Below are 52,425 nucleotides of genomic sequence, written 5' to 3' on the forward strand. Positions count from 1 at the left end.
GAAGAGAAAAACCCTTACACAAAACAATTGGGGCAAAATCTAAAGAAAATTGGAATCAATGTTATTCATCCTATAATGCCTTCTGAAATACTATCTCAAGTGGTTTTTTGTATTTTCTTTTCTCAGACGGTTGCTCTTTTTGAAGCAAGAAAGAGAAGAAAAAAAGAATGTCATTTTGTCACTGCAAAAAAGATTCGCGATGTTTCCAACCAAATGATCTATTGATCTTTTAGAAGGCTAAGGTTTAATACCTGAATCCTAAGTTTTGCGAATATGGTAAAATTCAAGTCTACCGGTGAGGTTCTAAAAATCATCAAGAACAAAGACCAAATTAGAAACTTTGGTGTAATTGCTCACGTAGATCACGGAAAAACCACGATGAGTGACAGTCTTTTGGCATACTCTGGAATTATTGCCCCCTCTGCTGCTGGGAAAGCTCTGGCAATGGACTTTGATAAAGAAGAGCAAGCAAGAGGAATTACAATTTACCAAGCTAACGTTACATTACACTTTACAAAAAACAATACAGAATATGTCATTAACATGATTGATACACCTGGACACGTTGACTTTAGTGGAAGAGTCATTAGAAGTCTAAGGGCTATTGATGGTGCAGTAGTTGTCTGTGATGCCGTAGAAGGTATCATGACACAAACTGAAACGGTAACCAGAATGGCCCTTGAAGAGAGAGTAAAACCTGTCTTGTTTATCAACAAAGTAGACAGACTCATCAAAGAACTTAGATTGACTCCAGAAAAAATGCAAGCCCAACTAGCAGAAGTGGTTTCAAATTTCAATACTCTTATTGACACCTATGCCGAACCAGAATACAAGCAAAAATGGAAAGTCTCAATTCAGGATTCCAGTGTCACATTTGGTTCTGCAAAAGATAGATGGGCAATTAATTTAGAACTGATGAAAGAAAGAGGAATTACATTCAAAGATGTCATAGATGCATATGAAAATGAAAAAGTACCAGAACTCGTAGAAAAAGCACCATTGGCAGATGCAGTTCTTGGCATGGTTGTAAATCATCATCCTGCTCCTCATGAAGCAGTAAAGTATAGAATTCCACAAATTTGGAAAGGTGATTTAGAATCTGATATTGGTAAAGCATTGCTTGCATGTGATGACAGTGGACCGACAATTATGATGGTGGTAAACATGGTTTTAGATCCTGCAGCAGGACCTGTTGCAATTGGAAGACTGTTTTCAGGTACAATCAAAGATGGACAAACTATCAATATAATAGATGAGAAAAGAGAAGGACGTGTCCAATCTGTTAACTTCTTTATGGGTAACCAAAGAGAACAAGTTGGAGAGTTGGGCGCAGGAAACATTCCTGCATTGTTGGGATTAACTGAATGCAGAGCAGGAAATACTCTATCATCTGTTAAAGGCATTCCAATGTTTGAAGGTGTAAAATATGTCTCAGAACCAGTAGTTCAAATTGCTATAGAGCCAAAACATCCAAAAGATTTACCTAAACTTGTAGAAATTTTAAAACAACTCACCATTGAGGATCCAAACCTTATTGTGAAAATTGATGAAGAAAGTGGTGAAACTATTGTTGCCGGAATGGGTGTATTGCACTTGGATGTTGCAACACACAGAATTCAAGATGCAAAATGTGAGATTGTGACATCTGAACCTCTGATTAACTATAGAGAAACTGTAAAAGGAACATGTGAGCCAATTATGGCAAAATCTCCAAACAGACACAACAAGATTTTCATGAAAGTAGAACCTCTAGAACCTAAAATTGCCCATATGCTAAGAACTGGTGAAATCAGTGACATTAAAGACAAAAAGGTTGTTGCAGATTTACTCAAAGATGCTGGTTGGGATACTGATACAATCAAGAGAGTTATGAAATTTGATTCACGTGGAAATGTAATGATCAACGGAACAAAGGGTGTGCAGTTTGTCCAAGAGTCTACTGATTCTATTAATTCTGGATTTGAAGAAGTGATGAAGGAAGGACCTCTCTGTAAAGAGCAGATGAGGGATTGTAAATTCATATTTACTCACTTTGTTCCTCACGAAGACACCGCCCACAGAGGTTTGTCTCAATTGGGCCCTGCATCTAGAAGAGCATGCATGGGTGCATTACTTACTGCAGGTACTGCCGTATTGGAACCAACTTTGGCAATTGAAGTTCGTGTCCCAACTGATTTGGTTGGAAACGTTGCAACAATTCTTTCTGGTAAACGAGGCAAAGTTCTTGACATGTCCCAAAAAGGTGCATCCAGTATTGTGGTTGGTGAGATTCCAGCTTCTGAAACATTCACTTTATCTGAAGCAATGAGAGGTCAAACTGCAGGACGTGCAACCTGGAACACTTCATTTAAGGCATGGACTGAAGTTCCAAAGTCTATGCTTGCATCTGCAGTTGCCGATATTAGAAAGAGAAAAGGATTGGCTCCAGAACCACCAGGTGTCAACGAGTTTATCGATAAAGAGTAAAAATAGAATCCCCCTTTTTACGAACAAAATTGTGCTATGTTTTGAAGGAAGGCTAAGTAATGACGAAAGTTATATGGAAAAACATGAAAATAACAAAAATTGAATTACAATGAAAGAGTTCAAAATTTAGAAAAAACTATCAAAGAACTGGATGACGAATTAAAAATATTGACTGCTAGAAGAGAAGAGAATATGGATACAGCTGTAAGATTAGTCAATGATGAAGTAGATAATCTCAATTCTATTGGCACCCAATTAAATTCTCAAACAAGTAAGAAGGATGCATCTATCTTAGAGAAACAAATTCAATTTTCTATTGAAAAAATGAAAAATATATTCTTCATGCATAAGAAGATCATGCATTTACATTTAGAGTCATTACGTCTACATAGCAATATTATTAGAAAAATATCTCCAGATACTTCCGACCTATTAAATTCAAGAATAGATGAATCAGAAGCATTATCTATACAATTAATTAAAAACTATGATCAATGGCAGAAAAAAGGATATGATGAAAATGATAAAGAAAGAAATGAATTAACCAAAGAATTGTTTGATAAAATTAATACCGTAGAAAGTGAGATTATAATTTCAAGGAATTGTATCAGAGACACACTCAATAAAATAAAGAGTAAGTAGATTTCAAAAAAAATTAATACATAAAGCCATCGACTCATCTATTACTTTATCATCCATATTCTCAATCCTCCCCAACCAAAACCTCTTCCTGTCTGCATTAAGATTAACCAATCTTTCCACTGTCTTGAATTTTCCAATGGCATCAATTGAATCAGATAGTATTGCAGTTCTGAGACGATTGACTCTTGTAACCTTCATTATCTGATACAGATTACTGTCTTTCTCAATGGTATCTAGATGCTCGATATCCTTACCGTTAATCTTTCCAAAACCTCTTTTCTTCCATTTTCCATTGAATCGATAGATGCCATTCTGCAACACATACACGTCATTTCCTGAATTCTCATAGGCAAAACCTAGTTGACAAATCATACGGAAAGAAAAACCTTCAATTAATAATCTCAAATCAATTCTTGAGAGTATTTTTTAATTTAGACTGAATAACCTTTGATTAAGATTCTATACTTTTATTCATGTATGTAAAATACAATGTTATGCCTTCGTCTGAAATTGATAATTTAGAGCAATCTTGTCAGAAGGTTTTAGGGTTACCAAAAATTCGCTTTGTCGGAGTGTTGGACAAAATGGGAAACAAGGTTGCAGGAGGTTTTAAAGAAGGGATAAAGTCGTTTCTTCCTGACAAAGAGAATCGCAGGATGTATGTTCAACTTATGCTGGAATACATGATGAGAAAAGACTTTGATGAACAATTGGGATCTATTGACTATATTGTTTCAAGGAGAAGTAACGTGACGATGATCAGCATCCCAACTAAAGAGTATCTTGTTTTAATATCTGCTCAAAGAGATGCTAATGCTCAAGAAATCATAATGCATGTCAATTCAGCTTTTACCACACTGCCTGACATCAAACCCTGACTTGCAAAGTTTTTCTAATTAGTGCGTATCTGACTGTCCTCATTTGATTAGACAAATATCTGGCAAATTGCAGTCAAACTAGAGAAAATAGCGCCATGTCAAAGATGTATTTACAAATAAACACAACATGGCAGAAATTAACGCAATTATATTTGGTCTTATTTCTGTTGTAATTTCAATTATCATATTTTTTGCAAAATCCATGATGATAATCGGCTAAACCTCTTTACTTGGAAACACGTTGCCAAATGTCTGAATTTTACCCTCCACTTTAACTTCAATAGGAATCGGTCTGACATTTTTTGAATGCAATATTGATTTGAGCTGAGTTTTGGTAAACCATTGACTCCTAAATCCCAAGCTGTTGTGGAAAACCCGATTCTCTTCATCAAAAGAATCATCATCTATTTTTCTTATCATGGGCATCATGGGTCTGTAAAGTCGTGGTGCGACAAAACCAAAATCATCTCCATTAAATGCAGTAATTATGACCAAACCCTCCGTCCCAGCAATTTTTCTCATATTGTCTACAAATGATTGCCTTTTCTCAGATGGGATCACCCCAAGCGTGTTATACAGGCACATCACGATGTTAGTACGTTCTGAATCGAAATGGTCAGAAAGATTAGGGTCTGTTAGATCTAGTTGTAAAAATTTGATATTGTTTGGGTTTCGACCGTGATTTTCTTTTTTTTCGTTGGCATGCCTTATCATGGGTTTTGATACCTCTACCCCTACAAACTCGACAGAATCCTTCTCAAGCATTTTGTCTAGTGCAAATATTGCCCTGCCAGTACCTGCACCCATATCTATGATTGAACAGTTTTTGTTAGATTGACAAATATTTCTGCACAGATTGAAGATAATCTCCATTTCTCTATCAAGATATCTGACTATTATGGGATCTTGATTGGATTCAATACTTTTGTCGTAATCTGACGCCATGTCGTCCCAGAGGCCCTCCTTCATTGTTTGAGTTTTTTAGAATTTGTATATTGGTTTTGTTGTTGATTGATAGAATCTCTAAAAAGAAATTACTAGTGATTTGATGTTTCTGGATGATATTTTTTATTGACATGATTAAAAACAAAGTTTTGAAATCAATAATTTCCAATGCTCCCAATATGTTTTCTCAACCAATCCTCGTGGAAAAATAAATCTAGTTCCTTAAGAAATATGTACAACCAAGGTTAGCTTGGAATTAACGTGAAAAATCTTAAATCTGTTCGCCTATAAGAAATAATGATTCATATTTTGAATCTCGGCTGTAATGTGAAATTCTGATGCAGTCAAACATTCCAATATGGTTAAGTTTGTTATAATTTAAAGAACAATAGCTGAACATCTATGAATTTTATCACAAAAAAAGTCTTGGAATTTCAGTACAAAAAGTTAGATGATTCTAAAAAGAGATTGAATCAACATATAGAAAAAAGAGATTCTTTGATTAATTCCAATTATGATTCTAAAAAAGAGATTGAAAAAATAGAAAAATATATCGGTATTTGGAACAGGAATATTCAAAAAATAGAAAAAGAAATCAAAAAGATCGAAGATAAGGAATCTTAGATTCTAAACTCCAACACGCTTAAGCTAATACGGAATTCAGAAAGACATGATTCCTAAAGGAAATATGCCGGGCGTATGTCAAGATTGTGGAGAACATATTTCATATTCTAAAAAGTCTGTGAAAACTCATTCAGAATTATTGAAAAAACATAGGTACTAAAATCAAATTAAGATGAATAACTATTTTTAATACCAGAATGTAGTAAAATGACAAAAATGTCAATTGATGAGGAAAAATTAATGAATTTTATGCATAAGGCAGTTAATGATCTAGGTGCAACAGTGAGCGCATCACTTGTTGTCATTGGTGAAAAAATGGGCCTTTACAAAGCAATGGAAGGAGTTGGCCCGATAACTGCAGAAGAACTGTCAAAAAAAACAGGAATAACAGAACGATATGTTTCTGAATGGCTCAACAATCAAGCTGCAGGAGGGTATGTAATTTATGACCCACAAACACAAACGTATCTTCTTCCAGACGAACATGCGGCATGTCTTGCTGATGAAAATAGCCCCACCTATCTTCCAGGAGCTTTCCAGTCTTTTACGTCAATGGTTAAAGATGAACACAAGGTAACTGAAGCCTTCAAAAGTGGTGAAGGCATCCATTGGGGGGATCATCACTGTGACTTGTATGAAGGGGTGGAGAGGTTTTTCAAGACAGGCTATCTTGCAAACCTTGTATCTAATTGGATTCCGTCTCTAGATGGAATTGAAACAAAACTGAAATCCGGAATCAAGGTTGCAGACATTGGGTGTGGTCATGGTGCATCCACAATAATAATGGCAAAAGAATATCCAGAATCTGAATTCATCGGGTTTGATTTTCATCCTGATTCGGTAAGCATGGCAAGAAAAAGGGCAGAAGATGCAGGAGTAAAAGACCGTGTAAAATTCGAAGTTGCAGATTCGACTAGTTTTCCTGGAAAAGACTATGATTTTGTTACGGTATTTGATGCATTGCATGACATGGGCAATCCGCATGGCGCCTCAGAGCAAATCTTCAAATCCATTAAATCCGATGGATCCTGGATGATTGTAGAGCCATTTGCAAGTGACAAACTGGAAGAAAATCATAATCCGATAGGACGTTTATTTTATGGTGCTTCCACTAGTGTATGTGTCCCATGCTCACTTGCGGCAAAAGGACCAGGTTTGGGTGCCCAGGCAGGTCCTGCAAAAATAGAGCGAGTTGTAAAATCTGGTGGATTTACAAAGTTCAGGATTGCCACAAAGAATCCTTTTAACATTGTGTATGAGGCAAATCCATAACACAAATTGCTTTTCCATTCAACTCCCCCGATCCTTTCTGTTGACTGTTGTTAAATCATAGTATTCAAATAATATTGAAAATAAGTAACGTCGTGCCAAGTATCTCTGCTTTTATTCGTATGATGGTCTTGTTTTGGAAAAATGGTGATGTATTAGAGCCAATATTGAAAACGTTGCCTGAAACACTTCCTAAAATTGGGGATGACTTGAAAAAAAGTGGAAAATTTACTTCAGATGTAAGTAAAATGCTAAGAGATTAAGGAGGAAATACGATTAATGCAGAAAAAGTCTCAAAACAAGTTGCAACGATTCTCGAGAACACAGAATTCCCAGCATTTAATATTTCTGCACCATTCCCATATCATAATCAAGGATCCAAAACTGCATTAAGATGGGCTGCATTCACAATTAGACAGGCAGCAGATTCAATCAAAATTCAAGTTCCAACTGGAATAACAATGAATCCCAAGACTGTAGGCATAGGATGATTTACGGTACCCATACCTGATGTTGATAAACCTCTAGATCCATATCATATTTCCTTAGCAACAGAAGTACCTGATGCCCTTAATGATGTAAGTGAGATGTTAAAGACAACAGCAGACGTATTGGAGACCTTGGAATCAAACACTGTTCATCTCATAAAACAAACCCAAAACCAAATGACTCAATTGGGTGAAACTTTTGGTACGGCAGGCAGTCTTCTTCATACAACTGGGAACTATGTTTACTGTGCAGGAAAAATATTTCGTTTAGAACCTCCTTTGCCAAACGATGAAATGCAATGTCCGCCTTCATGATGGAAAAATTATTTTGACATGATGGATATTTCCCATCGCTAAAAAATATCAAAAAGATTTAGAAAAATTTGAATCAGATTTGAAAGTAATTGAGAATGAAGAAAAAGTATTCAAAGAAAATAGAATACTCGCACTTTGGTTGCTAATCTGTTCCTATCATACGCAAAAACAAATTAATCTTTTAGAGCACAAAATGATAGGTTACTATTAAACTTGGAGTTGGATTCAATCGAATAATTTCCATGCATAATTGATATGTGGAGGTTAAATACAATTTTTGTATTATGAAATTATGCCTCAGTTAAAAAATAACAAATTCTTCAAAACAATCCAAAACAAATGGAATCTCCTAGAGAAACCTGATGGAGAATGGATGTCCTCTGAAGAATAGCCTCGTCGTTAATCCCTAATGGATGTCACGATGATTTTAATGAGTTTCAAAAAACCCTCTTTATTACGTCTAAATCTGTGCATAGAAAGAGGCCTTTTGTTTTTATCACATATTCGATGATCTTTTGTCAACCCCTTTTTTGTAGATGTACATTAGCACTAGGTAATCTTTGCATTTTTCATTATATGCCAAAAATATTTTTTCAAATTTATAAAATGTAAAAACTGTGGCAAGGAGTCGTTTGATTCAAGACTAAAATTCTGTTCTATAAATTGCCAAGATGATTATATTAGTAATTTAGAAAAACGTGTAATTGGTGCAATGAATGCTGATTCTTCACATGCTGATAAAATGAGTTATTCAGAATAATCTTCTCTTATGACTCCTTTCAATCAGAAATTATTTGTTCATTTGAACAAACAAAAAATGTCTGTTTCGAACCAAAATCACTAATCATTACCACTCACTAACTTTTATTACCACTCATTACCAATAGTATATATACTGGAATAATTATGCTGAATCATGAGTACTCAATCTCAAACTAGCGATGCATTTGCAATGTACAAACAAAATATTCAGAAATATTTTGAAAATGTTTCAAAACTAACTCCGCAATATTTTCAGTCTGCAACAGAATTGCAAAATGAATGTATGAAAACTTGTCAAAAAACAATCAATGCCGCAGTTTCAATACAGCAAGAATTTGCAAAGAAATCTGGAATTAATACAGATATTCCTGACTCTGCAAAAACTGCTATTATTGACACTAACAAGCAAATTGTTCAAGCAAGCACAGTGAACAATCAGTTAGTGAAAACTGCTATTGATGCAACTGTTCAAAATTTCAAAACATTCAATGAAAATGTTAATGCATTTGCTGAATTGAACAAAAATATCATCCAAACATGGATATCTCCCTTCACACAAAAAAACTAGTGTGAATGGCTTTCTTTTTATTTTAAAATTTCATGAAATTTGATGAAGAATCATCAAATCTCATGATGTGTTAGGTAATTTGAATTCCAAAATTTGTATTTAAGCCCGATGGATGATTTCTCAGTTGATCTTTTGATCATATTAAATCCGTTCTTTCATGCCTATATTCTGCAAATTCAATATCGGGAATTGACAAATCATCTGTATTTTTGCATATTTCACAATTTGCAAAATATTGAACAATGTTGCCTGGGATTTTTTAATTTAGACGATCTTATTTCTTGCCTGATTGATGCCAATGTGATTTTGATGGTAAAAGGTTGATGGAAAAACGATATTCAAGAAAGAACTCATGGAAGAAGACAGACTCAAACAAGAAGTTACTGAGACAGAAAGAAATTGGATGATCTTGAAAAATCTGAATCCTAAAACAACAATCTTGATTCCACCTGAGTTTGATTAATAAAATATCAAAAACTAATTAATAGTTGACCTGTATTATATAGGTCGACCTGAAGATAATGAGTCAAATTAAGCCTAACTCTGAAATATATGAGCGTGAACGAGTAATTCTCGAGACCATCAAGAATTATCCTGAACTACATCATAATGCCTTGTTGAAAAAAATTGTGCCAGAGTTTATGGCAAAAACAACCTTTGAAAAAACAAGGGATTCTTTATTGGAAAAAGAAATCATTATCGTTTCCCATAAAGGAAATATGAAATTTTACACTCCTGTTAAAAATTTCGAGGAGAGAATTCATCATAGAATTGAACAAAATACCAATAATTCATACCATGATTTAAAATTGAAAATCAAAAAATTAGATACTGATTACTCTCACAAAGATATTGATGACAAAATATCGATTGCAAATTTTTTATTAAGAAACTTAATTCTGGTCGATACTGGATTCACACTCTTAGATTCTGTAAAAAACCCTAAAAAGACACTGTATCGTGATGAACACTTGACTGTTCAGCAATTAATTGATCATGTTTTTGAAATTATTAGACAAGACAAAGACTTTGAGATCATTTTTCCCACCACTGTCAGTAATTTAGTTGGGTTTGTACCTCCTACATTTTTAGATAAATAGGATTCCCTCTAGTTATTTATTCGGGATTGTTTATGGTGATCATATGGGATTACTTTATACAAAATTTTACATGGATTTTAACGGTGATGAATGGAAACAAATTTCCAACAATCCAATCATATTCCAAGCAATCAAAGATGATGTCAGTTTAGAAGTAGAGGATGTTTCTCATAAATCATATAAAATTAATTTCAAATCTGGTGGAAAACTCAACATGTTTAGAGTAACAGGAAAATTTCGTCTAACTTGGAATGATGACGATGTTGCCTGACTATATCAAATAATAATGGGTGTCGTAAATTCATTTCATGTCATTAAAAGAAGAAATAAACAAAATTTCAAAAGATTTTGAAAATACATCTTCTGAAAAACTGATTGATGTTTTAAATCAAATAAAACCACATTTCAAAAATGAACTAATTCCTGAATACCTTCAAGCCAAAATTCAAAAAATTCAAGCCTCTACAGATGAGCCTGAAAAAAAGAAACAGTGTAAGGCATTATTGCCATATTTTGATTGGTATTTACAAGGATTGTAAAACTATTCTAAAAAATTATTTATTTTCACTAATGCTGTTTTAATGATTTTCAGATCCTCTCTTGCATGTGTCATATTTCCGACGAGTTTTACAAAATATTCATGACCTGTATCTTCAGCTTTATGAATATCTGATTCGTAACATGTCAAAGCTTTTTCTAGAAATTGTTTTTCATCTAGGATGTTATTCATAACTTGAACGTCTTTAAGACCTTCATGAATTTTTTCTATTACTTCATTAATTTTTGGAACTGTCTTTCTAGCTTGTTGATTTAAGACAGATGCAAACATTGCTGCTGAATCTTTTAACTCTGGACTATCGTTGAGTGTTTTTAATCTATTTTTATAATGATTCAATGATTTTAAAATTATTTCATAGCCGCCTTCATCTTTAATGTAAATTCCTCCCAACCATAATTTTTCAGACATTTCTGTTCTTTTTTTGATGTGTTATTATAATTTAGTTCTTAAATTAGCACTAGTATAATTTCTACTTATTTTTAATATATCAGAGAATCATAGACCAATCATGAATCTTACAAATGAATTTGGAATGAAAAAACTTGCAGCAAATTGTCCTATGTGTCTTATTGATTCATTATACTGTGGAATTATTCCTACTGAAATTAAATCCATTGCAAACAAAGAAGTCCTATTCTGTAAAACTTGTAAATTCGTCATTCCAGTAGATGAATACAAGAATATGATGCATCAGGCCTAAACATCTGAATGTTCTTTCAATGATAGCTCGCTTTTGTTAATGAGATGAAGTAAAACACCTGCCAGAAATACTCCCATGCCACTAATGCCTACAAACGTTCCTGTATTTTTGATAAATCGCAATAATGGGTCTGTTTGACCTAATTCAATCAAATAAAACATTACTAGACCTGAAGCAAACATGAGTATACCTGTAATGGCAATCACTATGCTCATTTTCATACTTTGGATGATATTTTCTGATTAATAAATAACAAGAACAAACATGTGTTCTTTGATGAACTAGTAAACTCTTTTAATTAATTACAATCTTAAAAAATTATGAATAATGCGTTTCTATTTTTTGTAATTGTCTCTTTATTGATAATCCCATCAACTGCTGAAATATTTGCACAAACAGAATATGAGATTAAAATTCCTTCTGGTGCATCTGATCCAAATGCTCCTTTCTTCTGGTCTGAAAAAAGTTCTGGAACAACCACTGGTGAAATCACTGTTTATCCTGGTGATTCAGTTACATGGCATAATGCTGACACCGCTTTTCATACAATAACATCTGTTTCTGCATCCAGCATTGAAACTGGTAATTTTGAGGTAGATGGTATTTTTGATAGTGGATTTTTTACTGCAGGAAAATCGTATACTAGACAATTCAATGATTTAGGAGATTTTTACTATTTTTGCAGTATCCATCCATACATGAACGGTGTAGTTCATGTGATAAAAAATCCCGGCAGTGTTAAAACCCTTGATGGAGTGGCATCTGGATACTCTGATGATGGTTTGGGATTCAAAATAAAATACATCTTGGACACTGATTTACAAAACACTGTCCATGTCAACCCTGATGAAAAAACACTAACGTTTACAATTTCTGGATATACCGAAAATGAACAACTGACTCTTATTTTGCCCATAAAATTAATTGAAAATCCAAACACTGTTTGGGTAGATGGAGATATGACAGATTTTAAAATGGAAGATACTGCAACTGGAAAAAAATTGAACATTCCAATTACACCTAACTCAAAGGAAATCAAAATCATGGGAGCTAAAGTCATTCCAGAGTTTGGTTCCATAACCTTGTTAATTCTTGTGATTTCTATAGTGTCTGTTCTGGGTTTGACTCAAAGATCTAAAATTAGATTTTTATAATAAAATTAGTCTAAAATAGGAACATTTGCCATATTTCAACACGTGATATCTCCCAAATCATCAAAAATTCATTTTTACATTAATAATTTTTAAAAATTCATTTTTACTAGATTCATTAAAAAACAAATCATAAGAAAAAATGACTGAAACAAAAATCTCCATCCCTTTCGCAAACCATTCAAAAAATCAATGCTCTAATTAATGATGGAAATGCTGATCTGGGAAGATTACAATCTATCTACAATTATCAAAAAACCTACACAAAAGAAAGTTAGTAAAAAGAATTAATTATTTTATTTTAATTGTCATTTCTTCCCCATTACCGATAGGCAATGTTGTTGTTATCACATCTGGTTTAGATTTCAAGTAGTCTGAAAATTTCTTCATATTTTGCCTATATTTTTCAGGGTATAGCATGTTGTCTGTAACTATTATTCCTCCTAATGATACCATTGGCAAAATCAAATCAAAATATTCTATTATGTTTTCTTTATCTGCATCAATTAAAACAAAGTCAAAAAAACCTTTATTTTTTTCTTGAATTCTAAGTTCTTTTAAAATTTTGATCGCAATTCCTTCTTTTATCGTTATAATGTCTTCTATCTTTGCTTTTTGAAAGTTTTCATTTGCTCTTCTGATTTTTTCAGGATCTTGCTCAATCGTGATGATTTTTCCAGATTTTTTTATAATTGCCTTTGCACACCATATTGTAGAATATCCTACAGATGTGCCTATTTCTAGCATATTTTTTGCATTTTTTAGGCGTAAAATCATGCTTAATAATTCTCCTGTTTCTTTTGTAATTGCTAACATTCTTTCTTTTTGAGGAACATCTATTGATCTTGATTTTTCAAGGATAGAGCATTTTTCTAATTCTTCTAGAGTTCTTGAAATTGAATCATTCATCCATTTTATCTAATTTTGTTAAAATTTAACTCTGTCTTGAAAAATTTGTTTTTAAAACATTTGATAGCTTATATTTGCCAAATTATTTTTTAATATCCATATGGCAACAAAAAAAGTAGATCTGCTTGATGTGGTTCAACAAATACTCAATTTGAATACCAAAATGAGATTTGTAGCTATTATTAATGCTAAAGGAAATATCCGAGAAGCCATTATGAAGACAGGAAAAACTAATCTTAAATCTCAAAAAGAAGAAGAGCATTTCTGCAAGCAGGTTGCACAAAGACGTTCTATGAGAAAAGAGTTTGATAGATCGTTAGGAAAAGTAAGATATGTTCATGTTGAAAGAGAAAAAGTTTCTCAGATGGTAATTTACACTAGAAGAAATATTGTATATTTTACAATGGAACCTGAAATGCCAATTAACACCAAAATCAGACTCATTACAAAAATTAAAAAAATTACTGCTGATCTTTGAGTTTAAATATTTTAGATTTGAATTGAAATGACATTTCGTAAATATTTAGGTGATTCAAAAATGTTTGAATATGACAAATATTATCGTGATTGCCAACAAGAAAACAAACCTTTTATCAAAGCAAAAATCAACCCATTACACAAAAATTATTTTGTACAGATTGATTTGATGACCTGCAACTATGAATTGTCTACATCTGAGCAAGATTCTATCAAAGAATTAACTCAACATGAAATTGATTATGTCCAATCAAATTCAAAATATGATTTTCAAGGATTTAGTATTGATAAAGAACTTGCTTGGTTTGATGGTATTTCTTCTGAACGCCTTGATAATTTTTGTAATTCTCTTTATGATTTAACTCAAAAAATTAGTTAAAATCGTATCAAATTTTTTAAGATTTTATCAATAATTTGTATCTCTTCCTTTCTTTCTTTTATTGTGGTTTTATTCCATTCTTTTGCAAATTCTGATTGTTTATCCATTCTTTCTAAAATTTCAATATGCTTTACAAGGTGAATTTTATAGTCATGTAGCAAATCTAAATGCTTATTGTGATTTTTTTCAGTTGGTGTTGTCATCCCATTCCTCTTCTTTAATATCTGGAAACATGTCTCTTATTCGTTTTTTGTCTTTTTCCATTGCTTCTATTCTTTTATCTAAATGACTTTTAATTGCTGGTTCTCCTTCACTGTCTTTTTCTTTATTGATGTCTGAGATTACTTTGCAAAGTGATCTATAATACACAATATGATTTTTTTTAGATCTTTCTGATGTATCCTCTTCTTTTACATCCATATTTTTTGTGCTTTTATTGAAAATAAGAATTTGGCGATTATATTTAATCTCAATTTAGAAATGCAATTCCATAACCCTTTTTATTTAATTCACATTTTTGGTCTGATTACTTTCGTGTCATTTTACGTCCTAAAAATGCAATTATCCAACCTATTCCAATTAATCCAGTACCAAACAAAATATTCCATTCATAATATTTCACATACTCTTCTTCAAATCTAGGATCTTCCAGAAATTGCTCTTGTGGTATATCTGTCAAGAATAGTGCCCAAAATGAAAATACTATAAATAAAACTCCCAATGCAAAAAATCCGATCATTACATATTTTGGAGCTCCTTGAATCATGATTATTATGCACAAATCCCCTATATGGACTAACTTTTCTCTACATGTAATTTTCTAGCAAATTTGATTAAATACAATGAAATTGTAACTATGTAAATGTCTGATGAACAGTTCCCACTTGAAGATATGAAAAATAGAATATCTGATATTTTGTTGGAGCCTGAAATACGGTTCTGTGGTCTTATTGATAATACTGGGGAATTGATTGTAGGCGATATGAAAGCAGGTGTTGTTCCTTTTGAAAATGATGCAAGAAGAAAACAAATGTTTCAGGAACTAGCTCATAGAGTAGCAAACAGAACTGGGTTTGATGCTAATTTGGGCAGGGTAAAATATTCTTCTTCTAGACGAGAAAAAGTTGTAATGATGAGTATTCCTATCGGAAAATATATCATTTTGGTAATTGCTGAACCCAGTGTAAATATAGACAGACTTGGTTGGAAAATAATAGACAAACTTGGACATCAGTGGTCTGAATTTCTAGGGTTTTAATTTTAGATTGTTTTTAATGAAAATGTTTTACACTAATATTGAAATTAAATAATTAATTGACATGAGAATTCTTGTAGATGAAAATTTGGATGGAATGGATGAGAAATTAAAACTATTGGGGTTTGATGCTTATAGTGTCCGAAAAATGCAAATGGAAGGAAAAAAACTCGGTTCTGATTATTCTATAATTAATTACGCACGTGAAAATGGTATGATCATAGTTACAAAAGATACTGAATTTCGTAAAGCAAGTGAAGAAAATGATTTCCCTCTAATTTTGCTTGATGATGAAGAAATCCTTAAAGTAATTATTGAAAAATTGAAAAAATTCTAATTAACATTGTTTGAATCGATTTGTGATATTCTCAAATTTGCTAGAACTTCATTAAGAAAGCCTTCTTCTGGTTGATGTATAATACTCTTCATGATGGATTCCCAACAATCATTAATTTTCCTGTTGATTTGTGAATACATTTTGTCCTTTCTGAATGCAGGATAATATGATAATAGTTTCATTATTCCATCAGTTGATTGTACAATGTTAATCTGATGTATGATTGATCTTAGCCTTTCATGAAATGAATATTTTTTCATTCTGATGTCTGTTTCAAAATTAGATATCTCGCCGAAAATCATCTCTATCTCTTTGTACAAATTTTTGAGTTGCAAATTAACTGATTCAGACAGATTGATCAATTCGTATTCAATGTGGGACTTGCTGTGAATTTTTTTCTCTATTTCTCCTGATTCCACAAGTGCGCTGATTTCTCTGTAGACTATTTTCTCGTTGCCTACTTTCTCCATGACTCTTTTGGCAAGCTCAGTCCCTCTGGTTTTGCCATTTTCATTTAGTACTCTGATGATTTCTGTTTTAATGATCTCTGAGTTTTTATTCATAATTTTTCACTATGTTTGTTTTTGATATTTTTCTAATACTGCCTTTTCTCCAATCTTGTTAATCTCTACTACTAAATCTTCTAAAATCTTTATTCCTTTTTCTATGGGTTCTTTTTCTAAATTCTTGTATTCTAGTTTTTGCTTGAGTACCATTCTTTCATTGTTTACAAAACTCAAAAGCGGAACATTCTCTCCCATGTTCAAGTTGACGAAAAAATCAATATATTCTTCAGTCGATTTTATTGCCATGTTTTAGAATTTTTCTACTACTATTTGTTTGAAAGCCTTCAAACTAGGTTTGGTCTAATTTTTTGTATTTGTATGGCAAGGTGAGATTTTTTCAAATTATCTTGTCTTTTAGATGTGATGATATTTTTAGACGTTGAATTCTGAACTAATAAATTCATTTGGCCTTATCTACTTTGCAGCTTCCATCTGTGTTTCTTAGTTTTTTTGCCATAACATATGGTGTCACAAATAATATCGGAATTGATATTGCAATAAACACTGTTTGTAATTGTGTTAATGCAATAGATAGTGCAATCCCACTTGCTGTTCCAATAAATATTGACAAAAATGTCCCTGCACAAGTAGGACATGCAATAAACAGGCCTATTACAGCTCCTATTGAACTAGCTCCTTTCCCTTTCTTGGAAATTGTATATGCATTTACTGCGATTGCGGCATTTAATCCCACTAGATACGATACAATCACTTGCAACACTAAGTTTATTGGAATTATTTGTAATCCTACATGTTCAGTCAAGTAAATGATTATTTTTGGCATGTATCCTGGTCCATCACAACATGGTGCAACAAATCCTGATGGAATTTCAGCTCCATAATGAATCGCAAAGTTAACTTCTGGCTGATATACCAATGTCCCTGAAACCAGCGAAAAAAATATTCCATATACGACAAATGTGACAACAAAGATTTTTTGAGATTTTGGATTCCATGTTGTAATGGCTATTATAGTTGAAAGATCTTTTCCTTTAATCTCTACTTTTTCCTTATGATACCTATACATTCCAAAAGCAATTGCACCAAAAGATACTACTAGTATTATGTAAAATCCATATGCTATTCTTTGAATTGAATCAATTGCACTAGGTGTAAGTAGTTCTGGATCTTGATATCTTCCATACATCAAAAACAGGATTGCAATTGTTACAAATCCTAAAATGATTAATTTTTTCCCTTTACCTGTACTTCTTTTATCCATGACCATAACTTTGATTTTTCACATGAAATTAAATTTTATCTTAGCTAAGTTTAGGAACAAAAATGTAGATTATTGCAATAATTTCTAATCTGCCAAAAATCATCAAAAATCCTAATATTATTTTCGTTGCAGGATCTGTGTCAATGTCTATTACACCTGCTGACAGTCCTCCTGTAGTTATTACACCTGCGGCCTCAAAAAATGCATCTTGAAATGGAACATTTTCTATTGCTGCAAGATGTGCCCCTACGATGGTTGAGATGATTGGGAATAATGCGAGAATGATGAGAGTTGATATTAATTCTTTTTTTGCTTGGTGTGGCAGTTCTGCTCGTTTTGCTTTACTAAGAAATGCTTTTGCATTTTTAAGGTGAAACAATCTAAATATTTTCAAACCTCCTGCCGTTGAAAATCCACACCCTCCAATGAACATCAAAATTATCAAAATTGAATGTGCTCCACCATTTAATCCTGCAAGACTTTCTTGTTGGAGTCCTGCAGTTGTACTTGCAGATACTGAATAAAATGCACTTTGCATTGGATCAAGTCCACTTGTACTCATAAACAAAATTGTTGCACTTCCTAAAATTGCAAAATACACTAAAACTTCTTTTCCCAGTTTAGGCGAAAGGAATTTTTTTCTTACAAATGCATAGTGGAATGTAAATGGTAATGCTCCTAGCACCATTGCTCCCATTAGGATGATATGTTCCTGCCAAACTAATCCATCAAGAATTGTGGATGTAGGTATGAATCCTCCAGTTGCAAGTGTACTCATTGCTAATGAAAAATTATCTATGATGTTTCCTTCTCCAAACAAATACAGCAAAAATGCTACAATCACAATGTAAATTGAAAATATGACTGTGATGGTTGAGAAAAGTTCTTTCATGTGGAGTGTTCTGCCTGATATAAAACCACGCATGGATTGTAACTTGGATTCTGGATAAAATGCAGTAATTACCAAATAGATGAAACTCATTCCTCCTACAAGCTGAGTATAACTTCTAAAAAATGTGAAACTCTGAGATAGTTTTTCTGGTTCCTCAAATAATGATATGCCCCCCGTAGTAAATCCAGCAGCACTTGAAAAAAATGCATTGCCAAACATCTCGATGTTTGTTTCATCGCTTGGCAAAACATAGAGATAAGGCACTGTTCCAAAAAGCGAGAGTAAAAACAGGCTCGAAAAAACCAAAATTGAGGCTTGTTGTAAATTTAAACTGGATTTCTCTCCATAAGAATTCAAAAAAAATCCAGTTACTAACAAAAGTACTGTGGTCAGATATATTCCAGTAGCAGTTGTAGTGTCTTCTAATAGTGTAGCAACAATTGCTGGAACAAGAAGTAAAACTCCTGCAAATTGTAAAACAAAACCTAGATTTCCTAAAACTGCTTTTACTGGTGGACTAAGGAGTCGAGGAGCTGTGGCAGTTGCATCTCTGATCACATTAGCTATGACTGATTGAAAAATCATACCAATAACTTGATTCTTTTTTGATAGGACTGGAAGTTTTCTAATGTTATTATCTCTCATTTTATGTAATGCATCTTGCAGTGTTGATTTTTCATTAATTGTAATGAGTGGGGTGCTCATGATATCTTTTAACGTGGTAGCTTCGGCATATACTGTAACATCACTTACTTTGCTCAAAATATCTTCATCTGTCACAATTCCTACTGGAAGATTATTTTCATCTGTAACTATAATGTCATCTGTTTCATAATGCCGCAACATCCTTGCTGCTTCTCTTGTAAGTGTATGTTGTCCAAGTAACAAAACGTCTTTGTCCATATAGTTTGTAACATATTTATTTAGAACATATGATACAGCACGTTCTGGATTAGTTGACATGAAGCTTCCTTAGTTGGGGATTTTAAATAATTTGGGGTTACGCGTAACTTTTGATCGTTTAAAAATAATTCACCTTTTTTATTTTTTAATTGATCTCATTTTTTGTTATCTTTATAAGCACTGAAACGCAAGTTTATGCGTAATAGAATGGAAATTGATCAAGCACAAGAACCTGATTATGACTCTGTAAAAATTGATTATGTTGGATTTGTTGATCCTTATGCTGTAGAAGGCATGGTTGTTCTAAAATCTGATGATGGAAAGGAATTTCATATGAGGGCATTTTCTGGAGAAGTAGCTAAACATATCTCTAGTTTTGGTGAAACTCAGGGTGAGGCGGCTCCATCAATTTACAAAATGATTGAGGAAATTTGTGAACAAAATGAATTGGTGCTAGTCAAAGTAAAAATTTATGAAAGTGGTGATGTATTACGCGCAAATCTCTATTTTACAGGAAAGAAAGATTTGGTGTTAAGGAATTATCGTGCCTCTGACGCTATGGCTCTGGGTGCATTTTACAATATTCCAATTCTTGTAAGGAAAAGTCTTCTAAAAGAAAGTGTAGAGGCAGAATAGTTTCATCTTTTTCGAATGGTTTTTCTTATAGCGTTTTAATGAATAATTATGAATGAACAAGAACAACTCATGGATAACCTACTAAATGTAGATCTTGAGATAATTGATATTATACGTGAATTACATCAGACTAATTGGGATTCCAAATCATTAAAAGAACAAGTTGGTGATTTATTAAAAATTCGTGATGAAATGGTCCAACAACTGATGTCTCAAAAAGGTGATGAACATTCATGTGATTGCGGCCATGGTCATTCACATGAATAATTATCTTAATTCTTCAAAAAAATTATCTGGAAACATTTTCTTGATTTTAATGATTTCTAATTGATATTTTTTGATCTTTGATTGAAGTATCTCTCTGTCTTTTCCTTGTGTATTTTCTTTTGATTTTTCTAGAATTTTGATTTGGTTTAATAGTGTTTTATACATGATAGAGTATTCAGGAAAATTTTCAGGAAGTTCTACCATTAAATAGATTAAACCCGGGTCTTACTAATACTGGTTGTGAAAATTCTCATTACTTTGTTACTTGTTTTATTTTCAGGTGTGGGTATTGCTTTTGCAGATCCTGTGACTAAGACCTATTCTGAAAACAAAATTCACTTTGTTGACGAACAGATTATGGTTGTGGCAGATATTTCAAATAACCAAGATACACCACAAAATTTTGCATACCTCACACAAGTAAAAACGATGAAGATGTGGTCATTTCTATATCTTGGTTAACTGATTCATTATCTCCAAGCCGCTCTTTTTCCCCTGCACAATCCTGGATTCCTAATGAATCAGGAACATATTATATTCAAGTATATGTTTGGGAAGGAATTGATCAACCCGTGCTCTATCTCTTCCTTTATCAATGACTGTTAATGTTCTTGAACGACAAACTTGATTTTTAAAAACGCTTCATAATTCGGCAAACTCATCATCTATCAGTTATAGCTTAGTTTGTTGGTTAATCATCAGCATTTTTCCTTGTTATTTCTATGGTATATTATTATCCAATTTATGAAATCAGAACCTTTTTGAAATCATTAACTGTTGTTGATATATGGCAAATTTTGAAAAATTATATTATCAAATTGCATTACAAATCATCAAGAGATGTCATGGCGCAATCAAAATCACCAAACATGGAAAAGTAATTGAAGTCTATGACACCAAGCGTCATATCTGGAGTCATGGTTTGGCGGGTCTTATAATAAAAGAAGAATGCAGAAATGCGAATTTAAGAGAATGGGAATTTGCAAATGTTAGAACATATGTAATTAAAGAATTACTTGGAAAATCTGAAAATCAATAACCTACCTTTCTAATCAAATGTGGCTCTTTTAACATAATAGTGTCGTCTTTTACTGATGATAAATCTACTTGTTTGAGATTATGATTTGTTATAACAATTAATGCTTCACATCTGGAACATAGTATTGTTTTTCCGTTTGATCTTCCCTCTCTGATCAAATCTTTCTCCAATCTGTCTTCTTTTTGGCATGTTGGACAAAGTCTAGGCTCTTTCAATATTGTGATAATTTCTTTAATGAAAATTGTTCTACCCATAATCGTGCTATTCCGTTGTTACTAATGAGTTGTATTGTTAATTGGTATCAGCAATCCATTTTGAATGTCAAACCGTTTTAATCATTCAAAATTAGAACGAATGGTATTCAGCATATTTCCAATCTAACCAATTAACATATTTTTTGAAACATTTCTTGGAAATATGTTTTTGGACTAGATTGATTTTCTTAACGTTTCATTAACTGCCCTTAAGTAACTATACATGGCATTATTTTTTTAGTTTTTATTTGGAATTCTCTGATTTTCTTATCAATGTATCATTAAAAATTACGGTTCTTCTTTTTACGATAAAGTAATTTTCAAAATATTATATTAATACAAGGCAAGTTTTCTCTCCTAATGACAATATCTCATATCTTTGAATGTAATTATCTAATTCTGTAATAAAAATTTCAATATTTTTAAATATTTATTGAAATAATTTATACTAAATTTTAAATAGTTATTTGTCTTATAGAATATGATGTCGTTAGTTGAAAAATCTGACGATTAGATTGCGCGGCCCCGCAGAACAAAAAAGGCAATCAGACGTTTAGGCGTTTGACCACGAGAGGAATCTCTCAGAGTTCTGCAGTTAGGGGTTTGCGCCTTTTTATTTTATTGAAAAATTGATTTGTCTTAATTGAACAGATGTGCATTCTTGAAATTTGACTATGTCACTATTTCCTCTAAACGGTCTTCTTCTTGAGCTCGTTTTATCTCCATTGCAATTCTTCTACCTACTCCAAATGTCTGTCCATATTGATATTTTGTGTAAGGACTAGTTGTTGCAACTATTGGATTGCCTGGAACTCTTAATGAGACATCGTAAACTATAAGCTCCAAATCTTTGGTGATTACACTTTGCAGTGAAAATGGTCCTATAATTCCAGGGGCGTATTCTTTTTTGACTGCTGCTACAAATTTATCTCCCATTTTCAGTACTTTTTCAAGTAGTGACTCTCTGATACTTGCAGGAGTATGTCCTACTTCGATATTCTGTAAATCTATATCCATTTCTAACTGTTCTCTTGCAGGAAGTGCATTGTAATCATGAATGTTAGTTTGTAATCTTCTCTCAATCCCTATAAAGTCAACTTGATCTGAAATTGGGGTGTGGAAGAAATTAAAATTCATGTATGTTCCAATTGCTAACTCTTCAATACTTGCTTTTTGAAGATCCTTTTTTGCGATGACTCCTTGTTTTATCTTCTCTTCTGATTTTTTAACATAATCTTTGTATGATGAAACTGTAAAGAACGCTCTTTCTAAAGGTCTGTTTTTTTCTTGTACTTTAACGATGCATGGTTTGTTTATTCTTTTAGGATCTTTGAATAATTTTGGATATTTTATTCTGGCTTTTTCCAGCAGATAATATTGTCCTTTTTTTGCTGTTCTTTCTTCTGCCTGAAACAGTTTTCTATTTCCAAAAATTGGTACTCTGAAAGAATTTTCAATTGTTTTGTATCCAAGATAAACAGTAAGTGATCTATGGGGAACTATGATTGTATTTGAATCTCTTAATTCTTTTTGATACTTGGCAGATGCCATATCTTTGAATTTATCTAATACTGTGATTTCATCTGCTATTCTTCCAAATCTCTGATATGGACCTTCACGTCCTTTTTGACAGAACACTCTGGTCTGAAAATCCTCATCCTTTGCTCCATCCATAATTTCTAATGCTGAGTGGCTGCCTAGAACTCCGATCTTGACATCTGTATATTCATTAACAATTTTCTTAATTTCAGAACCTTTAATCACGTTATGCCTAGATAATGGGATCTAATATAGCTAATTTTTGATTATCCAGATCGGCATGAAACAATAGATTTTTCTCATCTATAATTTCATATCTTATTGTGTTGTATTCTTTTGAATTGCAAATGGCTGGAGTAATCCTGCTTACTGCAATGGGTGCAGGTTCTATATCATTATGGTTTAAACGAAGAAAAGCACATCAAGCAATGGAAAATCTTGAAAACGAGGAATCTCAAAATTCCTAGTGTCAATTTGCATATTCTATCTAATACATAAAATACTCTGAATTTCAAGGTTCTATTATGAAACTTGTTATTGGAATTACTGGAAGTACTGGGGTAATCTATGGCATACGAATGCTTGAAACTTTAAAAAAATTAAACATTGAAACACATCTGATTCTTTCTCAATGGGGAGAAAAATGCATTTCAATGGAAACTGAACATACTATTGATTATGTGAAATCTCTTGCAACTAATACTTCTGATGAAAAGAATATGGCATCAAGTGTTTCTAGCGGAACTCATAGAATTGATGGTATGATTGTTGCTCCTTGTAGTATGAAGACATTGGCAGCAATTGCAAATGGGTATGATGATACACTTGTTGCAAGAGCAGCTGGTGTCACAATTAAGGAATCTAGAAAATTAATTTTAATGGTTAGAGAAACCCCACTTTCTGCAATTCATTTAGAAAACATGTTGAAATTATCTAGATTGGGAGTTGTAATTTTACCTCCAGTTACAGAGTTTTATACCAAACCAAAATCCATTGATGATATTGTAAATCATGGTGTTGGAAAATGTTTAGACCAATTTGATATAGAGCACAATTTATACCCTCGATGGGGCACTCTTTAAACTACTATTGCCAAAATTTTCTTTAGAAAAAATTGTTAATGCTGATAGAGATTTAGTTTTTCAAATTTTTTCAAACTGTGACAATTATCAAAAGTTAGTTCCTCAATTCTTTCCATCTATACGAGTTCGTTCTACTCGAGGTAGCGTTTCTGTGGCTGAAGAACATTTGATTCTTGGGAGTATTGAATTAGTAATAATGGCAAAACATGTTTCTCAAGACCCACTTTTACATGATGTCTTTGTAATTGGTGGTGATGCAAAAGGTAGTCATATTAAACAAGAATTCATCGAACTTGAAAATGCCACAAAAATTTTAGTTAATGTTGATTTGAAATTTAAGGGCAAAATGATGTTGTCTTCTCTGTTTGGTAGGCATGATTTTAAAGAATATTATAGTAAAATTTTAGACGAGTTTAGCAGAATATCTGAAAATTAATCTGATTTTGATTTTTCTTCTTTAAACTCTTTGAGTTCTTTATCTGCCTCGATTTTCCCTTTTTCAAATTCTCCTTTTGCTTTACCAAAAGTTTTTGCAAGTTCTGGAATTTTTTTTGCACCAAAAATCAATACGCCGATAAATACTACCAAAACAATTATTTCTGTACTTCCTAACATGCTATATGACATTCTCTGATTTCAGATTTAAGTGTTCGACTTTTTTCGTTCTTTACGCTCGATGAATACCATGCCTGCTGCATACAATGCAATCATTGGTCCTGCAACAAACATCATCGTCACTCCTGTTCCATCAGGGGTGATGATTGCTCCAAAGATCACAATAATTACAATGGCATATCTGATATTTTTTCTCCAAAAATCTGCATCTACCATTCCTGATGCTGCTATGGCATACATTACAAGAGGTAGCTGAAATGAAAAACCAAATGCCAACAAAAATTGTAATACAAATGTCACAAACTCCATTACATTGAGAAAAGTTACCAGTCCTGCTCCTTCCCCATATCGATACAAAAATTCTAACATGTATGGGATCACAAAATTATAAGAAAACACACATCCTGCAATAAATAGTCCTAATGCAGGCAATGTCACGTTTCTGCTTACGTTGATTTCATTTTCTTTTAATGCTGGTTTGATAAATCCCACTAGTTCTTTTATTATTACTGGCATTCCAACTACAATTCCGACAAGTGCTGCAACATACATTTGAGCAAAGAATGCTTGACCCGGCGCTGTTTGAATTAATTGTACTCCTTCTGGAACTAAATTAATTCTCATATGGTTTGTAATTTGAGCCGCCATATTGTGAAGCGGTTCTGGTGTTGGATAATACAAAGTAAATTGATTTATTTGAAATGGTTCTGCATGAAACATTAGAAGAAATGCAGAAATTCCTCCAATGACTAGGACAATTCGCATTAATCTTTTCCGTAATTCTTCAAGATGCTGGTTAATCCCTTCCAATTCGGACATCTGGATATCTTTGATTCTAAACTATATCAATTATGTGGGGATTGGCAAGAGTTTTGCTTCTGGTAGTCCTGCTTCTTTAAGTGCATCTGCACTAATATCTCCAAATTCTAATGATATTATGGCTTTGGTATTAAATTTAGACTCCATCTCTTTTGCCAGATTTGAAATATCTTTTGCGGAATAGATTTCTTTTGAATCTTTTAGGAATACTCTTTCTCCTTTTTCCATCTCTTTGCCGTTAAATTTCCCTTGCAAAAATTTGGTAATTTCTGGTAGTTCTTTTCTGTCTATGTTATTGTGAAAATAACAAATTCCTTTGACTGATTCATAGTCATAGGCTGTTCCATTTCTATACATGAAAACTCCGATAAAATGAGCCTCATCTTCTGGCTCTCTTACACATTTGATTTCCCAGTTAAGCAATTTACTTTCATCATATGCATACCCTCCTAATTCTTCTGATGATATTTTCCAATATCTCATTCTACCTTTTGCCATTATGAATTAATGAGAATTATTCTGATATAAATTCCATCTCTATGCTTTAGACAAATACTGGTTTTCTTTTATACTACATCAAGGTAATTGACACGTGGGAACCAGAATGACTGTTGTATTAGATTCTTCAAATGTAGAAAAACTGCAAATATTCAAGCAAAGATGATCAGATCGTCTTCAAAACCAATGAGTTTTTCACATGTGTTGAATTTGATTGTGAGCGAAGGATTAAAAAAATTCAAGGCATGACCTGAAAACAAAAATTATTGAATGATTGATTTTATTTCTAATTAGATGTCTCCAAAAAATCCGTTATATCCAATTGATATTGATGATTACCCGAACCTCTTTGACTATGTATTATCTACAGAAGGATTAATCTATTTTCAGACTTTGAAAAGAAATTTCATACTTGGCAAAGAGATGACTTTGGATGAATACAACAAACTTCGATTATTATATGTGTATTATGCTACTGCCAATAGGAATTCAAAAGAAGTATCTGCATGGCAAGATCTTTGTGTCACTCTAGATGGGAAGGGAATTTTTGAGAAAAAAACGTATCAATCAAAAGAAGATTTGAAAAACAAATCTTTGATACTTGTAAATCCTAACTATCAATCCGGACTATATAGAAAATATATTGAATTTGTAAAAGAAAATATGAAATCATAGTTACCAGAACTGGGCAGGTGATATCTTAACAACACAAATCCTCAGTTCCGGAAACCTAGTCTTTATCTCAAAATAACTATAAAAATACAAGATTATTCGGAAGATAGATTAACCTCGATTTTATTTTTAATTTGTTAATGGCAACTTTTAGTGTTCATGTCACCATCGAAAACAAGCTTGGTATCAGTGATCCTGAAGGGGATACTATTCTAAATGATTTAGTTCTTAAAGGAACTCACAAAACAGTCTCAAAAATCAAAACTGCAAAAATGCTAAAATTCACCATTAAAGAAAAAGACAAAAAAACTGCACAATCTAAAGTTCAAGAAATTTGTGATGATTTGAGAATATACAATCCTATGGTAAGCAAAGTCATTATTGACGTTTTTGAAAATTAAGTCCCACTTCAAATTATCTACAATACTATTCACTTTGATACTTGTTCTGATCGTTTACGCCACTGATTAATCATATAGTATTTGTATCTCTGAATGCTAATCTAATTGTGAAAGTTGGAGTTGTAGTTTTTCCTGGTAGTAACTGTGATCGTGACATGTATCATGTTTTGACTGACGTATTTCATTTTGATGCCCAATACTATTGGCATGAAAAAGGTCTACCAAAAAATATTGATGCTGTGATTTTACCTGGAGGATTCTCCTATGGTGACAGGCTAAGAGCTGGAGTAATTGCAGCTCATAGTCCAATTATTAAAGATGTCAAAAAAATCGCAGAAAAAGGAATTCCTATTTTAGGTGTGTGTAATGGATTTCAAATTCTTGTAGAATCTGGACTGCTCCCTGGGGTTTTACTCAAAAATGAATCTCTTAATTTTATGTGTGAGTGGACGAATTTGATTGTGGAAAACAATAACACTCCGTTTACAAATCAATTCAAAATCAATGAGAAAATCCCAATTCCCATTGCAAATGGTGAGGGACGATATTATGTAGATGATGATACTATGAAAAAACTAAAGAAAAAAAATCAAATTGTTTTTCGATATAGTGAAGTTGTAAATGGTTCTTCAGACAGAATTGCAGGCGTGTGTAATGAAGACGGAAATGTTGTTGGAATGATGCCTCATCCGGAAAGAGCTGTTGAATCAGAAATTAATCCAATTGACAACAAGCCTTCTTCTCGAATTTTTGAGTCTCTATTGACGACAATGGGTGTTAGTAAATGAGTTTAGAAGATCAAGAACTTTCTGAATTAAAATCAAAAATTGGACGAGAACCCACACCAACTGAATTACAAATTGTTGCTGCTGAATGGTCTGAACACTGTTCTTACAAATCTTCCAAAAGACACCTCAAAATGCTACCTATGACAGGTCCGCTTGTAATTAATGAAAAGGGATATGATTCTGGTGTTTTGGATGTTGGTGATGGGTATGTTGTTACAGCACACATTGAAAGTCATAATCATCCCTCTGCTGTAGAACCATATGGTGGGGCAGCTACTGGTGTTGGAGGAGTCATCCGTGATATCTTATCTGCAGGAACTAGACCAATTGCAATTTTTGATGGATTGAGATTTGGCAATGTTGAAAAAGATTTGCAAGCCAGATGGTTGTTCAAAAATGCCGTTACTGGAATTGCAGATTATGGAAACTGTCTTGGAATTCCTACTATTGGCGGAGAAGTTGAATTTGATGAATGTTATGAAAATTATGCCCTTGTGGATGTTGCTGCATTGGGATTTGGTAAAAAAGAACATTTGATAAAAAATCATGCAAAGAAAGGTGACATAGTTGTGCTGATGGGCGGTTCTACTGGTAGAGATGGAATTGGTGGTTCACAGTTTGCTTCAGATTCATTAGAGTCTGAAGACCGTTCTGCAGTACAAATTCCTGATCCGTTCATTGAAAAATTAATTATCGAAGCAGTGTTGCAAGCAAGAAATGATGGTTTGATTCATGCTATGAAAGATCTTGGCGGTGGTGGCTTGTCTTGTGCTATCTCAGAAACTGCAGATGCATTGGAAATTGGAATTGAAATGGATGTTGACAAAGTTCATACCCGCGAATCTGGCATGCATCCTAGTGAGATTATGGTATCTGAATCCCAAGAAAGGATGTTGATTGTAACTAGTAAAATCAAACTAAAAAAATTACAAACAATTTGTGAAAAATTCAGAATTGGTTGCTCTATGATTGGTCAGGTAAAGTCTGATAATCAGGTACATGTCAAAAAAGGAAAAAAAACATTTGCTAATCTATCTGCCGACGTTGTAGCTAATGCAACACTGCTTGATCTACCCTCAAAAAAGCCTGTTTATCTGAAAACTATTGAGACTGAAAAAAAATTCAAGCCTATCTCTGATTATTCCAAAACTCTAATGAAATTGTTATCATCTCCAAATATTGCAAGCAAGATTTGGGTATATGGTCAATATGATCATGAAGTGGGAATTCGAACTGTTGTAAAACCTGGAAAAGATGCATCTGTTTTGAGATTGGATAATGGAAAATTCCTTTCTGCAAAAATTGATGGCAATCCAAAACATTGCTACATCAATCCTCGAGAGGGAGCAATAGGCTGTTTTGAGGAAGCGTGTAGAAATGTTGTTTGTACTGGGGCAAAGCCTATTGGAATGCTTGATCATCTTCAATTTGGTAATCCAAAAGATCCTGAAATATTTTGGACCTTTTTAGAATCTCTAAAAGGTTTAACTGATTTTGCAAAATTTTTTGAAATTCCATGTGTTGGAGGGAAAGTGAGTCTGTACAATGAAACTCCTAAGGGTCCAATAAAACCAACTCCTGTGATTGGAGTTATTGGATTAATTGACAAAAAACCCTCTGTCTCCCAAAAAATTTCTGAAGGTGATTGTTTGATCATAATCGGCAATACTAAAAACGAACTTGGAGGTTCTGAATTCTTTGAATATGTTCATAAATTTGTTGGAGGAAAATGCCCTGTTGTTAACTTTGACGATTCTAAAAAAAACATGAATTCTGTTTTAGATTTGATCAAAAACAATCTAATCAAATCTGCACATGATTGTTCAAAAGGTGGATTAGCAGTTGCTGTATCTGAAATGTGTATGACAAATCAAATCGGTTGCACTGTATCTCTGGATAAAGTACCTGGAGATAAACTGACTGTTGACAGAATTCTGTTTTCAGAAAGCCATTCTCGTTATCTTTTGTCATTTGACAAAAAGAATCTTTCAAAGATTAAAGATCTGCTTAAAAATAATAAAATCTCTTTCAAAGAGATTGGCAAGTTTGGTGGTGAAAATATTCAGTTTAATAATAAAATACAATCTGTTGTTAAATTAAATGTCGAAAAAACGCACAGAGTATGGCTCAATTCCCTTTCTGATTTGATTCTTCATGGGAAAACCTCTTAGGCTATTTTCATTCGAGAAGAGAAATCCTGATCGCATAAACTGATGAGCATTTTTATTATTCAAAATTAGATCATGGATCAGGGAATGGAGTCATCATTTGATTATTCAGTGGGATTTTGTACTTTTACTGATTTTTCAATATTCTCTGAAATGCAGGAGTTTGTGTAGAGATGCCTAAAGTTAAGGAAAACTGTGGTGTTGTTGGAATTTACAGTTTAACTGGTACTAATGTGGTCCCAATGGTTTTTGATGCTTTACGTGCATTACAACACAGAGGGCAAGAGGCCTGGGGATTTGCGGTTCCTAACAAGCCTCCTTTTAAAAGAGTGGGATTGGTTTCTCATTCTTCATCTGAATTTAAAAAAATTGCTCAAGAATACTCTTCTCCTTGTGTGATTGGACATGTTAGATACTCCACAATGGGTACAAGCACTTTGGAAAATGCACAACCTTTGAAAGTAAAAGACCTATGTATTGCACACAATGGAACGATTGCCAACGCACAGGAATTATCTAATTTGGTGGGTGGGTGTTCTTTCACTCCTCAAAATGCAAGTGATACTTTGGTTGCAGCTCAACGACTGGTATCGTTAATTTCTGAAAATGGCCAAATGGGAAAAGCACTTTCTATTTTAAAAAATGAGATGGTTGGTTCTTACTGTTTTACTTTTATTTCTGATGATCATTCTGTGTTTGCTGCAAGAGATCCTAAAGGATTCCGTCCTATGGTTTTAGGATATAAAGAATCTGATGATACGTATATTGTAACTTCTGAATCTGCTGCGGTTACTGCAGTTGGTGCAAAACTCCAAAGAGATGTTGTTCCTGGAGAGTTGATCAAACTAAGTAAAAATGGCATAGAAACTGAAATATTTTCAGATGATCCTTCTCGTGCGCATTGTTCTTTTGAATTCACATATTTTGCACACCCTTCCAGCAACATGGAAGGACATAACATTTACCTTTCAAGAAAAAAAATAGGGCAATTTATGGCAAAAAAATTCCATATCGAAGATGCCGATTTAGTAATTCCAGTACCTGATTCTGCAAGACCTGCTGCATTAGGATATGCACAAGAACTTGGGGTGTCTTTTGATGAAGGATTATTAAAAGACAGATACAGTAAGAAAGGTCCGTTACGAAGTTTCATTGAACCTCATCAAAGTGACAGAGTAGAAATTAATCGCTGGATAATTCCAATTAGTGAAATAATCAAAGATAAACATGTGGTAGTAATCGATGACAGCTTGGTACGAGGTACAAGTTCTAAAGCAATTATCAAGGCTCTACGTCGTGCAGGTGCTAAAAAGATAAGCATGTTGATAACATATCCTCAAATCAACTATCCTTGTTATGCTGGAATTGACTTTCCTTCACAAGAAGAACTTGCCACGTTTACTGATGGAAAACACATGTCTGGTGATGAAATCACTGAAATGGTGAGACAAAATATTGGTGTTGACTTTTTAGGATATAATGATGCTGAAAATCTAGCAAATGCAGTTGGGATGCCAAAAGATTCAATGTGCTTTACATGTTCATCTGGAAATTATGATTCATTGGGAATAAAACCTGATTTTACTAAACGTGAGCAAATAAAAGCTAAAATTTAGAATCTCTTTTTGGAGATTTAATTAAATATAGTTTACAATGCATTCTATCTATGCAGGCAATCTGGAATGATGTAATAATTGCAGAAAGTGATGACACTGTTGAAGTTGAAGGGAATCATTATTTTCCATTTGATTCAATTAAACGGGAATATTTCAAAAAAACTGATTTGACTACGTTCTGTGGCTGGAAAGGCATGGCTAATTATTATTCAGTTGAGATCAATGGAAAAACAAACAAAGATTGTGCCTGGTACTATGCTGAACCAAATGATGCAGCTTATAAAATCAAAGGAATGGTTGCATTTTGGAATGGTGTTAAAGTAAAATAATCTAAATTAAAAAATCCTTTTTTATAATGTTGATTTTTCATAACTAAATTATGCCTATTTGTCTTGTCGAGAAATCAATGCAAAAAATATTTACACGAATGTACTTTTAAACCCTCAGAAGAATAAAAACTAGAATCACGTACTAGAAAACCTTTCTTACAATTTCTACATTTTCTTATGTCTTACAATAATAATATTAGTAATTGGATATTGTCCTCATTTAGATGATGATATATTTTATTCATGAATTTTTATTGATATCAATTTTCATCAATTTTCTTGTTGTGTTCATCCACTTCTAGGTCATATTCATCAATTTTCCTGTTCTCTTCATCTTCAAAAAGTTCAGGATTTTCTTCTTGGGCTTTTTTCATAAGTTTTTTGAATGTGTCAGGATCATCTTTTTGTAGTTCTAAGAGCACTTTTCCTATTGATTCGTCTAGATTACTCATGCTGTATTTTACCTTTAAACTCGTATATTTCTTATCAGATATACTACTAGCAGTTAAATTCTATTAAAAATTAAGCATAATTGTTTGAAGTTTCTTACAAGTGGTAAAGTAAAGGATCTTTATGATGTGGATGAATCCAGTATTCTGTTCAAATTTTCTGATAGGGTATCTGCATATGATGTAAAATTCAAACAAGATATTCCAAGAAAGGGTGAGGTTTTATGCAAATTCGCAGAATTCTGGTTCAATGAGTTGCCTATACCAAACCATTTCATCAGACGAGAATCAGACACCGAAATTCTTGTAAAAAAGATGGATATGCTTCCAATAGAATGTGTGGTCCGAGGCTATTTTTATGGCAGTTTAGTTAGTAGGTGGAAAAAAGGTAAGATTGTACTTCCTAAAGGCACTAACACCACTTTAGCTGCAAAACTTCTTGAACCGATATTTGATCCTACGACAAAATCACAACATGATGTTCCAATTAATAAAATAAAAGCATTGCAAATGAACTTGGTTACTGAAGAACAATACTGCTGGTTAGAAAAAACATCTATCGAAATTTACAGAAAAATGGCAAAGATTGCAGACAAAGCAGGATTCATTTTAGCTGATTTGAAATTGGAATTTGGATTATTGGATGGTAAAATCACACTGGGTGATTCTATTGGCCCTGATGAATATAGATTATGGCCTAAAGATTCTTTTGAAGTTGGGAAAATACAAGAAGCATATGACAAACAACTGCTACGTGATTGGTTGACTGCAAATGGATATCAAAAACATTTTGATGAACAACGTGATGCTGGCAAAGAACCAACTGCCCCCAACATTCCACAAGAAATCATATCCAAGATGACTCAACGCTATGTTATAGCATATGAGAAATTGACTGGACATTCACTGTAATTATATCACCTGTTATTATTGACTAAAAGTCAACCTTCAACTCAAATTTGATTTTCAATCATATCTGAAATGCCGTCTTGGAAGGTGATGTGGTGACATTGTTTTCCTGATTTGCCTTTTTTCATATTTTTTAAAATTTTTGAAACCGTTACAATAATTTCTTAACCTATACTATAATTATTATAGTGCTACCAATAATATTGGATATGCTACTATAATTATTATAATAGTAATCTAAAATATTGTACCGGTACAATGATTGTTAAAGTAAACAAAAATTGATGCGATTAGACAAAAAAATATGATACAAGGATCTTTTAGATCGGTTTGAAAGGTAATCCTATATGTCAACTCTACTAGAAAAACAAATCAAAGTTAATCGTATCGTTACAACTAGCCCTGAACATGCACGTGCAATTGAAGACCCTGCACGAGCAAAAATTGTGGAAATTCTATATCATCAAGCATTATCTGCTGATCAGATTTCAACTGCTCTAAAAAAGACCGGATATAAAAAAGCATTAACCACTGTACGTCATCATTTAGAAATTCTAAAAACATCTGGATTAATTGAAATTGCAAGGATTGAAGAGTCTCGTGGAGCTATAACAAAATTCTATAGTACTTCCACCAAATTGTTGGATTTTCAGACCCCTGAAGATTTTGATTCAACATACTCAAAAATCATCAACAATACGTCTGAAAAAATTGAAAAAATACTCAAGGGATTGACTCCAAAGACAACAAAATCCAAAGGTAAGAAATCAGAAGAATATTCACAATACTTGGTAATGGAGATCATGAATAGAGCAGTAACAAATGTTCTTGAAAAATCAAACAAAAAATAATCTTGAAATTAAACTTACTGTAGTTTGATACTGATCAGAAATTACTTTGTAATTTATTTTACAAGTTGCAAAAAAGAGAGCAAAAATTTTTTTTTTGCTTTATGTTTTCCAAAACTATTATCTATTGTATAAAGTAATGAAAACTAATGAATGCTAAAGTTATAAAGTTATTTTCAGAAAAAAATTTGGTCTTTGTTGCAACCGTCATGAAAGATGGAGCACCTCAGGTTTCTCCTGTATGGGCAAGTTATGAGGATGGGTATGTTCTTGTGAATACTGCTGAAGGAAGAATAAAACACAAAAATGTTCTACGTGATTCTAGAGTTGCAGTGTCTGTTGTATCCAAAGATAATCCTCTTGACATGACAACAATTCGTGGAACTGTGGAAGAATTAATTCCAGATTATGATTACAAACATGCAGACAAATTAACACAGCAATACATGGGACGAAAACATTATCCTTTCAAACGTGATGATGAAAAAAGAATTATCTTGAAAATAAAACCAATCAAAGTTTTTGTTTTACCTGAATTAAAAATGTCAGAGTATTAATTTAGAATATTTCTAAATTCGAATTTAGAAATATAATACATTCAGTAGGAGAAATATAAAAAAGATAGCATAGACAGCTTAACGTCGACGTTTAACTGCCTTTCTCTTTGGAGCTGCTTTTCGTTTAGCTGCAGTTTTTCTCTGTGGAGCTGCTTTTCGTTTAGCTGCAGTTTTTCTCTTTGGAGCTGCTTTTCGTTTAGCTGCAGTTTTTCTCTTTGGAGCTGCTTTTCGTTTAGCTGCAGTTTTTCTCTTTGGAGCTGCATTTACTGCATTCTTCCTTCGAGTTGCTGCTGCTTTTCTTTTACGTGCTGCTGCGGCTTTTAATGCTTCAGCTGCTGCTTTAACAGCATTTCTCTTTCGAGTTCTTGCGGCTTTTTTAGCTGCTTCGGCTCTTTTGGCTTTAGATACTACCATACATTTTTGCAAAAATCATCTATGTTATATGGTTAAAGTCATACATTACTATGCTGTATATAGAAAAATTTGACAAATTTTTTGTTTTTTTTGAATTTTACGATCAGCAATTTGTAATACAAATCAAAGCTGTATCTACAGTTGATTGATCTTTTTGTGGGCGAATAATTATTTTGTATTATTTTTCTTTATCAAATGGAATATCAAACTGTGTTGTTTTCTCAATTGCTTGATCGGATTCTAACCCTTCTAAAAGTAAGTCTTTTGATGAAAATTCACCATATACTGCTTCATGTTTTTGTCCTTTTTCATCAACAATGTACAATTATCCTCCTGAAAAGAGTGTTTTTTCATCCCCAATGTTTTTTGCAATGATTCCAATCATTACAAACGTGTTTTCTGGTGAAACATCTTTACTGCTTCATGTGTTCCTTCAAAAATCACGATGTATTCAATAGGTCCAACAATAATTTTTTCTCCAACTGCTGACTCTATGAAATTAGTTGTATATTGTGTATGCATTATCATTGCAAGTTCCCCATTGAAGATATAATTGCACCAATCACAATTACTACTAATCCTGCCATGAATCATCTAAAATTTTTTGGTATATGCTTGAAACGCCCTTTTTTTGGGTTTATTTGATCGGAACACTTTGGTTTTTGAGTTAATCTTTGTTGTTTTTCTAAAAATTAAACAAATAACGTTTACATAACTTTATACTTTTCAGATATTCTTTTATTGTATTGTTTGGGATTTGTACCAATGAATACAAAAACAATCTTGGGAATTTCTATTGCTGCCGTCTTTGCCATTACTATGACAATGACTTCTGCAATGGCAGACATTCCAGGTTCTTTAACGGTGACTAGTGCAGGACAAAATGAAGGCACTTTCTTTATGGATTTAGTAGATCCTGTCAAAGAATTTAATTCTAAAAAAGCACCTGATTTAGTAACATTTTGGGATGGTCAATCCCAACAAAGGGTAATGGTGAAACATTAAGAGTTGCTGCAATTACATTGCATCATAACATTAATGATCAAGCCGCATTTGATCCAATATTTTGTCCTGATGACAAAAGCCCTCAATGTAAATCCATAAAATCTAGTCCGGTTCAAAGTTTCCATCCTCACTATGCTGAATTTACAGCATTGAATGTTATTGATGGAACTACACAACTATGTGTTACAAACTTGGAAAGTCCAAAACTTGACTTTAGAGTACATAATCAAGAAACAATCACTCTTGAAGATGAATCCAATACTCATACAGGATTTTATGCAACAGGAACTATTGGTGCAATTGAAGGTTGCCCAGTTGGTTTAGGAATTACGTCTGTAGTTTCTACAAACTTATCCTAGAACTTCATATTTTCTTTATTTTTTTACTAATTTAGAGGGGTTTAGCTTTTACGCATAACTCTAAAAGATCATACGTGTTTAGCTGGGGTACCTTGGTGGAATTAGGGTTGGATGTTGTATCTAGGCACAAGTGTTCAACCCCCCACTAAAACGCCTAATTTTGAAAATTTTACATTATGACTAAACTATGTATTTTTCAGGGGGGGTTTAACGCCTAGGCTTGATTTTATAAAAATAGTTATTTTACATAGTTTTCTGAAATCATGGTAATTCCTTCTAAAATTTGTGAAAAAATAGATGTAAACAATCTAAATTGATCAAATACATTATTAGTTGATTCAAATGATTCGTTGATTGCTGTCTCGCTAATCTGGAAAGGATGTTTTTATCATGTTTTATTTTGATTAAATTTTGATTTTACTGGTTACTTGTGCATTTGGACACATATTTGAGATGAAATAAGGGGGAGTTTTAGAAGAAATATTTGCACAAAACCTCTTTTATGGTTTTTATGATTTGAGAATCCTATACATCTATTTTTACTGTGATATGCTATGATGTTGGTAAAATAATGATGTGTCCTAAAATTGCACATTTTAGGAGTCATTTCAATTCTTTCTGGACTGTTTTTACAATATAGTGCACTGCCAAGGCAATCCCTATCATTTTGAACAAATTACTCATTTGATTGGACCTCCATACTCTCATAGGTTTCAAGAATCTCGTCTATCATATTGAGAATGTTCAATTCTGAATTGCCTCCCACTTCATAGTCGTATTTTCAAGTTGTATTTTGCTGACATTGATGCTTACATTGATCTCAAAATTTTTTGTTGCATGTCTGAACAAAACGTTGAAAGCATTCATTTTATGAACACCACCAATGTTGCAATAACTGTCAAAACAAAAACCTTGTTCTTTGAAGCCTTGAATTTGAGAATTAGGCCTTCTTTGAAACCTGTTTTTGGTTTACATGTTGTTGTGTATTTTGTTGTAAATCTTGTTGTTTTCATATTGTTTGATGGCAAATTTATAATAAAAAAGCCGCGTAGAACTGATAAATCGTCTATTTTTTCTAAAACGTTTTCAACAAAAATCTTGCTGTTTTATCATATTTTTCAGAAACACTATCTATAGCTTCAAGCATTGTTTGTTGATTGATGTTTTCTTTGTCATCCAGAACCACATAAACTCCGACTTTTTGTTTTCCATCTTCTGTGATGAATTTGTTTATTGCCTGTATTGAATAACAAAAATCTGATACTTTTTTCTCAAATTTTTCTTTTTCTTCAGGACTAAATCCCAAATATCTTGCAATTTGATTATTCTTCATTACCACTTTAGATCCTATTACCAGAATCCCTGCCTGTCCTTTTGGCTCAAACACTTCTACTGGAATTCCGTACTGCCCTGCGTGTTTAACAAGAATTTGAAAGTTATTTTCAGGATTTTTCACTTCTTCAAAAGCCAATCCTTCATGAATTACCCATCTCTCAACATTATCTCGCATTCTAGATACACTCATAAAAAATATCTAAAACTAGTTCTATATGATTCTAAATCTAATGATTACATGAATAAATTTAGAATATTTCTAAATTCGAGTTTAGAAATAATGATTATCTGTACATGAAAAACAAGAAAACTACCGTTAAATATTCACATTGAAACCTGAATCTAATCCTGGAATGGATGCTGCAATCAAGACGTTCAATATGATTCCGAAGATCATAAACGCAATTCCTAGGTACAAACAATTTCTTGCTTTGCGAGGATCATCTTGACGTAAAACAAAGAATGCGATAATTCCTCCAATTATTCCTAAAAATATTGGCAACAAAAACCATACATTACTTCTTAATTTTTCCGGATAAGTCATAGTTGCACCCTTATTTTGCCATTATTGCTTTTTTTGTAATTGTGTAATTTCAATTTCAACTGTCTCTAAAGGATCCTCTACTTGATTGCGTCTAATTGAAAACATCTTTGGTTTTTCAAAGTCATCTGTGCAATCCGGACATGCATAGACTAGTACTCGGTGTTCGTTTGGTGCTTTTGGATTTGATAATCTCGGATAATACACTAATCTGGCCCCACAATCTACACAATATCTGTTGGCCCTTCTAGTTCTGACCAATGTAACCCTCCTGCATTATTCTTAATGTGCGATCATCTATTAGATCTATGTTGTCTAATAGAATAAACCAATTGCTAACAACCGATCAATATTTCTAAATTCGAATTTAGAAATATAATTATTTTTACGCCTTGATATGTTACATCTATGCAAATAGAATGTTTCAAAACCCGAGTTTAGAAATAAGGGCGCCTCCCACCAGACTTGAACTGGTGACCAACCGGTTAACAGCCGGTTGCTCTACCACGCTGAGCTAGGGAGGCACAAGATAAGACCTTGCCAAAAGTGATTTAATCTTTGCGAAACCACCTCAAACTCAAATTTACAGCAAAACACCTAATTTGAGAAAACCTGAAATTTGTATTGATTAATTGTCATGACCCTATTTTTATAATTTATTTTAAAATGTAATTTAGATCGAATTTAGGCTAAACAACGTACTATGGTTTTTACATCCTTTTTTTCCACAATTTTTACATTTGTAATAATCTTGAATGTTGTATCCTTTCATTGGAAAAAAAGCCAGTCATGATTGTTTATCTTACACAGTTCAGATTTTCTTAGCTCTTTGATTGCTTTTATTGCATAACTTAATGAGAATCTGCCATTGTTCAAAAAAGAATTAATTGGGTTTCGGTTCTTTTTCACAAATTATTAATTCTAACAAGAATAGTATAAACTTCAACATGAAATTTTTTTAACTTTGTGTTAATGATTAATATCGTATTTATGGATCTGATGTAAAAGCGATCTAATATGTGCATTATCATCGTTTGATTTTATGTTTAATTTCTTACTAATCTAATAATCATTTACAATTGATCGTGAGTAATTAACAACTGTCAGTAGATCTAATAATAACAAATGTACCGCTTTGATCTATATCTTGAAATATTTGTTTGAAATTATTTCTGAATTAACAATATCTTATTTCTTTGAGAAGGATTAAGTATCAAACGATATCTATCTTTCCGTATGGAAATACCAGACGATCTAATCCATGCCAATTTTTTCTTTGTTGATATTATTGGTTTATCTGATCCTTTTCTTTCTACTGAATCTCAACGAAATAAGATAAGCATACTGTATGAGTATATTAAAAACTGTAGTGTTTTTCAAAAAACATCCTGTGATGAAAAACTTATTTTGCCAACAGGAGATGCGTTGCAATTGGATTCTTGCATGGGGTGGAAAACCCTCTTAAACTTGCTAGCGAACTTCAACAAAAATTAAAAAAATATAATGAAAATGTCATCTATACTGAAAAATTTTTTTGTGAGAATCGGATGTAATATGGGGGAGGTATTTTTAATTCGTGATGTCGTAGAAAAAACTAATCTTTGGAGCCCTGGTATTTCGATACAGTATATTGGGAATTCCATGGTTGTTGTTAGCTACTGGAATTACGATCTTCACAGTTGCTGATGTGTGGTACTATTATCTTGAACTCTTTGAACTGTATGATGGGATCCATCCTGTGAATGCTCTTTGGAATTTTGCATTCATGATCATCGTTTACGCTTTATACAAACATAAAAAAATACTCTGATCTATAATTTCTGCAATCTCTTTCTGTTCTTGAGTTTATTTTGGTATTGTTTTAGTTGAATTTCACAAAAAACTCTTTGATTTCTTTTGCATGACTCTCAACTAATTCTATGATCTCTAAATGCTCATCGGCTGTAGGTTCTCTTTTGTGAACAATTTGAAATGCACTAAGTGCGGAACCAACCATCTCTCCAACAAAAAAACCACACAAAAAGTCCCCAATATTGCCACATTCCCATGTTTCTCCAATCCTTGGAGATGCTCCTGCTGATTTGTATAATTCTAATGTTTGTTGGATTAAATTCGTAGTTTGTTTTGAAAATTCAGGATCTAGAGTCATTGACTAAATTAGAATTTTATTTTTCTATGCCTTTATTTTTTTCAAACGAGTAGATACCATCTAGGAAAACTCTATGATCTTTATTCTTTACTTTAGATTTTAGTTCAATGTTTGCTGCAGTTTGAGTAATGTCTGTCCATACTTCTCCTGTGAGTATTACGTCTTCTCCTTTAGGAATTACTTTGGTGTTGCCTACAATATATGTAATTCTTGGTGCACGTTCTCCTTGAAAGTTTTCAATCATGATTTTTTTACCTTCCACTTTTACAGTAATTGGAAAGTGTGAAAATACAACTTTCATTTTAATTGTGTATCCTGTTATTAGACCTTCACAAATGTTTCTGATAATTGATCTTGCAGTATGTAAAATTGCATAATCTTTTTTCTTTTGGTTAATTGCGGTAAGTAGAACTTTTCCATCATTTACTTCTATGTTGATTGGTATGCTTCTGAAACTCTTGTGTGTTTTTCCTAATGGTCCTACAAAGGACACCATGTGTTTGTTTACTGTAACTGTTACGCCTTCAGGAATATCTACCTGGTCTTTGAATTCTTCAATTTGTTTAGTAGACATATCCTATCAAAAATCCTCCTATCCCTTTTTGTGATGCTTCATGATGGGACATTACTCCTTGATTTGTAGTAACAAGAAGCATTCCTCTGTCATATGCAGGCAAATATTGCTGCTCCCAATTATTATATTCATCGTTTTTAACTTTGAATCTTGGGGATATAGCACCGCATTTGTTAATTTTTGCTAATAGTTTTATTTTGAATTTACCTCCTCTCTTATCATCAATATGTTCAAATTCTCCAATATAACCATCTTTCTGAAGTGTTTTCAGGACTTCAATTCCTAACTTTGATGTTGGAAGAATAACACAGTCAGATTTTCTTCTGGCTTCATTATTGTAAAGCGTGACAAATAGATTTGCTAATATGTTTGTTGCCGGCATATTATCTCACTTGTTTTTCCTGAACCCTAAAGATGTTGCGACTTCTCTGAAGCATCGTCTGCATAGCATTAAATCATATTTCTGAATAACTGCGGTATAATCCCCACATCTTTTACACCATCTGGAACCTCTACCAAAGTCATGTTTTTTTCTACCTGTTGTTTCGTAAGATCTATCTTTTGCCATTATGTTACGGTCACTCCAAACTCTTTTGCTAGATAATCTTTTGCTTCTTGACTTTTAATAACATGAGTTTTACCTACTCTTGCTTTGTGCTTACTTCTAGTTCTAATTCCATACCCTGGCCTAGTCAATGTAATTGAAATTCCAAGACCTAAAATTCCTATTTGTGGATCATACTTTACATCTGGTATGTCTATGTGTTCATTAATTCCAAATGAGAAATTGCCAAAATTATCAAATGATCTTCCATTTATTGTGTTTCCTTTAGCTTCAAGCAATCTTTTCAATAATGCTACTGCATCATCTCCTCTGATTGTAACTGCTACTCCAATCGGTTCTCCTTTCCTAACTCCCCAATCTCTGTATGCTGCTTTTGCATTTCGTGTAGAAGGTTTCTTTCCAGAAATTTGCTCTAACGCTTTTTGTGCAATATTAATAACATCACCTGATTTACCAAGACCCATATTCAATACAACTTTCTCTAAAGAGATTTTCTTCATTGGGGATTCTGTTACTTGAGACATATGATCACTTTAATTGAATTATTGGCTCCTCTTTTCCAATTGGCATAATGATGTCTGCAGGTATTTCGATTTTTCTATCTTCTAATGCTAAGATAACTCTTTTTGGTAGAATGAATGTTCCTTCTTCAATGGTTTCAATTTTTCCTATTCTACCTGCGTTATTTCCTTTTGTCACTAAGCCTTGACAACCTGTTTCCAATTTGATTATTTCAAGAATTTTTTGATCTGGAATTTGTATTAGACAAGTATCGCCTATGTTTACTTTGGCATCTGATAATGTTGAACGACCATCATGAAATCCAATTTGTAATTTACCTTTGTTAATTGTTGTTTTGCTTGTAACTCTAACAAGTTTTTTAGATTTCTCTGATTCGTTTATTTTAATTGGTTTTAGTAATTTGTCTTCTGTTGGAACAAGACGATAAATATCTTTAACATCTTGTAATTCTACCACATCCATTAAACCAATTGCATGATGAAGTGATTTTCTTACCACTCCGTCAATCTTTACTCTACCAGAATAAATTGCAGATTTTGCTTCTCTCAAACTTGTGACAATATTCAATGTGTCTCTAAGAAATACTGCTGTTGGAACTGAATGATTCTTTTTATGTGGACCTGGCTTTACTGTGATTACAAATCTCTTGTCTTTTCTAGCAATTCCCCAAAACTGTGGGGCCATTTGACGTTTGAGTTTTTTACTACCTGATATGCTTACCATTATTCTTTATCTCCTTCTTTTTTGGTCTTGTCTGTTCCTTTTGTTTCTTTAGGGGCTTCTTTGGATGACTTAGATCCTGTTTTTGCTTGTTTTTGTGGTTCTTTTCCTTCTAATTTTGAAATTCTCCATTTATCTTCACTGTTAAGTGAAGTAACCACTAGATTGGATGTGTGAATATATACATCAAATTTGTCTCCTTTAGTTTTTTCTTTCTTAACTCCTTCAATTGCCACACTGCTTTTTTCTACAGATATGTTTGAGACTTTGCCATCTACTCCTTTGAATTCCCCTCTAAGTATAGTGACACTATCACCTTCTACGACTCTAACACTTCTTTTTCCATATTTTTTATGAAGATCTTTAGAAAGTGCACTTCCAAGTTGTTTATTTTTAGTTTGGAATGTTGCTTGGTAAATCATCTGATTACGCATTTTAGTTGGTTTCATTTTTTATACCACCATTGATGCCAAGTTAGCTACTCTTGGCCATTTCTCTGAAGCTTCTGCTGCTACTGGTCCTTTGATGTCTGTTCCTTTTGTTTCTCCTTCTGGAGTAATAAGTACTGCTGCATTATCTTCAAAACAAACTCTTACACCATTTAATCTACGTACTGCATATTTTTGTCTAATTATCACTGCACCATAAACTTGCTTTCTTAGTTCTGCAGGACCTTTTTTTACTACAACATTACAAAAATCACCAACAGATGCTGATGCGAGTCTTGATGATCTAGTATGATGTCTTGGAACATTGATGACTTCTAAAGTTTTAGCGCCTGAATTATCTGCACATACAATATTTGCTCCAATTGGAATTGCCTTAGTTACATATGGTCTAAATTCTTCTACTCCTTTACCTGCTTGCTTTGCCATTATGCTTTAACCTCCACAACAACATAGGATACTGATTTTGAAATTGGTCTACACTCTGCAGTCAATACATGATCTCCTGTTTCAACATCAATGCACCCTGGAACATGTGCATGAATCGTACTTGTTCCTCTTGCATATCTCTTAAATTTACTAAAGTAAAGTGGTGCATCTTTTTGTAAAGTAATGGTTTGTTTTGCTTTACTTCCAGTTACTTTACCCTCAAACAATTTGCCTCTTACTGATAAACCTCCGTGAAATGGACAGTGTTTGTCTGTACATTCTCTTGTTGGCTCTTTTACTTTAATTCCTATATTTTGAGTCATGCTTTTCCTCCAATTCTGTCAAATGGTCTTTTTGCAATTTTTGAACCTTCAACAACAATTCCTTTTCCACCAATTGTGAATTTCCAACTGTTGGCAGATTTTGCTATTGACTTTACACCCTTTTCTGTATTTATTGCAAACATTGATTTTGTTTCATTAATGATTCTTCCATTTAATCCTACTACTTGAGGGTTAGTTGATTTTGTTATTTCTATATCTAATCCAATAAATTCATGTGAAACTATGTTATCTGCAGTAATCATTTCTCTCTCCTCATCTCGTTTAATCTTGTTAGCATTCTTGCAATATCATGACGTAGTGGTTTTAGTTTGCCACTTTCTTTTCTTAATGTTCCTTTAGATGCATCAATTCTTAATTTGGCAAGTTCGGTACGTGTTTCTTGAACTTTGCTTTTAAGATCTTTTTCATTTAATTGCTTAATTGTTTTCATGCTTAGTCTGGTCATTTCATTTTAGCCTCCTCTTCTTCCATCGTCTCAAGTTCTTCCATTTTCTTTGCTTCTAGTGCAATTCTTTCGGATTCTGATCTTGCTTTATCTAATTTACCTTTAGCTTTAACAACTTCAACTTTAGCTCCTTCCACATCAATTTCTTCAATTTTTATTTTATCTGCTTTTGCTTGTCTTTCTTTTCTTGATTTTTCTGTTCTCATCTCAAATTCTGGAATGAGTCTTTCTTTTCTTGCGATTCTAATTCTAATTCCAATTAATCCCATTGCTGTTTGTACATGTGCAATATCTTCATCCACTACAATTTCTGCGTGATGTCCTGCTCTTGGTAAAATTCCTTGAGTGTGTTTTTCAAATGCTGAACGGTCACCTCTAAGTTTACCAGAAATTGTAATTTGAACTCCCATCGCTCCTCCTTCCATAATTTGCTTTAATGTCCACATGGTTGCTCTTCTAAATGCAGTTCCTCTTTCTAGATGTGATGCCATTCTGTTGCACATTACACTTGGTGCAAGTTCTGGTTTTTCAATCTCAACTACTGAAATTTGGGGATTCTTTAATCCAAAGTCTGTAGCAAGTTTATCCGTTAATGATCTAATTCCGGAACCTTTTCTACCGATGACAATTCCTGGTCTTGTTACATGTAATGCAACTCTTGTTCCTACGGGTGTTTTTGATATTTCTGCATGTGAGAAACCTGCGTCTTTAATTGCCTCTCTAAGATAATCTTTGAGTAGCATCATGTTATAGTTGTCTTTGATTACATTTTTTACTGCAGACATTTCTAAATCTCCTTTGCCACCAATTCTACGTGAGTTAATACATTGTTCTTTGGAGTTGCTCTTCCCATTGCTCTTGGGATGAATCTTTTCACAATTACTCCTTTATGGACAGTTGCATTTACAATTCGTAATCTATCTAAATCCATTCCTTTGTATTCTGCATTTGATTCTAAATTATCTAAAACTTTGATAAACTCTTTTGCTGTTTTCTGTGGATAACGTCCTGACATTACACCTGGGTCTGGTCTATGTCCTACTTGATTTTTATATCTTCTAAATGGAACTGCTCTTTTCTCTTCAATAACTGCAATAAGATAATCTCTTGCTTTCTCAATTGATAGACCTCTAATTGACACTGCAACTTCACGTGCATGTTTGTGTGAGATGTCTTTCTCTCTTAATGAAGAACGAACATGTCTCGTTGGATCATAATTTTGGAAAGCGTAATTGAATCTACCCATAATAATCACTTTAGCGGTACGTAGAGACTGGATCTTGATGCACCAACACCTGGGGCACCGTGTGAAACTCTCTTGTTTGTTATTACATATTCTCCCAAGTAATGTCCAATCATCTCTGTTGTCATTGCAACTGGTTGGAATTCTTTTCCTGAAAATACATTTACTGTAACACCTACCATGTATGGTAGAACAATCAAATCTCGAACATGAGTTTTGATTGGATTTTTTAATTTTCCTGCTTTTGCAGATTTTATTTCTTCAATTAGTTTTCTTTTTCCGTCTGTAATCCCTCTAGTCAATGATCGTCTTTGTCTTGAATTAAATAATAAGAATAATTTTTCTAATGATAAATTATCTAGTTCCTCTTTTGGAATGCCTCTGTATAAAAATTCTTTAACCATTTCTTATTTCCTCTGTTAGTCTTCGAGTTTTATGGTCCATATTATAGCATTCCTATCTTTGTTGCCAGGTCTCTAGCTTTTTCGGTGTTTTCAAATTGAACAAAAGCTTTTTTGCCATAAATTGTTCTTGCAGTGTTCACTTTTTTGACATTTTCTTTGTAAAGTGTTTTTACTGCTTCTGAAATTTCTGATTTATTAGCTGATCTCTCTACTATGAAGCAAATTTTACTCTCATTTTCAACCATTGCAAAGGTTTTTTCTGTAATGTATGGCTTGATGATAATTTTCATTGCTTGATCTACATTCATTGTGTTTTCACCATTACTTCTAGATGTGTTGATTTAATTTTTCCAATCTCTTCTATTGCTGATTTGGAATATACTGTTAATCTAATAGGATCAGAACCTGGAGCTAAATCTAAAACACTGAGTTCTTTCACATTTCTTACTTCTACTCCTGGCAATGAACCTGTTGCTTTTGATAAATTAGAAGAATCTGCAGTTACAAACAATACACTTTTTCCTGTTTTTTTACTTCTTCCTCTAAGTCTGGATTGTCCAGAACGTGGTTTTCGTGCGTTTAGTCTTTTAACATCTTGTGATAATTTCAATGAGTCCATCACTTTAGTGATTTCATTTGTTTTTGAAATGGATTCTATGTCATCTGAAACTATAATTGGAAATGATTCAATGCCTTCTATTTTATGACCTCTTAATTCTACAAGATTTTTTGATGCAGTTGCTGCAATAGCAGAACATAGAGCTAGTTTATTCTCTTTTTTGTTCAATTTCTTGTAAATTACTTTCTCAACAATTGGTGGGTGTGCTTGTCTTCCTCCTCTTGTAGATGCTACCTCGGCTCCTTGTCCTTGTCTTCCACCACCACCACCTTGCATTCTTGCTACACGAGATACCCCTTGCCCCGTTGGAGGATCGTTAGAATCTGCAACTACATCCATACCTGCCATTGGCTTTCTTCCCTGTCTTTGGAATTTGTGTGATGTCAAGTTTGTGAAAGCTTTGTGGATTAATTCTCTTCTAAATGGTGTTGAGAAAATTATTGGTAATTCTATTTCACTATCTTTTGTTCCTGTGGTTGTGTATGTTGTTATTTTCATTATATTACAACCTCCAAAATGTTTGGTCTAGTAATCTTAACTGGTGCATTTCTGATCTGTGTTCTTAGTTTAATCAATCTCTTGTAAGTTCCTGGAACAGAACCTTTTAGAATAATGAAATCTCCTTTAACCAAACCAAAGTGTTTGTATCCGCCATCTGGATTAATTTTTATTTTATCTGATTCTGTATTGCCCATAATCATAATTCTCTTATCATATTCTACCCTTTGATGAAATCCTGTTTGACCTGCTCTTGGAACTGTATACATGACACTTTGTGGTGAAATTGGACCTAATGAACCAACTTCTCTTACTGTTTTTCTTGATTTGTGTTGTTTCTTCTTAACATTCCATCTTCTCATAACTCCTTGCCATCCATGACCTTTTGTAATTGCTGCAACATCTACAGTTGCACCCGTTTCAAAAATTTCTTCAATTTTGATTTCTTTTCCTAATGATTCTTTGACATGTGCAAATTGTTTTTCAATATCTCCTCCACTTACCATTGCTTCAAAAATATATGGTTTTTTCATTTCTAATCCTGCGTCTCTTGGAGAAACTGCTACAATTGCATAAATCTCTTTGATTTTTCTTAATCTTGATTCTGCATTCTCAATTGATCCTGCTGTATTTTTAATTGTAATTTCTTTTGCAATGTTTTTTGGAATATCTTCTGCATAGACATCAAACTCTGCATGTTTGCCATCATGATCTTTTGAATAACCTCTGATTCCTAAAATTAAAACTGGTGGTGTAACTAATACTGTTCCTAAACTTACTAATTGTTTTCCTGCATTGGGAACTTTATCACGATCATCAATGCTTACAATCTGAACACATCCTGCTTTGAATCCACAATGTGCTAAAATTTTTGGTTCATTTGTTGCTGAAAGTTTTGGCCAAGCTCGAATTCTTGCTTCCATGCTTTTTGCACGAACTCTAGGTGAATATGCAAGACTGCCTCTACGTGGTTGATGTCTTTTACGAGCTCCCATGATTAAATCGAATCATCGAAACCCCTCTATTAAACCATGTGAGATATCGTTAACCACTAAAAAAAATTAGGTTAACCAACTGTACCTAGTTTGTCATGGAAAAAATACATCTGAAATGGAATTCCAAATTGTATATCCTCCAATAATTACACCTATGACCCCAAATCCTATTGCCAATAACAAGAAATTTTTTCTTTCCGTCATGTTGTTACTGTCTATGAGCATTAATAATTGCCAGAGTTCCAAGAAGTGCTTCTTCTAGACGTACTGTTTCAGTAGCTTGATTTGGAAAAAAGTTTAATGATTTTGCATTTTGTACTTTGTTCATCCTCCCACCTATGATCTCATGTATCCCTTTTTCTGGAGATCCAAACACGACTAGAGTTGGCTCATCTGATTTTGTATATTTTGTTAGTTGTTCACTTGATACGGGCTTTCCCTTTCTTGATGTCAAAATTATATTTCCTTTCCATTCTGATAATATCGAAAACAAGTTTGCTCTTTCTTTTACTGAATATCCCCAATATGTTGGAATTTCACTTTTGTCGATATCTTTGATTGATAATTTAGGATATCCTTCTTTGAATCTAACTGTAACTCTTTTCCCAGTAGTTGTATTCCCATAATATTGAATTAATTGGTTAATTCCAACATCTACAAATTTTTTTCCTTTCACACTAACTACAATTCCTTCTCTGATGTCTCCTGTTTTGATTTTTTTAGAATTCACTGGTGTAACATGGCTAGGAATTCTTAATGGGTGTAATACTCCTGCAAATTTTAGATCATTCATTTTAGGGAATAATCGTCTTCTCAAAAATTGCGGTGTTTCTAAATATTTCAGAATCATTACCATCAGACCTCCTTCTGATTTATTGTTACCTTCTTGATAGATGTATATTGTATCCACTTTAAAAATTGCACACGCTCTTGCTAATACTGAAATTTTTCTGGTCTTGTCAATTTTCAAAGATTCGTCTGATAATGCAGACTGGGGAATTGCAACAGATAATTTCAATGTAATTTAATCTCACAGGTATTATGAATAATTATTTTTGTTCGTGTGGATATTTCTCTTTGGCAACATTGGCGTATTTTGTAATCTGCTCTTCTGAAACCAATTCATACAATCCAGTTTCTTTTTTGATATGTGCCATCCTGATATGACTTGTTCCATCTTTATCTTCACTTGAAAGATAAATTCCTGCAGAAGCTAATGCTGAAGCATCATCAAGTGAAAGATCTTCCTTGTATGTTTTTTCTAAAAAGTCAGTTACTTGATCAGACCCAGAACCAATTGCTATTGCATCATATGAGATGTATGTTCCACTAGGATCAGTTAGATACAATTGAGGTGTATTGTTTACTACGCCTCCAAGAATCAATGCAACACCATAAGGTCTTACACCTGCATACTGTGTATATTGTTGACATTGATCAGCTAAATGTTTAGCTATTGTTTCGACTTCTACAGGTTCATCGTAAATCATTTTATTACTCTGTGAAAAGAATCTTGCATTATCTACTTGACTTCTTGCATCTGGGATATATCCTGCAGCTGCAACTCCTACATGATCATCAATTTGAAAAATCTTTTGAGCTGTATCTGAAATTTGTAATTTTCTAGGTTTCTCTTCAACTGCAATTATAATTCCATCTTTACATTTTATTCCAACAGCTATTGTTCCTCTTCTTACTGTTTCAATGGCGTATTCTACTTGGTATAATCTGCCGTCTGGTGAGAATACGGTAATAGCTCTGTCGTAACCTTGTTGTGCAGGAAGCATTTGATTGCAATGCTTTGATTATTCAATTTAAACCATGCCCACAATTCAGAACCTTTGTTGCTTTGATCGGAGCCTATGTAGATGATTCGATTTCAAATCAAACCTTAATTTGAAACTGAATTTCTTACTGATTTATGAAATTTGAAATTGAATTTTCTGGACATGAAAACATTCGTTCTAATCATCAAAAAACTATAGAAATCACAAAAGACTCTCATTTGACTCCTAGAGGTGATTGTATAATTGGTGTAAATGCAAAGTCTAGCTGTGCGGATTTACCTGAAGAACTGAAAAATAAACTCAAAAACCCTGAATCTAAAGTAATTTTTTCAATCAAAGCAGGTAATGATGACTTTGTTGTCGAAGGAAAAGGACACCCTGATCTTATTTTAACTCATACTGAAGACATTGTTATTAGAAAAAGTGATTTTATTTGTCCAAGAACTCTTGCTATAGAATGTGACAAGGCATCAGACCTGTTACCTCGTAATATGGTGACTCAATTACAAGATCCAAAAACTATTGGCATTTTTACCATTATTATTGAATAACACTGTCACAATTTTATAGGTAATTCAACTTGATAATGACATGGGTCGCAAAACCAATTTCTTTCTGCTAGTTCCATTGGCAACTTTTGCTGCAATTATTCTTGGTTTTGGTATGTATATGACGATCTGTAAAAATTCCAATATTCCAATTAATTGTTAAAAATAGATTTTCTTTAAAGTAATTTTTAAACTACTGATCACTATTTTTTATTTTTCAATTTTGTGTATATGAAAAAACCAATTAGTATGGAAAATAAACTCAATCCTACATATACATAAATTTCTTCAACATATGCTCTAGTCTCTTGAAAATCTATTGTACTTGATTCATCTAATGTATTATTTTTAGATGTATCATTATAATCTAAAGGAATAATTCTTAGAATTTTATCGTCTCCTACTTTGGGAATTCCTCTACTGTCTTGATTGCTAGTAAGAATATACAAAAATCCATCTGGACCTGTCTGAACATCTCTTAATCTTCCAAATTCATTTTGAAACAATTTTTCGTGTGATATTACTATATTATTTTCTAAATCAAAATCAATCATGTGAAGATGGTTTCCACGTAATGTTGCAATAAAATATTTTCCTTCCCATTGTGGAATTTTATCCCCATAGTAGAATTCAGAACCTGATGGTGCCCATGTATCTTCTCCGGAATGTAGAATTGGACTTTGAAGATGTTCTTTTTTTTCATCTCCAATAACGTCTGGCCATCCATAATTTTTGCCTGGAATTATTTGATTTACTTCATCATGAGCAACCCCTCTCCAACCTGATGGTCCGTGTTCTGTAGCAATCAGATTTCCTGAATCATCCCAATCGATTCCTTGAGGATTTCTATGTCCTATAGAATAGATTGGAGAATTTTTCCATGGGTTGTCATTGGGAATTGTTCCATCTGAATTAATCCTTAAAATTTTTCCTCCAAGTGAATTCAAATCTTGTGATAAATCTGGATTGCCTGCTTCTCCGGTTGTAACGTAAAGTTTTCCATCAGGACCAAACTGAATTCTTCCTCCATCATGAAAAGGACCACCGGGTATTCCATCAATCAATATTTTGTCTTCAATCAGTATTCCATCTGAGTATTGATAACGAACAAGTTTGTTTGTTGTTGTTAAAAATTCACTATAAGTGTAATACAAGTAAATGTAATTATTTTCAGAATATTTTGGGTCAACTGTGACTCCTAACATTCCTCCTTCTATTCCTCCCACATTTAATGACAGAATAGGTTGTTCTAACAATATTCCATGCTGAATAATTCTAAGATTCCCATTTCTTTCTGTAAATAAAATGGTTCCATCAGGTAACCAATCTATACTCCAAGGAATTGTTAAATTATCATATACAACCTCAACTTTTACTCCTAATTCAGGATATTCTTGTCCAAATGCAACAGGAATTAGGGATAACAACATTAAACTCAATACAATTTCTTTCATTGTTCTAATGGCTGTCATTTTACATTAAATGTTTGTGACATTACAAACATGACGAAAAATGATCATGTTTTGTTAATTCTCCTTTAGCAGGATTCTCTTAAAGTATGGTGTGGATGAATCATTATGGCAAAACCTA

Annotated in this window: 81 protein-coding genes, 1 tRNA gene and 1 pseudogene (2 of these 83 cut by a window edge); 37 read left to right on the forward strand and 46 right to left on the reverse strand. The window is 33.0% G+C overall.

Annotated elements, in window-relative coordinates; all coding sequences use genetic code 11:
* From OEW78_RS00370 to OEW78_RS00380, 3 genes are all read left to right on the forward strand, one after another.
* Positions 1-225 carry the final stretch of an SIS domain-containing protein gene (locus OEW78_RS00370; RefSeq protein WP_300322646.1) on the forward strand. Its footprint begins 678 nt before the window's first position, so the window shows 225 of its 903 coding nt (coding positions 679-903); the start codon falls outside the window, past its left edge; the stop codon is at positions 223-225.
* Positions 226-273: 48 nt separating this feature from the next.
* On the forward strand, positions 274-2,466 hold the full coding sequence (locus tag OEW78_RS00375) for an elongation factor EF-2 (RefSeq protein ID WP_300322648.1): 2,193 nt from the start codon (positions 274-276) through the stop codon (positions 2,464-2,466).
* A 99-nt stretch (positions 2,467-2,565) separates the two neighbouring features.
* Complete coding sequence (locus OEW78_RS00380) at positions 2,566-3,108, forward strand: hypothetical protein (protein WP_300322650.1); 543 nt, start codon at positions 2,566-2,568, stop codon at positions 3,106-3,108.
* Between the two features lie 3 nt (positions 3,109-3,111).
* On the opposite strand, the gene OEW78_RS00385 is transcribed toward OEW78_RS00380, so the two are convergent.
* Positions 3,112-3,480, reverse strand: coding sequence for a hypothetical protein (locus OEW78_RS00385; protein WP_300322652.1), 369 nt, complete (start codon positions 3,478-3,480; stop codon positions 3,112-3,114).
* Positions 3,481-3,602: 122 nt separating this feature from the next.
* Between OEW78_RS00385 and OEW78_RS00390 the strand changes: the two genes are divergently transcribed.
* Positions 3,603-3,986: a DUF6659 family protein gene (locus OEW78_RS00390; RefSeq protein WP_300322654.1), complete on the forward strand. Its 384-nt coding sequence runs from the start codon at positions 3,603-3,605 to the stop codon at positions 3,984-3,986.
* 216 nt (positions 3,987-4,202) lie between these two features.
* Here the strand turns inward: OEW78_RS00390 and OEW78_RS00395 are convergent, their stop codons facing one another.
* Complete coding sequence (locus tag OEW78_RS00395; RefSeq protein WP_300322656.1) at positions 4,203-4,931, reverse strand: class I SAM-dependent methyltransferase; 729 nt, start codon at positions 4,929-4,931, stop codon at positions 4,203-4,205.
* A gap of 402 nt (positions 4,932-5,333) precedes the next feature.
* Between OEW78_RS00395 and OEW78_RS00400 the strand changes: the two genes are divergently transcribed.
* The 8 genes from OEW78_RS00400 (at position 5,334) to OEW78_RS00435 (ending at position 10,596) form a co-directional block, all read left to right on the forward strand.
* Entirely contained in the window at positions 5,334-5,555 is a 222-nt protein-coding gene (locus OEW78_RS00400; protein ID WP_300322658.1) for a hypothetical protein, read from the forward strand.
* Positions 5,556-5,771: 216 nt separating this feature from the next.
* Positions 5,772-6,827: a class I SAM-dependent methyltransferase gene (locus tag OEW78_RS00405; protein WP_300322660.1), complete on the forward strand. Its 1,056-nt coding sequence runs from the start codon at positions 5,772-5,774 to the stop codon at positions 6,825-6,827.
* 92 nt (positions 6,828-6,919) lie between these two features.
* Positions 6,920-7,087 (forward strand): hypothetical protein, encoded by a 168-nt coding sequence (locus tag OEW78_RS00410; protein ID WP_300322662.1) that lies wholly within the window; start codon positions 6,920-6,922, stop codon positions 7,085-7,087.
* Positions 7,088-7,411: 324 nt separating this feature from the next.
* A complete protein-coding gene (locus tag OEW78_RS00415; protein WP_300322664.1) occupies positions 7,412-7,627 on the forward strand; it encodes a hypothetical protein in 216 nt (71 codons plus the stop codon).
* Positions 7,628-8,543: 916 nt separating this feature from the next.
* Entirely contained in the window at positions 8,544-8,957 is a 414-nt protein-coding gene (locus OEW78_RS00420) for a hypothetical protein (RefSeq protein ID WP_300322666.1), read from the forward strand.
* A 521-nt stretch (positions 8,958-9,478) separates the two neighbouring features.
* A complete protein-coding gene (locus tag OEW78_RS00425) occupies positions 9,479-10,057 on the forward strand; it encodes a hypothetical protein (RefSeq protein WP_300322668.1) in 579 nt (192 codons plus the stop codon).
* Positions 10,058-10,100: 43 nt separating this feature from the next.
* Entirely contained in the window at positions 10,101-10,328 is a 228-nt protein-coding gene (locus OEW78_RS00430) for a hypothetical protein (protein WP_300322670.1), read from the forward strand.
* A gap of 37 nt (positions 10,329-10,365) precedes the next feature.
* The gene (locus OEW78_RS00435; RefSeq protein WP_300322673.1) at positions 10,366-10,596 is read left to right on the forward strand and encodes a hypothetical protein; all 231 of its coding nucleotides are present in this window, start codon (positions 10,366-10,368) and stop codon (positions 10,594-10,596) included.
* 2 nt (positions 10,597-10,598) lie between these two features.
* Here the strand turns inward: OEW78_RS00435 and OEW78_RS00440 are convergent, their stop codons facing one another.
* Entirely contained in the window at positions 10,599-11,024 is a 426-nt protein-coding gene (locus OEW78_RS00440) for a hypothetical protein (RefSeq protein WP_300322674.1), read from the reverse strand.
* Between the two features lie 100 nt (positions 11,025-11,124).
* On the opposite strand from OEW78_RS00440, the gene OEW78_RS00445 reads away from it, so the two are divergent.
* Positions 11,125-11,316 carry a hypothetical protein gene (locus OEW78_RS00445; RefSeq protein ID WP_300322676.1) on the forward strand — a complete coding sequence of 64 codons (192 nt, stop codon included), beginning with the start codon at positions 11,125-11,127 and terminating at the stop codon, positions 11,314-11,316.
* Here OEW78_RS00445 and OEW78_RS00450 read toward each other — a convergent pair.
* Entirely contained in the window at positions 11,313-11,537 is a 225-nt protein-coding gene (locus tag OEW78_RS00450; RefSeq protein WP_300322678.1) for a hypothetical protein, read from the reverse strand. The genes OEW78_RS00445 and OEW78_RS00450 overlap by 4 nt on opposite strands.
* Positions 11,538-11,636: 99 nt before the next feature.
* Here OEW78_RS00450 and OEW78_RS00455 point away from each other — a divergent pair, with 99 nt between their 5' ends.
* Positions 11,637-12,470: a PEFG-CTERM sorting domain-containing protein gene (locus tag OEW78_RS00455; protein WP_300322680.1), complete on the forward strand. Its 834-nt coding sequence runs from the start codon at positions 11,637-11,639 to the stop codon at positions 12,468-12,470.
* Positions 12,471-12,758: 288 nt separating this feature from the next.
* Here the strand turns inward: OEW78_RS00455 and OEW78_RS00460 are convergent, their stop codons facing one another.
* The gene (locus OEW78_RS00460; RefSeq protein ID WP_300322682.1) at positions 12,759-13,376 is read right to left on the reverse strand and encodes an O-methyltransferase; all 618 of its coding nucleotides are present in this window, start codon (positions 13,374-13,376) and stop codon (positions 12,759-12,761) included.
* Positions 13,377-13,476: 100 nt separating this feature from the next.
* Between OEW78_RS00460 and OEW78_RS00465 the strand changes: the two genes are divergently transcribed.
* Entirely contained in the window at positions 13,477-13,854 is a 378-nt protein-coding gene (locus OEW78_RS00465; protein WP_300322684.1) for a DUF6659 family protein, read from the forward strand.
* Between the two features lie 60 nt (positions 13,855-13,914).
* Positions 13,915-14,232, forward strand: coding sequence for a hypothetical protein (locus OEW78_RS00470; RefSeq protein ID WP_300322686.1), 318 nt, complete (start codon positions 13,915-13,917; stop codon positions 14,230-14,232).
* On the opposite strand, the gene OEW78_RS00475 is transcribed toward OEW78_RS00470, so the two are convergent.
* The 3 genes from OEW78_RS00475 to OEW78_RS00485 all read right to left on the reverse strand — a co-directional run bounded on the left by OEW78_RS00475 (position 14,229) and on the right by OEW78_RS00485 (position 14,998).
* Positions 14,229-14,435, reverse strand: a complete 207-nt coding sequence (locus OEW78_RS00475; RefSeq protein WP_300322688.1) for a hypothetical protein — start codon at positions 14,433-14,435, stop codon at positions 14,229-14,231. The genes OEW78_RS00470 and OEW78_RS00475 overlap by 4 nt on opposite strands.
* On the reverse strand, positions 14,419-14,652 hold the full coding sequence (locus OEW78_RS00480; RefSeq protein WP_300322690.1) for a hypothetical protein: 234 nt from the start codon (positions 14,650-14,652) through the stop codon (positions 14,419-14,421). The genes OEW78_RS00475 and OEW78_RS00480 overlap by 17 nt, the downstream gene beginning before the upstream one ends.
* Positions 14,653-14,758: 106 nt before the next feature.
* On the reverse strand, positions 14,759-14,998 hold the full coding sequence (locus OEW78_RS00485; protein WP_300322692.1) for a hypothetical protein: 240 nt from the start codon (positions 14,996-14,998) through the stop codon (positions 14,759-14,761).
* Between the two features lie 96 nt (positions 14,999-15,094).
* Between OEW78_RS00485 and OEW78_RS00490 the strand changes: the two genes are divergently transcribed.
* Together OEW78_RS00490 and OEW78_RS00495 are read left to right on the forward strand one after the other, a co-directional pair.
* Positions 15,095-15,490, forward strand: a complete 396-nt coding sequence (locus OEW78_RS00490) for a DUF6659 family protein (protein WP_300322694.1) — start codon at positions 15,095-15,097, stop codon at positions 15,488-15,490.
* Positions 15,491-15,551: 61 nt separating this feature from the next.
* Positions 15,552-15,824, forward strand: coding sequence for a DUF5615 family PIN-like protein (locus OEW78_RS00495; protein WP_300322696.1), 273 nt, complete (start codon positions 15,552-15,554; stop codon positions 15,822-15,824).
* On the opposite strand, the gene OEW78_RS00500 is transcribed toward OEW78_RS00495, so the two are convergent.
* The 4 genes from OEW78_RS00500 to OEW78_RS00515 form a co-directional block, all read right to left on the reverse strand.
* A complete protein-coding gene (locus tag OEW78_RS00500; protein WP_300322698.1) occupies positions 15,821-16,387 on the reverse strand; it encodes a hypothetical protein in 567 nt (188 codons plus the stop codon). The two genes, OEW78_RS00495 and OEW78_RS00500, sit on opposite strands and share 4 nt — an antisense overlap.
* 9 nt (positions 16,388-16,396) lie before the next feature.
* Complete coding sequence (locus OEW78_RS00505) at positions 16,397-16,636, reverse strand: hypothetical protein (protein ID WP_300322700.1); 240 nt, start codon at positions 16,634-16,636, stop codon at positions 16,397-16,399.
* Positions 16,637-16,790: 154 nt separating this feature from the next.
* On the reverse strand, positions 16,791-17,612 hold the full coding sequence (locus OEW78_RS00510) for a hypothetical protein (protein ID WP_300322702.1): 822 nt from the start codon (positions 17,610-17,612) through the stop codon (positions 16,791-16,793).
* A gap of 40 nt (positions 17,613-17,652) precedes the next feature.
* The gene (locus tag OEW78_RS00515; protein WP_300322704.1) at positions 17,653-19,467 is read right to left on the reverse strand and encodes a potassium transporter TrkG; all 1,815 of its coding nucleotides are present in this window, start codon (positions 19,465-19,467) and stop codon (positions 17,653-17,655) included.
* 147 nt (positions 19,468-19,614) lie between these two features.
* On the opposite strand from OEW78_RS00515, the gene OEW78_RS00520 reads away from it, so the two are divergent.
* A complete protein-coding gene (locus OEW78_RS00520) occupies positions 19,615-20,043 on the forward strand; it encodes a bifunctional nuclease domain-containing protein (RefSeq protein ID WP_300322706.1) in 429 nt (142 codons plus the stop codon).
* Positions 20,044-20,091: 48 nt separating this feature from the next.
* Positions 20,092-20,310 (forward strand): hypothetical protein, encoded by a 219-nt coding sequence (locus OEW78_RS00525; protein ID WP_300322708.1) that lies wholly within the window; start codon positions 20,092-20,094, stop codon positions 20,308-20,310.
* On the opposite strand, the gene OEW78_RS00530 is transcribed toward OEW78_RS00525, so the two are convergent.
* Complete coding sequence (locus OEW78_RS00530; RefSeq protein ID WP_300322710.1) at positions 20,311-20,514, reverse strand: hypothetical protein; 204 nt, start codon at positions 20,512-20,514, stop codon at positions 20,311-20,313.
* A gap of 36 nt (positions 20,515-20,550) precedes the next feature.
* On the opposite strand from OEW78_RS00530, the gene OEW78_RS00535 reads away from it, so the two are divergent.
* Together OEW78_RS00535 and OEW78_RS00540 are read left to right on the forward strand one after the other, a co-directional pair.
* Positions 20,551-20,772: a hypothetical protein gene (locus tag OEW78_RS00535; protein ID WP_300322712.1), complete on the forward strand. Its 222-nt coding sequence runs from the start codon at positions 20,551-20,553 to the stop codon at positions 20,770-20,772.
* A 325-nt stretch (positions 20,773-21,097) separates the two neighbouring features.
* Complete coding sequence (locus OEW78_RS00540) at positions 21,098-21,349, forward strand: hypothetical protein (protein ID WP_300322714.1); 252 nt, start codon at positions 21,098-21,100, stop codon at positions 21,347-21,349.
* On the opposite strand, the gene OEW78_RS00545 is transcribed toward OEW78_RS00540, so the two are convergent.
* Together OEW78_RS00545 and OEW78_RS00550 are read right to left on the reverse strand one after the other, a co-directional pair.
* Positions 21,343-21,603 carry a hypothetical protein gene (locus OEW78_RS00545; protein WP_300322716.1) on the reverse strand — a complete coding sequence of 87 codons (261 nt, stop codon included), beginning with the start codon at positions 21,601-21,603 and terminating at the stop codon, positions 21,343-21,345. The two genes, OEW78_RS00540 and OEW78_RS00545, sit on opposite strands and share 7 nt — an antisense overlap.
* Positions 21,604-22,275: 672 nt before the next feature.
* Positions 22,276-23,367 (reverse strand): formate--phosphoribosylaminoimidazolecarboxamide ligase family protein, encoded by a 1,092-nt coding sequence (locus OEW78_RS00550; protein ID WP_300322718.1) that lies wholly within the window; start codon positions 23,365-23,367, stop codon positions 22,276-22,278.
* A gap of 299 nt (positions 23,368-23,666) precedes the next feature.
* Between OEW78_RS00550 and OEW78_RS00555 the strand changes: the two genes are divergently transcribed.
* Together OEW78_RS00555 and OEW78_RS00560 are read left to right on the forward strand one after the other, a co-directional pair.
* Positions 23,667-24,224, forward strand: coding sequence for a UbiX family flavin prenyltransferase (locus OEW78_RS00555; RefSeq protein ID WP_300322720.1), 558 nt, complete (start codon positions 23,667-23,669; stop codon positions 24,222-24,224).
* A 7-nt stretch (positions 24,225-24,231) separates the two neighbouring features.
* Entirely contained in the window at positions 24,232-24,660 is a 429-nt protein-coding gene (locus tag OEW78_RS00560; protein ID WP_366523005.1) for an SRPBCC family protein, read from the forward strand.
* On the opposite strand, the gene OEW78_RS00565 is transcribed toward OEW78_RS00560, so the two are convergent.
* Genes OEW78_RS00565 through OEW78_RS00575 form a run of 3 tightly spaced genes read right to left on the reverse strand, consistent with a single transcriptional unit; the run spans position 24,657 to position 26,156 of the window.
* Positions 24,657-24,839, reverse strand: a complete 183-nt coding sequence (locus tag OEW78_RS00565) for a twin-arginine translocase TatA/TatE family subunit (protein WP_300322724.1) — start codon at positions 24,837-24,839, stop codon at positions 24,657-24,659. The two genes, OEW78_RS00560 and OEW78_RS00565, sit on opposite strands and share 4 nt — an antisense overlap.
* Before the next feature lie 27 nt (positions 24,840-24,866).
* Entirely contained in the window at positions 24,867-25,658 is a 792-nt protein-coding gene (tatC, locus tag OEW78_RS00570) for a twin-arginine translocase subunit TatC (RefSeq protein WP_300322726.1), read from the reverse strand.
* Positions 25,659-25,688: 30 nt separating this feature from the next.
* Positions 25,689-26,156 (reverse strand): hypothetical protein, encoded by a 468-nt coding sequence (locus tag OEW78_RS00575; RefSeq protein ID WP_300322728.1) that lies wholly within the window; start codon positions 26,154-26,156, stop codon positions 25,689-25,691.
* Positions 26,157-26,450: 294 nt separating this feature from the next.
* Between OEW78_RS00575 and OEW78_RS00580 the strand changes: the two genes are divergently transcribed.
* The 6 genes from OEW78_RS00580 to OEW78_RS00605 all read left to right on the forward strand — a co-directional run bounded on the left by OEW78_RS00580 (position 26,451) and on the right by OEW78_RS00605 (position 32,130).
* Positions 26,451-26,831, forward strand: a complete 381-nt coding sequence (locus OEW78_RS00580; protein ID WP_300322729.1) for a hypothetical protein — start codon at positions 26,451-26,453, stop codon at positions 26,829-26,831.
* 137 nt (positions 26,832-26,968) lie between these two features.
* A complete protein-coding gene (gene purS / locus OEW78_RS00585) occupies positions 26,969-27,229 on the forward strand; it encodes a phosphoribosylformylglycinamidine synthase subunit PurS (RefSeq protein ID WP_300322731.1) in 261 nt (86 codons plus the stop codon).
* Between the two features lie 107 nt (positions 27,230-27,336).
* Positions 27,337-28,017 carry a phosphoribosylformylglycinamidine synthase subunit PurQ gene (gene purQ, locus OEW78_RS00590; protein ID WP_300322733.1) on the forward strand — a complete coding sequence of 227 codons (681 nt, stop codon included), beginning with the start codon at positions 27,337-27,339 and terminating at the stop codon, positions 28,015-28,017.
* A complete protein-coding gene (gene purL, locus OEW78_RS00595; RefSeq protein WP_300322735.1) occupies positions 28,014-30,188 on the forward strand; it encodes a phosphoribosylformylglycinamidine synthase subunit PurL in 2,175 nt (724 codons plus the stop codon). The genes purQ and purL overlap by 4 nt, the downstream gene beginning before the upstream one ends.
* Before the next feature lie 170 nt (positions 30,189-30,358).
* Entirely contained in the window at positions 30,359-31,801 is a 1,443-nt protein-coding gene (locus OEW78_RS00600; RefSeq protein ID WP_300322737.1) for an amidophosphoribosyltransferase, read from the forward strand.
* Between the two features lie 50 nt (positions 31,802-31,851).
* Positions 31,852-32,130, forward strand: coding sequence for a DUF427 domain-containing protein (locus tag OEW78_RS00605; RefSeq protein WP_300322739.1), 279 nt, complete (start codon positions 31,852-31,854; stop codon positions 32,128-32,130).
* 260 nt (positions 32,131-32,390) lie between these two features.
* Here OEW78_RS00605 and OEW78_RS00610 read toward each other — a convergent pair whose 3' ends face one another.
* Positions 32,391-32,582, reverse strand: coding sequence for a hypothetical protein (locus tag OEW78_RS00610; protein WP_300322741.1), 192 nt, complete (start codon positions 32,580-32,582; stop codon positions 32,391-32,393).
* An 84-nt stretch (positions 32,583-32,666) separates the two neighbouring features.
* Here OEW78_RS00610 and purC point away from each other — a divergent pair, with 84 nt between their 5' ends.
* The 3 genes from purC (at position 32,667) to OEW78_RS00625 (ending at position 34,893) form a co-directional block, all read left to right on the forward strand.
* On the forward strand, positions 32,667-33,491 hold the full coding sequence (gene purC / locus OEW78_RS00615) for a phosphoribosylaminoimidazolesuccinocarboxamide synthase (RefSeq protein ID WP_300322743.1): 825 nt from the start codon (positions 32,667-32,669) through the stop codon (positions 33,489-33,491).
* 344 nt (positions 33,492-33,835) lie between these two features.
* On the forward strand, positions 33,836-34,339 hold the full coding sequence (locus OEW78_RS00620; protein ID WP_300322745.1) for a winged helix-turn-helix domain-containing protein: 504 nt from the start codon (positions 33,836-33,838) through the stop codon (positions 34,337-34,339).
* Positions 34,340-34,485: 146 nt separating this feature from the next.
* A complete protein-coding gene (locus tag OEW78_RS00625) occupies positions 34,486-34,893 on the forward strand; it encodes a PPOX class F420-dependent oxidoreductase (RefSeq protein WP_300322747.1) in 408 nt (135 codons plus the stop codon).
* A gap of 78 nt (positions 34,894-34,971) precedes the next feature.
* Here the strand turns inward: OEW78_RS00625 and OEW78_RS00630 are convergent, their stop codons facing one another.
* Positions 34,972-35,307: a histone gene (locus tag OEW78_RS00630; RefSeq protein ID WP_300322749.1), complete on the reverse strand. Its 336-nt coding sequence runs from the start codon at positions 35,305-35,307 to the stop codon at positions 34,972-34,974.
* A gap of 103 nt (positions 35,308-35,410) precedes the next feature.
* A pseudogene (locus tag OEW78_RS00635) lies at positions 35,411-35,894 on the reverse strand (DUF4352 domain-containing protein).
* Positions 35,895-36,072: 178 nt separating this feature from the next.
* On the opposite strand from OEW78_RS00635, the gene OEW78_RS00640 reads away from it, so the two are divergent.
* A complete protein-coding gene (locus OEW78_RS00640; protein ID WP_300322751.1) occupies positions 36,073-36,312 on the forward strand; it encodes a hypothetical protein in 240 nt (79 codons plus the stop codon).
* Positions 36,270-36,671, forward strand: coding sequence for a hypothetical protein (locus tag OEW78_RS00645; RefSeq protein WP_300322753.1), 402 nt, complete (start codon positions 36,270-36,272; stop codon positions 36,669-36,671). The genes OEW78_RS00640 and OEW78_RS00645 overlap by 43 nt, the downstream gene beginning before the upstream one ends.
* An 863-nt stretch (positions 36,672-37,534) precedes the next feature.
* Here the strand turns inward: OEW78_RS00645 and OEW78_RS00650 are convergent.
* From OEW78_RS00650 to psmA, 24 genes are all read right to left on the reverse strand, one after another.
* Positions 37,535-37,684, reverse strand: a complete 150-nt coding sequence (locus OEW78_RS00650) for a hypothetical protein (RefSeq protein ID WP_300322755.1) — start codon at positions 37,682-37,684, stop codon at positions 37,535-37,537.
* 62 nt (positions 37,685-37,746) lie between these two features.
* The gene (locus OEW78_RS00655; protein WP_300322757.1) at positions 37,747-38,196 is read right to left on the reverse strand and encodes a DUF2299 family protein; all 450 of its coding nucleotides are present in this window, start codon (positions 38,194-38,196) and stop codon (positions 37,747-37,749) included.
* A 126-nt stretch (positions 38,197-38,322) separates the two neighbouring features.
* Complete coding sequence (locus tag OEW78_RS00660) at positions 38,323-38,550, reverse strand: hypothetical protein (RefSeq protein WP_300322759.1); 228 nt, start codon at positions 38,548-38,550, stop codon at positions 38,323-38,325.
* A gap of 21 nt (positions 38,551-38,571) precedes the next feature.
* Positions 38,572-38,808 carry a hypothetical protein gene (locus tag OEW78_RS00665; RefSeq protein ID WP_300322761.1) on the reverse strand — a complete coding sequence of 79 codons (237 nt, stop codon included), beginning with the start codon at positions 38,806-38,808 and terminating at the stop codon, positions 38,572-38,574.
* A 189-nt stretch (positions 38,809-38,997) separates the two neighbouring features.
* Positions 38,998-39,071: transfer RNA gene (locus tag OEW78_RS00670), tRNA-Asn, on the reverse strand.
* 1,337 nt (positions 39,072-40,408) lie between these two features.
* Positions 40,409-40,696, reverse strand: coding sequence for a hypothetical protein (locus OEW78_RS00675; RefSeq protein WP_300322763.1), 288 nt, complete (start codon positions 40,694-40,696; stop codon positions 40,409-40,411).
* Between the two features lie 16 nt (positions 40,697-40,712).
* A complete protein-coding gene (locus tag OEW78_RS00680) occupies positions 40,713-41,270 on the reverse strand; it encodes a 50S ribosomal protein L6 (RefSeq protein ID WP_300322764.1) in 558 nt (185 codons plus the stop codon).
* Positions 41,260-41,652: a 30S ribosomal protein S8 gene (locus tag OEW78_RS00685; protein ID WP_014965061.1), complete on the reverse strand. Its 393-nt coding sequence runs from the start codon at positions 41,650-41,652 to the stop codon at positions 41,260-41,262. The genes OEW78_RS00680 and OEW78_RS00685 overlap by 11 nt, the downstream gene beginning before the upstream one ends.
* A 6-nt stretch (positions 41,653-41,658) precedes the next feature.
* Positions 41,659-41,838, reverse strand: coding sequence for a 30S ribosomal protein S14 (locus OEW78_RS00690; RefSeq protein ID WP_109875916.1), 180 nt, complete (start codon positions 41,836-41,838; stop codon positions 41,659-41,661).
* Entirely contained in the window at positions 41,838-42,359 is a 522-nt protein-coding gene (locus OEW78_RS00695) for a 50S ribosomal protein L5 (protein WP_300322768.1), read from the reverse strand. The genes OEW78_RS00690 and OEW78_RS00695 overlap by 1 nt, the downstream gene beginning before the upstream one ends.
* A gap of 4 nt (positions 42,360-42,363) precedes the next feature.
* On the reverse strand, positions 42,364-43,080 hold the full coding sequence (locus OEW78_RS00700) for a 30S ribosomal protein S4e (protein ID WP_300322769.1): 717 nt from the start codon (positions 43,078-43,080) through the stop codon (positions 42,364-42,366).
* A complete protein-coding gene (gene rplX, locus OEW78_RS00705) occupies positions 43,080-43,526 on the reverse strand; it encodes a 50S ribosomal protein L24 (RefSeq protein WP_300322771.1) in 447 nt (148 codons plus the stop codon). Before rplX ends, OEW78_RS00700 begins: the two co-directional genes overlap by 1 nt.
* 3 nt (positions 43,527-43,529) lie before the next feature.
* The gene (locus OEW78_RS00710) at positions 43,530-43,952 is read right to left on the reverse strand and encodes a 50S ribosomal protein L14 (protein ID WP_300322773.1); all 423 of its coding nucleotides are present in this window, start codon (positions 43,950-43,952) and stop codon (positions 43,530-43,532) included.
* The gene (locus OEW78_RS00715) at positions 43,952-44,275 is read right to left on the reverse strand and encodes a 30S ribosomal protein S17 (protein WP_300322775.1); all 324 of its coding nucleotides are present in this window, start codon (positions 44,273-44,275) and stop codon (positions 43,952-43,954) included. Before OEW78_RS00715 ends, OEW78_RS00710 begins: the two co-directional genes overlap by 1 nt.
* Positions 44,272-44,538, reverse strand: coding sequence for a ribonuclease P protein subunit (locus tag OEW78_RS00720; RefSeq protein ID WP_300322777.1), 267 nt, complete (start codon positions 44,536-44,538; stop codon positions 44,272-44,274). The genes OEW78_RS00715 and OEW78_RS00720 overlap by 4 nt, the downstream gene beginning before the upstream one ends.
* Positions 44,535-44,741, reverse strand: a complete 207-nt coding sequence (gene rpmC / locus OEW78_RS00725) for a 50S ribosomal protein L29 (protein WP_300322779.1) — start codon at positions 44,739-44,741, stop codon at positions 44,535-44,537. Before rpmC ends, OEW78_RS00720 begins: the two co-directional genes overlap by 4 nt.
* Complete coding sequence (locus OEW78_RS00730) at positions 44,738-45,526, reverse strand: 30S ribosomal protein S3 (protein WP_300322781.1); 789 nt, start codon at positions 45,524-45,526, stop codon at positions 44,738-44,740. Before OEW78_RS00730 ends, rpmC begins: the two co-directional genes overlap by 4 nt.
* 2 nt (positions 45,527-45,528) lie before the next feature.
* Positions 45,529-45,987 (reverse strand): 50S ribosomal protein L22, encoded by a 459-nt coding sequence (locus tag OEW78_RS00735; RefSeq protein WP_300322783.1) that lies wholly within the window; start codon positions 45,985-45,987, stop codon positions 45,529-45,531.
* Positions 45,988-45,992: 5 nt separating this feature from the next.
* Positions 45,993-46,388, reverse strand: coding sequence for a 30S ribosomal protein S19 (locus OEW78_RS00740; protein ID WP_300322785.1), 396 nt, complete (start codon positions 46,386-46,388; stop codon positions 45,993-45,995).
* 41 nt (positions 46,389-46,429) lie between these two features.
* A complete protein-coding gene (locus OEW78_RS00745) occupies positions 46,430-46,696 on the reverse strand; it encodes a 50S ribosomal protein L23 (RefSeq protein ID WP_300322787.1) in 267 nt (88 codons plus the stop codon).
* On the reverse strand, positions 46,693-47,505 hold the full coding sequence (gene rpl4p, locus OEW78_RS00750) for a 50S ribosomal protein L4 (RefSeq protein WP_300322789.1): 813 nt from the start codon (positions 47,503-47,505) through the stop codon (positions 46,693-46,695). Before rpl4p ends, OEW78_RS00745 begins: the two co-directional genes overlap by 4 nt.
* Positions 47,505-48,500 (reverse strand): 50S ribosomal protein L3, encoded by a 996-nt coding sequence (locus OEW78_RS00755; RefSeq protein ID WP_300322791.1) that lies wholly within the window; start codon positions 48,498-48,500, stop codon positions 47,505-47,507. Before OEW78_RS00755 ends, rpl4p begins: the two co-directional genes overlap by 1 nt.
* A gap of 208 nt (positions 48,501-48,708) precedes the next feature.
* Positions 48,709-49,518 carry a putative RNA uridine N3 methyltransferase gene (locus tag OEW78_RS00760; RefSeq protein WP_300322793.1) on the reverse strand — a complete coding sequence of 270 codons (810 nt, stop codon included), beginning with the start codon at positions 49,516-49,518 and terminating at the stop codon, positions 48,709-48,711.
* 31 nt (positions 49,519-49,549) lie between these two features.
* On the reverse strand, positions 49,550-50,287 hold the full coding sequence (psmA, locus tag OEW78_RS00765) for an archaeal proteasome endopeptidase complex subunit alpha (protein ID WP_300322795.1): 738 nt from the start codon (positions 50,285-50,287) through the stop codon (positions 49,550-49,552).
* 134 nt (positions 50,288-50,421) lie between these two features.
* Between psmA and OEW78_RS00770 the strand changes: the two genes are divergently transcribed.
* Complete coding sequence (locus OEW78_RS00770; protein ID WP_300322797.1) at positions 50,422-50,838, forward strand: DUF371 domain-containing protein; 417 nt, start codon at positions 50,422-50,424, stop codon at positions 50,836-50,838.
* Positions 50,839-51,038: 200 nt separating this feature from the next.
* Here OEW78_RS00770 and OEW78_RS00775 read toward each other — a convergent pair whose 3' ends face one another.
* Positions 51,039-52,289, reverse strand: coding sequence for a PQQ-dependent sugar dehydrogenase (locus OEW78_RS00775; protein WP_300322799.1), 1,251 nt, complete (start codon positions 52,287-52,289; stop codon positions 51,039-51,041).
* A gap of 123 nt (positions 52,290-52,412) precedes the next feature.
* Here OEW78_RS00775 and OEW78_RS00780 point away from each other — a divergent pair, with 123 nt between their 5' ends.
* Positions 52,413-52,425, forward strand: partial view of a hypothetical protein gene (locus tag OEW78_RS00780; protein ID WP_300322801.1) — the start only. Its footprint extends 329 nt past the window's final position; 13 of the gene's 342 nt are visible here — the first part of the coding sequence; the start codon lies at positions 52,413-52,415; its stop codon lies beyond the right edge, outside the window.

It is taken from the genome of Candidatus Nitrosopumilus sp., from assembly GCF_029882185.1.
Classification (GTDB): domain Archaea; phylum Thermoproteota; class Nitrososphaeria; order Nitrososphaerales; family Nitrosopumilaceae; genus Nitrosopumilus.

What these genes read in the sequence shown, in the direction of transcription:
- OEW78_RS00375 (WP_300322648.1), top strand. Translation starts at nt 274, where the DNA reads ATGGTAAAATTCAAGTCTACCGGTGAGGTTCTAAAAATCATCAAGAAC.
- OEW78_RS00385 (WP_300322652.1), bottom strand. Translation starts at nt 3,480, where the DNA reads ATGATTTGTCAACTAGGTTTTGCCTATGAGAATTCAGGAAATGACGTG.
- OEW78_RS00390 (WP_300322654.1), top strand. Translation starts at nt 3,603, where the DNA reads ATGCCTTCGTCTGAAATTGATAATTTAGAGCAATCTTGTCAGAAGGTT.
- OEW78_RS00395 (WP_300322656.1), bottom strand. Translation starts at nt 4,931, where the DNA reads ATGGCGTCAGATTACGACAAAAGTATTGAATCCAATCAAGATCCCATA.
- OEW78_RS00400 (WP_300322658.1), top strand. Translation starts at nt 5,334, where the DNA reads ATGAATTTTATCACAAAAAAAGTCTTGGAATTTCAGTACAAAAAGTTA.
- OEW78_RS00405 (WP_300322660.1), top strand. Translation starts at nt 5,772, where the DNA reads ATGTCAATTGATGAGGAAAAATTAATGAATTTTATGCATAAGGCAGTT.
- OEW78_RS00415 (WP_300322664.1), top strand. Translation starts at nt 7,412, where the DNA reads ATGTTAAAGACAACAGCAGACGTATTGGAGACCTTGGAATCAAACACT.
- OEW78_RS00420 (WP_300322666.1), top strand. Translation starts at nt 8,544, where the DNA reads ATGAGTACTCAATCTCAAACTAGCGATGCATTTGCAATGTACAAACAA.
- OEW78_RS00425 (WP_300322668.1), top strand. Translation starts at nt 9,479, where the DNA reads ATGAGTCAAATTAAGCCTAACTCTGAAATATATGAGCGTGAACGAGTA.
- OEW78_RS00430 (WP_300322670.1), top strand. Translation starts at nt 10,101, where the DNA reads ATGGGATTACTTTATACAAAATTTTACATGGATTTTAACGGTGATGAA.
- OEW78_RS00435 (WP_300322673.1), top strand. Translation starts at nt 10,366, where the DNA reads ATGTCATTAAAAGAAGAAATAAACAAAATTTCAAAAGATTTTGAAAAT.
- OEW78_RS00440 (WP_300322674.1), bottom strand. Translation starts at nt 11,024, where the DNA reads ATGTCTGAAAAATTATGGTTGGGAGGAATTTACATTAAAGATGAAGGC.
- OEW78_RS00445 (WP_300322676.1), top strand. Translation starts at nt 11,125, where the DNA reads ATGAATCTTACAAATGAATTTGGAATGAAAAAACTTGCAGCAAATTGT.
- OEW78_RS00450 (WP_300322678.1), bottom strand. Translation starts at nt 11,537, where the DNA reads ATGAAAATGAGCATAGTGATTGCCATTACAGGTATACTCATGTTTGCT.
- OEW78_RS00455 (WP_300322680.1), top strand. Translation starts at nt 11,637, where the DNA reads ATGAATAATGCGTTTCTATTTTTTGTAATTGTCTCTTTATTGATAATC.
- OEW78_RS00460 (WP_300322682.1), bottom strand. Translation starts at nt 13,376, where the DNA reads ATGAATGATTCAATTTCAAGAACTCTAGAAGAATTAGAAAAATGCTCT.
- OEW78_RS00465 (WP_300322684.1), top strand. Translation starts at nt 13,477, where the DNA reads ATGGCAACAAAAAAAGTAGATCTGCTTGATGTGGTTCAACAAATACTC.
- OEW78_RS00470 (WP_300322686.1), top strand. Translation starts at nt 13,915, where the DNA reads ATGTTTGAATATGACAAATATTATCGTGATTGCCAACAAGAAAACAAA.
- OEW78_RS00475 (WP_300322688.1), bottom strand. Translation starts at nt 14,435, where the DNA reads ATGACAACACCAACTGAAAAAAATCACAATAAGCATTTAGATTTGCTA.
- OEW78_RS00480 (WP_300322690.1), bottom strand. Translation starts at nt 14,652, where the DNA reads ATGGATGTAAAAGAAGAGGATACATCAGAAAGATCTAAAAAAAATCAT.
- OEW78_RS00485 (WP_300322692.1), bottom strand. Translation starts at nt 14,998, where the DNA reads ATGATTCAAGGAGCTCCAAAATATGTAATGATCGGATTTTTTGCATTG.
- OEW78_RS00490 (WP_300322694.1), top strand. Translation starts at nt 15,095, where the DNA reads ATGTCTGATGAACAGTTCCCACTTGAAGATATGAAAAATAGAATATCT.
- OEW78_RS00495 (WP_300322696.1), top strand. Translation starts at nt 15,552, where the DNA reads ATGAGAATTCTTGTAGATGAAAATTTGGATGGAATGGATGAGAAATTA.
- OEW78_RS00500 (WP_300322698.1), bottom strand. Translation starts at nt 16,387, where the DNA reads ATGAATAAAAACTCAGAGATCATTAAAACAGAAATCATCAGAGTACTA.
- OEW78_RS00505 (WP_300322700.1), bottom strand. Translation starts at nt 16,636, where the DNA reads ATGGCAATAAAATCGACTGAAGAATATATTGATTTTTTCGTCAACTTG.
- OEW78_RS00510 (WP_300322702.1), bottom strand. Translation starts at nt 17,612, where the DNA reads ATGGATAAAAGAAGTACAGGTAAAGGGAAAAAATTAATCATTTTAGGA.
- OEW78_RS00515 (WP_300322704.1), bottom strand. Translation starts at nt 19,467, where the DNA reads ATGTCAACTAATCCAGAACGTGCTGTATCATATGTTCTAAATAAATAT.
- OEW78_RS00520 (WP_300322706.1), top strand. Translation starts at nt 19,615, where the DNA reads ATGGAAATTGATCAAGCACAAGAACCTGATTATGACTCTGTAAAAATT.
- OEW78_RS00525 (WP_300322708.1), top strand. Translation starts at nt 20,092, where the DNA reads ATGAATGAACAAGAACAACTCATGGATAACCTACTAAATGTAGATCTT.
- OEW78_RS00530 (WP_300322710.1), bottom strand. Translation starts at nt 20,514, where the DNA reads ATGGTAGAACTTCCTGAAAATTTTCCTGAATACTCTATCATGTATAAA.
- OEW78_RS00540 (WP_300322714.1), top strand. Translation starts at nt 21,098, where the DNA reads ATGGCAAATTTTGAAAAATTATATTATCAAATTGCATTACAAATCATC.
- OEW78_RS00545 (WP_300322716.1), bottom strand. Translation starts at nt 21,603, where the DNA reads ATGGGTAGAACAATTTTCATTAAAGAAATTATCACAATATTGAAAGAG.
- OEW78_RS00555 (WP_300322720.1), top strand. Translation starts at nt 23,667, where the DNA reads ATGAAACTTGTTATTGGAATTACTGGAAGTACTGGGGTAATCTATGGC.
- OEW78_RS00565 (WP_300322724.1), bottom strand. Translation starts at nt 24,839, where the DNA reads ATGTTAGGAAGTACAGAAATAATTGTTTTGGTAGTATTTATCGGCGTA.
- tatC (WP_300322726.1), bottom strand. Translation starts at nt 25,658, where the DNA reads ATGTCCGAATTGGAAGGGATTAACCAGCATCTTGAAGAATTACGGAAA.
- OEW78_RS00575 (WP_300322728.1), bottom strand. Translation starts at nt 26,156, where the DNA reads ATGGCAAAAGGTAGAATGAGATATTGGAAAATATCATCAGAAGAATTA.
- OEW78_RS00580 (WP_300322729.1), top strand. Translation starts at nt 26,451, where the DNA reads ATGTCTCCAAAAAATCCGTTATATCCAATTGATATTGATGATTACCCG.
- purS (WP_300322731.1), top strand. Translation starts at nt 26,969, where the DNA reads ATGGCAACTTTTAGTGTTCATGTCACCATCGAAAACAAGCTTGGTATC.
- purL (WP_300322735.1), top strand. Translation starts at nt 28,014, where the DNA reads ATGAGTTTAGAAGATCAAGAACTTTCTGAATTAAAATCAAAAATTGGA.
- OEW78_RS00600 (WP_300322737.1), top strand. Translation starts at nt 30,359, where the DNA reads ATGCCTAAAGTTAAGGAAAACTGTGGTGTTGTTGGAATTTACAGTTTA.
- OEW78_RS00605 (WP_300322739.1), top strand. Translation starts at nt 31,852, where the DNA reads ATGCAGGCAATCTGGAATGATGTAATAATTGCAGAAAGTGATGACACT.
- OEW78_RS00610 (WP_300322741.1), bottom strand. Translation starts at nt 32,582, where the DNA reads ATGAGTAATCTAGACGAATCAATAGGAAAAGTGCTCTTAGAACTACAA.
- OEW78_RS00620 (WP_300322745.1), top strand. Translation starts at nt 33,836, where the DNA reads ATGTCAACTCTACTAGAAAAACAAATCAAAGTTAATCGTATCGTTACA.
- OEW78_RS00625 (WP_300322747.1), top strand. Translation starts at nt 34,486, where the DNA reads ATGAATGCTAAAGTTATAAAGTTATTTTCAGAAAAAAATTTGGTCTTT.
- OEW78_RS00630 (WP_300322749.1), bottom strand. Translation starts at nt 35,307, where the DNA reads ATGGTAGTATCTAAAGCCAAAAGAGCCGAAGCAGCTAAAAAAGCCGCA.
- OEW78_RS00640 (WP_300322751.1), top strand. Translation starts at nt 36,073, where the DNA reads ATGAATACAAAAACAATCTTGGGAATTTCTATTGCTGCCGTCTTTGCC.
- OEW78_RS00650 (WP_300322755.1), bottom strand. Translation starts at nt 37,684, where the DNA reads ATGAAAACAACAAGATTTACAACAAAATACACAACAACATGTAAACCA.
- OEW78_RS00655 (WP_300322757.1), bottom strand. Translation starts at nt 38,196, where the DNA reads ATGAGTGTATCTAGAATGCGAGATAATGTTGAGAGATGGGTAATTCAT.
- OEW78_RS00660 (WP_300322759.1), bottom strand. Translation starts at nt 38,550, where the DNA reads ATGACTTATCCGGAAAAATTAAGAAGTAATGTATGGTTTTTGTTGCCA.
- OEW78_RS00675 (WP_300322763.1), bottom strand. Translation starts at nt 40,696, where the DNA reads ATGACTCTAGATCCTGAATTTTCAAAACAAACTACGAATTTAATCCAA.
- OEW78_RS00680 (WP_300322764.1), bottom strand. Translation starts at nt 41,270, where the DNA reads ATGTCTACTAAACAAATTGAAGAATTCAAAGACCAGGTAGATATTCCT.
- OEW78_RS00685 (WP_014965061.1), bottom strand. Translation starts at nt 41,652, where the DNA reads ATGCCGGCAACAAACATATTAGCAAATCTATTTGTCACGCTTTACAAT.
- OEW78_RS00690 (WP_109875916.1), bottom strand. Translation starts at nt 41,838, where the DNA reads ATGGCAAAAGATAGATCTTACGAAACAACAGGTAGAAAAAAACATGAC.
- OEW78_RS00695 (WP_300322768.1), bottom strand. Translation starts at nt 42,359, where the DNA reads ATGTCTCAAGTAACAGAATCCCCAATGAAGAAAATCTCTTTAGAGAAA.
- OEW78_RS00700 (WP_300322769.1), bottom strand. Translation starts at nt 43,080, where the DNA reads ATGGTAAGCATATCAGGTAGTAAAAAACTCAAACGTCAAATGGCCCCA.
- rplX (WP_300322771.1), bottom strand. Translation starts at nt 43,526, where the DNA reads ATGAAACCAACTAAAATGCGTAATCAGATGATTTACCAAGCAACATTC.
- OEW78_RS00710 (WP_300322773.1), bottom strand. Translation starts at nt 43,952, where the DNA reads ATGGCAAAGCAAGCAGGTAAAGGAGTAGAAGAATTTAGACCATATGTA.
- OEW78_RS00715 (WP_300322775.1), bottom strand. Translation starts at nt 44,275, where the DNA reads ATGACTCAAAATATAGGAATTAAAGTAAAAGAGCCAACAAGAGAATGT.
- OEW78_RS00720 (WP_300322777.1), bottom strand. Translation starts at nt 44,538, where the DNA reads ATGATTACTGCAGATAACATAGTTTCACATGAATTTATTGGATTAGAT.
- rpmC (WP_300322779.1), bottom strand. Translation starts at nt 44,741, where the DNA reads ATGACCAGACTAAGCATGAAAACAATTAAGCAATTAAATGAAAAAGAT.
- OEW78_RS00730 (WP_300322781.1), bottom strand. Translation starts at nt 45,526, where the DNA reads ATGTCTGCAGTAAAAAATGTAATCAAAGACAACTATAACATGATGCTA.
- OEW78_RS00735 (WP_300322783.1), bottom strand. Translation starts at nt 45,987, where the DNA reads ATGGGTAGATTCAATTACGCTTTCCAAAATTATGATCCAACGAGACAT.
- OEW78_RS00740 (WP_300322785.1), bottom strand. Translation starts at nt 46,388, where the DNA reads ATGGTTAAAGAATTTTTATACAGAGGCATTCCAAAAGAGGAACTAGAT.
- OEW78_RS00745 (WP_300322787.1), bottom strand. Translation starts at nt 46,696, where the DNA reads ATGAATGTAGATCAAGCAATGAAAATTATCATCAAGCCATACATTACA.
- rpl4p (WP_300322789.1), bottom strand. Translation starts at nt 47,505, where the DNA reads ATGAAAATAACAACATACACAACCACAGGAACAAAAGATAGTGAAATA.
- OEW78_RS00755 (WP_300322791.1), bottom strand. Translation starts at nt 48,500, where the DNA reads ATGGGAGCTCGTAAAAGACATCAACCACGTAGAGGCAGTCTTGCATAT.
- psmA (WP_300322795.1), bottom strand. Translation starts at nt 50,287, where the DNA reads ATGCTTCCTGCACAACAAGGTTACGACAGAGCTATTACCGTATTCTCA.
- OEW78_RS00770 (WP_300322797.1), top strand. Translation starts at nt 50,422, where the DNA reads ATGAAATTTGAAATTGAATTTTCTGGACATGAAAACATTCGTTCTAAT.
- OEW78_RS00775 (WP_300322799.1), bottom strand. Translation starts at nt 52,289, where the DNA reads ATGAAAGAAATTGTATTGAGTTTAATGTTGTTATCCCTAATTCCTGTT.